Raw genomic sequence first — 57,671 nt, 5'->3', positions numbered from 1 at the left:
CAACAGGGTTTGGCAATCCCAGTTCTTTAATGCCATATCCCTTCATCAAAACTATCTTGTTATCCTTTACAATACAAACGGCAATGCCCGGCACGCGCCAATTGGTAAGGGCCCGGCTTATATAAATATCCAGGCTGTCTCTTATAAACTTGGTTCGGTCGGCATGTTGTGCTTTTGTTACGGTGATAAATGAAGTGCAGATAATAAAAGATAGAAGTATTTTTTTCATTACACTGGTTGTTTGCGTGCTTGATTCTGCTAATTTAATGCAAAATTTACAGCGGCTTTACATAATTATAAAATAACGCCGCATCGTCATTAAAACACATAAGTATATGAAATTTTTCCGTTCCGGATCACTATTCCTTACTGCTGTATTACTCCTATTAGGAGGATATAAAGTAAGTGCCCAGCGACTACCCACGCATTGGACAAAAGATGGTTACCAGTATTACAAAATAACCGGCGATGGTATCAGGATATCAGATACCCGCGATACCGGCAAAAAAAATTTATGGATAAGTAAAGATATGCTTACCCCACAGGGGCAGGCTCCGCTAAGCATCAGAAGGTTCTCTGTATCGGCCGACGGCCAAAAAGTGCTTATCAACACCAATACAAAAAAAGTATGGCGCTATGATACACGGGGCGATTACTGGGTATATGATACCGGCAGCAAAAAGCTTTGGCAACTGGGCAAAAACCTGCCATCATCGTCGTTGATGTTTGCAAAATTTTCGCCCGACGGCAATAAAGCAGCTTATGTGAGCGGGCATAATATTTATGTGGAGGACCTTACCGACGGCTCCGTTAAGCAATTAACAACTGATGGCAGCACTAAACTGATCAACGGCACATTTGACTGGGCTTATGAAGAAGAATTTGGCTGTCGCGATGGTTTCCGCTGGTCGCCCGACAGCAAGGCAATAGCCTACTGGCAAATTGACGCCAGTAAAATAAAAAGCTACCTGATGCTGAACACTACCGACTCCATTTATCCTTATGTGGTACCCGTGGAGTACCCCGTTGCGGGCGAAGACCCAAGCTCCTGCAAGGTAGGGGTGGTAGATATTGGCACCGGTAAAACAAACTGGATAAATACTCCCGGCGATGCTGTGCAGCATTATATACCCCGTATGGAATGGACCTTAAACTCCAGCGAAATTATACTGGAGCAGCTGAACCGGGCGCAAACGGAGAGCCGGGTGTTTATTGGCAATGTATCAACCGGCAGCACGCGTATGGTACGCGAAGAAAAAAGCGATGCCTGGATTGATGGTAAAGAGCGCTGGAACGGGGGCGACCCGATTGGCTGGGAATGGATAAACAAAGGCAAAGACTTTTTATGGGTAAGCGAAAAAGATGGCTGGAAACACATTTACCGGGTAAGCCGCGAGGGTAAAGAAACCCTGCTAACTAAAGGCGATTATGATGTGATCAGTGTTAATTTGATCGATGAAGCATCAGGTTATATTTATTTTATGGCATCGCCGCAAAACGCTACCCAAAAGTATTTATACAAAATTAAAATTACCGGGGGTACAAAACCCGAACGTGTTTCGCCGGCCGACGAGCCCGGAACCCATAATTATGATATTTCGCCAAATGGCAAGGTAGCCCTGCATAATTTTTCAAACAGTTATACCGAGCCTGTAAGCGAAGTAGTAAGCCTTCCCGCGCATAAACACATAGGTGGTACAGTGGTAGCCCTTAATAAAGACGCTCAAAACAAAACGGAGTTTTTTAAGGTGAAAACAGCTGATGGAATTGAAATGGATGGCTGGATGAAGAAACCTACCCATTTTGATCCGCATAAAAAATACCCGGTTGTATTTATGGTGTATGGCGAACCCGCCGGGCAAACCGTTACTGATACCTGGGGAGCCGGCCGTAATGGCCTATATGCCGGCAGTATGGCCGATGATGGCTATATCTACATGTCGGTTGAAGGGCGTGGCGCACCTGCCCCCAAAGGCACGGCCTGGCGCAAGGCCATTTATAAAAAAATAGGCATCGTTAACATCCGCGACCAGGCCATGGCCGCAAAAGAAATTTTGAAATGGCCGTTTGTTGATTCAACCCGCGTGGCGGTGCATGGCTGGAGCGGCGGGGGCTCATCAACACTAAACCTCATGTTTCAATATCCCGATGTTTATAAAACAGGGGTAGCTGTAGCCGCAGTAGGCGATCAGCTAACCTATGACAATATTTACCAGGAACGCTATATGGGTGTACCAGTTGATGCCGAAGGGCGCGCCGCGTTTATTAACGGTTCGCCAATTACCTATGCCAAAAACCTGCGGGGCAACCTGCTGTACATACACGGCACCGGTGATGACAATGTGCATTATAAAAATGCGGAAGAACTGATCAACGAACTGATAAAATATAATCGTCAGTTTGAGCTGATGTCGTACCCTAACCGTACGCACAGTATTTCAGAAGGAGAAGGAACCGGCCTGCATTTAAAAACCCTGTTCACCCGGTATTTAAAAGAACATTGCCCGCCGGGCGGCAGATAGGCCTGTTAAATAACACACAGCACTAAATGCCCGTGAAAACCTCACGGGCATTTTATGTATGATTTGGTTTAAGGAAAGTTATATCAATAAGCCTGATCGTTATGGTTTGTACCGTTTGTATAATCCAGGTGGTCTTCCTGCCTGGCAATATGCTTATCATCATGCTCAAAATCACTCTTACGGCCCAGCATGGTAAAATTTTCGGCAACCACTTCGGTTGTGTACTTTTTAACTCCTTCTTTATCTTCAAATGAGCGGGTACGCAACTTACCTTCAATATAAACCAGCTTGCCTTTTTGCAAAAATTTAGCCGCCATATCGGCCAGGCCGCGCCACATTACAATGTTATGCCATTCAGTTTGTTCAACTTTACGGCCATCTTTGTTATAAGTTTCAGAAGTAGCTAATGGGAAACTGGTTACTGACACACCGCCCTCCAAACTCCTTACCTCGGGGTCTTTGCCTAAATGGCCTACAAGTATTACTTTATTAATTCCAGACATGCCATAAATTAACGGAAAATTATTTTATAAATTAAAAATATTTTTTATTAATATAAAAACAGCCTTAGGAAGTGCCAGGTTTTGCAGGTTCTCAATTGTGCTATAAAACCAGTTTTCTTCTAATTTAACGGGTTTTGGTGTGGTTTTTATCAGCCGTATATAAAGGCGCTGATGGGTAAGGATGTGTTTTTGCACGGGCACGGCATCGCTGCTGATGGTAAGGCCCGGGCCAAAAATTTCCTGCACCCGGGGTAAACCGGGCAATTCATTAAGGGGCAATAACGAGTCGGTTTCAACCAGCGGCAGGTCATACATATTGGCCCAGATGTCCTTATCGCCCCTTTTGTTCATTAAAACGGCGTCGTCATTGGTAACTAAAAAATAATTAAAAAACCGCTCACGTACTTTTACCGTCTTTAATTTAACCGGCAAAAAGGTAGTGGCATTTGATAAAAATGCGGCGCAGCCGGTATGTACCGGGCAAATACCACAGGCCGGGTTTTTAGGTTTGCATAGCATGGCGCCAAACTCCATCATGGCCTGGTTGTGCAAGGCCGGGTTTTTCTTATTAAGCAAATTGTTTGCAAGCGTTTGGAACGTTTTCTTTCCGCCGGTTGAATTGATAGGCTCATCAATACCAAAATAGCGGGCAAGCACCCGGTAAACATTCCCGTCTACAACGGCTTTCGCCTCATTTGCCGAAAAAGAAGCTATGGCCGCGGCGGTGTACTCGCCTATACCTTTTAGTTTAATAAGCTCATCGTAGCTTTGCGGAAACTTGCCATGATATTGTTCCTGTACCAGCCGGGCTGTTTTAAGCATATTGCGCCCCCGCGAATAATAGCCCAGTCCCTGCCATAATTTAAGTACCTCATCTTCGGCGGCCGCAGCAAAACTGCTTACATCGGGGTATTTTTCAACAAAGCGGTAAAAGTATGGCAGCCCCTGCTCTACACGGGTTTGCTGTAAAATAATTTCAGACAGCCATATTACATAGGCATCGGTAGTATTTCGCCAGGGCAGGTCGCGTTTATTTTGAAGGTACCATTGCACCAGTTCGTCGGTAAAATTCATCGGCGTAAATGTAAGCAGGGTAAAAGGTAAAAGCGAAGGGACCAAAGGTTTTTGGTACAGAACCCGGTACGCCCAAACCTATGACAAATGTAATTGAGAAAAAATGGTAAAAGGTAAAATTATATGAGCTGCAAGCACCGGTTACCGGCTGTTGAAAGCAGGCAAATGCCCATACTTTAAGGTTAGTAATTAAATGGCTGTAACCTGGTGCTTTCTTTAGCCTTTTGCCTTTCACCCTTAGCCTTTTAGCCTATAATATGTAACAGCATTGTACGTTTTACTTACTGAATAAAAAAAAAACGCTAAATATTTCGCTCTTAAATTTTAAAGCGATACTTTTGCAACCCCAAAACAGTTAAGTATTTATATAATTAAATAAAAGTAAATCAGATATGACTAAGGCAGAAATTATAACTGAAATCTCATCTAAAACAGGTATTGAGAAAGTAGACGTGCAGGAAACAGTTGAGGCATTTTTTAAAGTAGTTAAAAGCTCAATGGTTGGCGGCGAGAACGTTTATGTTAGAGGATTTGGAAGTTTTGTTGTTAAAAAAAGAGCTAAAAAAACAGCACGCAATATTTCAAAAAATACTGCCATCATTATTCCTGAACATTTTGTACCAAGCTTTAAACCAGCTAAAACTTTTGTTGAAAAAGTTAAAACAGGTAACAAAACCAGCAAATAATTTATAAGCATGAATAAGAAACAAATAGTTGTTAGTGTAGTAGTTGTTGCTATGATGACCTATTTGTTTTTTTTACCCGTTAAAGGTTTAATAAAACCCAAAGACACAAAAGCCGATAAAGCAAACGTAATGGCGCCCAACCGCAAGGCTGCCGCTGTTACGGTTGATATGGTATCTGCAACTGCTAAAACCGCAATTGGGGCGGCCTTAACAGCAAAGATAAATGACCTTGAAGGGCAATTAAAAAACGCATCAGAAACCGACCAGCTAAAACTGCAAAAGCAGTTGGCCGCTGAGTGGGATGATGTAAACCAACCAGCCCCCGCGGCATTTTACTACCAGGCTTTGGCCCGGAAAGAAAATAAGCTGGAAGACTGGCTCAACGCGGGCAATCGTTTTAACGATGCTTACAAACTTACACAGGATACTTTAACACAGCCGGTATTTGTATCAAATGCGGCCGAGGCATTTCAAAATGCCCTTAAACTAAAGCCTGAAAGCCTTGAGGGAAAAACAGGATTAGGCGTTGCTTATGTAAACGGCGCCGCCAGCCCTATGCAAGGTATTGCCTTATTGCTTGAAGTAGTTAAAAAGGAACCCAACAACTGGAACGCAAACCTTAATTTGGGAATGTTTGCCATGAAATCGGGCCAGTACGAAAAAGCGGTAGGCAGATTTAAAACATTACTTGCCCAGAAGCAGGAACTGGAACCAACTTTTTATTTGGCCGAAAGTTACAAGCAACTGGGTATGAAAAAGGAAGCTATTGACGCTTACCAAAAATGTAAAGAAATGATGCCCGATCCAGTATTTGGGCAGCGTATTGATGAATACATCAAGGAATTAAAGAATTAATCACATTTAAAAATTATTATTATGCCGAGCGGTAAAAAACGTAAAAGACACAAAATGGCTACCCATAAACGCAAAAAGCGTTTAAGAAAAAACAGACATAAAAAGAAATAAGCTGCTTTTAAAGCAGCTTACCTGCTTTTTTATAGGGCAGGTAACTTTAATAGTGTTTTTTACCCACTTATTAACATGCGGTTTTTACCGTTTTAAGAAATGGAGTAGCAGTTGATAAAAGAATTAATTATCGATTCATCCCCAAACGGGGCTACTATTGCATTATTACAGGACAAACAACTTGTAGAACTTCATAAAGAACAAATCAGCAACAATTATACTGTTGGTGATATTTACCTCGGGCGTATAAAGAAAATTATGCCCAGTTTAAATGCTGCTTTTGTTGACGTTGGCTATGAGAAGGATGCCTTTTTGCATTACCTTGATCTTGGTCCGCAGGTGCAAAGCCTGCTTAAATTAACCAAGCAAGTACGTAGCGGGGGATACCAATCGAAGCTTTTGGACGGCTTTAAGCTGGAAGGCGATATTAACAAGGGAGGGAAAATCTCTGAAATATTGTCAAAAAACCAGCTGATTCCGGTACAAATAGCCAAGGAACCTATATCAACCAAAGGACCACGCTTAAGTTCTGATCTTTCAATAGCCGGCCGGTATGTGGTATTAGTACCATTTTCGGAGGCTATCTCTATTTCAAAAAAAATAAAGAGCAATACAGAACGAAACCGGTTACGGAAGGTTGTTGAAAGTATTAAGCCAAAGCATTTTGGCGTTATTATCCGTACAGTATCTGAAGGCAAAGGGGTTGATGAATTACAAAAAGACCTGCTTGACCTGATATCTAAATGGGAGTTATTTATTACCAAGCTGCCTTCTGTTGAACCATCAAAGAAGGTTTTGGGCGAAATTGGACGTACATCAACTATCCTCAGGGATATACTGAACCCCGATTTTCAGCACATTTATGTAAATGATAACAGTATGTTTGAAGAAATTCGATCATACATCCATGAAATATCGCCCGATATGGAGAGTATAGTGCGCATGCATAAGCATAAGGAGCCTATATTTGAACATTTTGGCGTTGATAAACAGATCAAGGGCGCTTTCGGTAAAACAGTGAACCTTGCCGGCGGCGCTTACCTGGTAATTGAACATACCGAGGCATTGCACGTTATTGACGTTAACAGCGGCAACCGTACAGCCAATAAAGAAAACCAGGAAGAAAACGCCTACCAGGTAAATAAGGAAGCGGCCAAGGAAATTGCCCGTCAGCTGCGCCTGCGCGATATGGGCGGCATTGTGGTGATCGATTTTATTGATATGCACAAGCCGCAGAACCGCAAGGAACTGTTTGACTACCTGCGTGCCGAAATGTTGTACGACAGGGCCAAGCATACTATTTTACCTCCAAGTAAATTTGGTTTGGTGCAAATTACCCGCCAGCGCGTGCGGCCCGAAATGAACATTGTTACCAGTGAGGTTTGCCCAACCTGCAACGGTACAGGTACCATCAGGCCAACTATTTTGCTGATGGATGATATTGAGAACAACTTCAATTATATATTGGATGAGCAAAACGAAAAGGGGATTACCCTGGTTGTTCACCCATATATTCAGGCCTATATCAAAAAGGGTATCTATAACCGCCAGATGAAGTGGTTTGTTAAATACGGGCAGTGGATCAAGGTTAGAAGCAATCCTGCTTACCAGATCACCGAGTTTCGTTTCTTCTCGTCAAAAGACGAAGAAATAAAATTGTAAAGAAATTATTTGCAGCCATGCGGATTTCAAAATGAGCAGATGTTTTAAAAAGCATCTGCTCATTTTTTTTGAGCCTAAAAAGCGGGGATTCTGAAAATAAAAATGACATATAAATTCAATCAAAGCAAATTCGCATAAGCTTTAAAAAAACGATTAGTTTTTGTGTTAAAAACGCATTCATAATACTACATAACTCGCGTTATAAGTAAAATAAGTTCCCAAAAAACACCACTTTTTAAGCTCAAAACCACTGACATGAACTTGTCAGCGTTCATGAGCGTTCACGATGTTCATGCTTTGCAACGTGAACATTTGAACAGTAATTATTATTCCATAACGACTGCTAATTTAATTAGCAAATAAGCCATTCATTTGCATTTAAATCTGCATATTTGCACATCTGTAACCTGTACATCTGATATATAATGGCTAAGACCAAGATCGCGTACTTTTGTCAAAGCTGCGGCTTTGAATCGGCTAAATGGCTGGGCAAATGCCCCTCATGCCAGCAATGGAACACTTTTGTTGAGGAGATCATTGATAAAGGCAATGCCGCTACTGTGCCTACCTGGAAAGTTACCTCCAGCACCCAGCAACGGGCCAATAAACCGGTACAGGTAGCAGACATTACTTTTAGCGAAGAACACCGCATGCTCACCCCCGACAAGGAGTTTAACCGGGTCTTAGGTGGTGGTATTGTTGCCGGCTCACTGGTGCTTATAGGCGGCGAACCGGGCATTGGCAAGTCGACCCTGATGCTGCAGCTGGCACTCAATATGCCCAATCTGAAAGTGCTGTATGTGTCGGGCGAGGAAAGTGAAAGGCAGATAAAGATGAGGGCTGAGCGACTGGTGCCGGAGGCTGTAAATTCTAAACCAGGAATTCTAAATTCTAACGGGGTTGGCAATTCCTGTTATGTACTTTGTGAAACCTCAACCCAGAACATATTTAAGCAAATAGAAGCATTGGAGCCTGATTTGGTAGTAATCGACTCGATACAAACCCTGCATTCATCACATATTGAGTCAACTCCGGGCAGCGTATCCCAGGTGCGGGAGTGCACAGCAGAAATGCTGCGTTTTGCCAAAGAGACATCAACACCGGTATTTCTGATAGGGCATATCACCAAAGACGGCATGATAGCAGGCCCCAAAATATTGGAGCATATGGTTGATACCGTTTTACAGTTTGAAGGCGACAGGCACCATGTATACCGCATATTACGCACGGTTAAAAACAGGTTTGGCTCGGCATCGGAACTGGGTATTTATGAAATGCTGGGCGAAGGGTTAAGAGAGGTCTCCAATCCCTCAGAAATATTATTGTCACAGCGCGATGAACCTTTAAGTGGTATCACTATATCGGCCACATTAGAGGGGATGCGCCCTATGCTAATTGAAACACAGGCGCTTGTAAGTACTTCGGCCTACGGTACCCCACAGCGTACTGCTACGGGTTTTGATACCAAACGCATGAGCATGTTGCTGGCAGTTTTAGAAAAACGCTGCGGCTTCAGGCTGGGCGCGAAGGATGTGTTTTTAAATATAACCGGAGGCATCAGGGTGGAAGATCCGGCCATTGATCTTGGCCTTGCCGCAGCCATCATTTCATCGCATGAAGATATGCCTATCCCTTTTAAAACTTGCTTTGCCGGCGAAATAGGCTTATCAGGCGAGATCAGGGCGGTGAACCGGGTAGAGCAACGTATTGCCGAAGCCCAAAAATTGGGCTTTAATCAGATATTCATATCCAAGTATAATCTCCCATCAGCCGGACAGGACAAAAAACGGATGGACCTGTCGCGATATGATATCGAGGTAAAAATTGTAAGCAGTATTGAGGAGGTGTTTAGCCTGCTGTTTGGATAACCCCACCTAATCCTTCCCAAAAAGCGATGGCTTTTTATTGCTAATGGCGTTAATAAAGTCTCCCCCGAAACCGGGAGAGACGTTGAAGGGCAGCTTATCATATCCCCGAAGGCGGTACTATTTTACGTATACGGTTATTGGCATTGTCAGCAATCCATATGTTCCCACTGGCATCAGCAACTATACCCTGCGGCGAATTAAATAAAGCGGCCGCCCCTTGTCCGTCGGCAAACCCTGTAGTAGCCGTTTTGCCGGCTATTGAAAGTAAAACCTTGCCGGTTGTTATTTCCAACACCCGGCCGTTTTGGTCGCTTATAAATAAATTCCCCTTGGTATCAAATGCAATATCCCCTGCGTTACCAACCAGGCCGGTTTGTTTTGGTCCGCCGGCATAAGTAGTAACAATACCGGCAGTGCTTATTTTTCGTATGGCATGGTTTAACAAGTCGGCAACATAAACATTGCCCTGCGCATCAATAGCAACGCCACTGGGATGGTTAAACTCAGCGCTGGTGGCCGTGGCATTGTCAAGGTAGCCGCCTGTTCTGTTGCCCGCAACAGTAGTGACTACGCCCGCTGCTGTAACCTTGCGAATAAGGTTATTACCCTGGTCAGCTACGTATATGTCGCCCTGAGGATCAATAGCCAGGCCACGCGGCGTATTAAAAGTAGCATTGCTGCCGGTTCCGTCGGCATAGCCGGCGTCTCCACTTCCGGCAAGAGTGCTTACCACCCCGCTGGCTGATATTTTGCGGATCATGTTATTACCCATATCAGCAACATAAATATTGCCTCCAGCATCTGCTATAAGGCTTTGCGGGGCATAAAATTTTGCACTGGCAACTGGGCCGTCCAAATAACCTATTGCGCCCTTACCCGATACTGTTGTTACCTCGCCTCCTGAGGTAACCTTTCTGATGGCGCTGTTAAAGGAGTCGGCAACATAAATATTACCGCTGGCATCAATAGTTAATCCATCCGGGCTGTCAAAAAACGCACTGGCCCCTGTGCCGTCAATAAAACCTGCAGAAGCGTTACCGACAAATGTACTTACCGTACCCGCGGCGGCTGACAAATCCGCACTGGTGGTAAACTGTATGATATTGCCATACCCTGTGCCTGCACTGTTGGTTGCGTAAGCCCGTAAATAATAAGTTGTTTTGGGGCTTAAGCCGGTTATTTTACTGGTAAAGCCCACCAGGTTAACGGTGTCTGTAGTTTTTGAATCGGCGATGGACGGGCTTTGATTAGTGGAGCTCCAGCACACGCCATAACCCAGCAATCCTTCGGTTAGGGTTTCTGTGATCAACCCGCCGCTATAGGCACTTGTACCCGTAGCATCAATCGTAACATCGGTTGTAGTTAACACCGGAACCGAGCCGGGTGTAGTTGATCCGCCTTTATTACATCCGGTAGCAATAAAAATAATAATTGTAAGATAAGCTGTAAATGAAAATGCTTTAGTTAAGGTTTTGTTCATGTGAGTTAATAGATTAAGTAATAAGTGTTTTATTAAGCACTTCATTAACTCGTTGCAGGGCTTCATATTATCGGGCTTTAACCCGTTTTAACATACCTTAACAGCTTTTAACAATCGTTAACATTTGAGGGGAGCGAGTATTAAATTATATTTAAAAAAACGTTTTTTAAGTTAAAACGGACCTTTGACCACCCTATTGAAATTTGGTGTAACATCAGTAGGCAATCAACATTTTTCCCTTATGATTGTTATGGTTCAAACACGTTGTGGCATGAAGGTTTTTGCATCGCTAATATTATTTTTTATTTCAACAGTAGCACTTGCTCAAAATCACGTGCCTTTACCACATGGCATGGTTTACGGCCAAAGGCCGGATACCGCGGCGATAACGGATGCCAAAGGAGTAGAGGCCCTTATGGGTAAAAAAACACGTATTAATACTACCATCATAGGCAAAGTGATCAAGGTAACCCGTACAAAAGGCGGCTGGTTTCAGTTAGATGCCGGCGATGGTAAAATAATATCGGCACATTTTAAAGATTATAATGTTACCCTGCCGCTAAACCTGGCCGGGCATACGGTGATCATTGGCGGTGTTGCCCAAAAGCAATTTATAGCTGACGATTTGCAGCACCTGGCGGGAGATACGGTTATTGGCAAGCAGCAGCATAAAGTAAAAACTGATGCCAAAAGAAAAGTTACGTTTGAAGTAAAGGGGTTAATAGTTGATAAATAGAGTGTCAACAATAAATGTGCGATATGATTTATCTATACAGCTTATTGAATGAAAAGCTATAAATTAACCTTATGCCAAAAATGGGGGAGTATTCATTATAATTATTCAGATAATCTGCATGGATATTAATATCAAAAATTTGCCGGTGGCCCGATAACAGTACGAATCCTATACCTCCTGTTCCACCGGAGCCACCATAATCTACATTGTGATAAGTAAAACCACCAAGTGAGCCGTATAAGAAAGGGGTGAAATAATACCTGCCCGCGATACCCGCGTAAATTATATACGGTTCTTCCACGCCTATAGACGGTGTAAGGCTTATGGATCTGGCCAATTTTATTTCGCCTTGCATCACTCCTCCGCTGTTGTTGCTTTCTTTTGAATGGTTGAGGCCCAAACCAAGCCCTATAGCGTTTTTTGCCTGGGCCAGAACTAAGTTTGTACTGTACATAAGGCAGCAAATAACCAATGTAAATTTTAGTGTATTAGGTAGGATATTCATAGGTATGCTCAATTTACCAAATTTAGCATATGGTAAATAATCAATTACTACTCCCCAAATTAAACTTTAGTAAATTTTATTACTCCAATACAATATTTCCCGATTAAAAACATTTGGTATCTTAGTATCGAAAACATAACATGAGAAAAACTTACTTATTTTTAGTTACCATGCTATTGGCATGTGTAAGCTATAAAAGCTACGCCCAAATTCCGCGCATACCCGAAGCCAGTTCAACACAAACTATCATTCAGGATTTTGGATTGGGCAAGGTTACCGTTACTTACTCCAGGCCTAACGTTAAAGACCGTAAAATATTTGGCGGCATTATACCTTACGGCGAAGTTTGGAGAACCGGCGCCAACGCGGCCACTACCATTACATTTACCGAGAAAATAATGATTGATGGTCATAGTGTACCTGCAGGCACCTACTCGCTGTTTAGCATTCCACAAAGGGGCGAGTGGACCATTATCCTAAACAAAACAGCCAAGCAATGGGGTGCTTACAGCTATAAACAAGCCGATGACCTTTTACGCTTTACGGTAAAACCCATCCGCGTGAGTGAAAAACGCGAAACTTTTACTATGGCCTTTGCTAACACAACCACTAAAGCTACCGATCTGTACCTGGTTTGGGACCATACTGCCGCCGCGATACATATGGAAACTGACGATGACGCCAAGATTATGGCCAACATTGACAATTTGATGAAAGGCGACCGTAAGCCATACTATTTTAATGCTATACAATGGTATTATGAAAACAATAAGGATGTTGATAAAGCTTTGGGCTGGGTAGCCGAGGCCGAAAAAGAAGATCCGAAAGGCCCGTGGTTTAAGCTATGGAAATCGCGCCTCTTATTGAAAAAGGGCGACAAACCAGGTGCCATTGCCGCTGCTGAAGAAGGCATAGAACTTTCAAAGGCAAGCAACGACGACGAATACCTGCGGTTGAACCTGGAAGCGCTCAATCATGCCAAATCATATTAAGCTTTAAAAAATCGTTACCGGCCCGGTTCAGATTGAGCCGGGCTTTTTTGTGGCAACAGTTTATGGAATATATAAGCCAGTATGATCAATAAAATGCATCCAATTGCATTAAGCCATAAGTAAGCTATCACGTCAAAATATCCAAAAACACATATAACAGCTTCGGTTATTATTGCAGCTATAAATACAGCATTGCCTTTTATTTTTTTTAAATAAAAGGCTACAACAAATACCCCCAAAATGGTTCCATACAAGTATGAGCCTAACTGGTTCACAGCCTCCAGCAAATTGCCAATACGGCTTGCATAAAGGGCCATGCCAATACAAACCAGCCCCCAAAATATGGTAGCCAGCCGCGACGCGTTAAGGTAATTCTTTTCAGAAGCATTCGGATTGATGATCCTTTTGTAAATATCAACCACACTGGTTGACGCCAGGGAGTTTAAAGCACTGGCGGTTGAACCCATAGAGGCCAGAAAAATAATGGCAACCAGCAAGCCAATAAGCCCTTTAGGCAAATATTGAGTAACAAAAGTAAGGAATACATAATTGGTATCATTGCCGTCGGCACCTGAACTATTTTTTTTCATGAGGGCAATTGCATCCTGCCTGATGATGCGCGATTGCATATCTGCTACCTTTAAGGCATCTTGTGCATGGTCGATTTGATTTTCATCTTTACTGTCAATGGCTTTGATCAGTTCATTAGTCCTGACCTTCTTTTGCTCAAAAGCCTGGCTATATTGCTGATCGAGGTAGTTGTATTGCGTGGCATAGCTGCTTTTCTTTATTTTGTTAACCTCATATTGATTAAAAAACAAGGGCGGTTTTGTAAACTGGTAAAAGGCAAAAACCAATACCCCAATCAACAGGATCAGAAACTGCATGGGTATTTTTATCAGCCCGTTCATGATAAGGCCCAGGCGGCTTTGCCCTACCGAACTGCCTGTCAAATACCTGCCCACCTGACTTTGATCTGTACCGAAATAGGATAGCTGCAAAAAGAACCCGCCAATAAGGCCACTCCATATGGTATAGCGGTTGTTGGGATCAAATTTCCAGTCTATTACATTCATGCGGCCCAGTTTACCGGCCATTTTTAGCGCATGGGTAAAGCCTACTCCCTCGGGCAACAAGCCTACTACCAGTATGCCCGCCAAAAACATTCCCGAAAAAATGATGCTCATTTGCAGCAGTTGGGTATATGATACTGCTTTACTACCACCATAAACTGTGTAAAATATAACCAGACCGCCAATAAATAAGGTGGTATACGTTGTATTGATATTAAGAATGGTAGATAAAATAATGGAAGGCGCGTAAATAGTTATCCCGGTTGAAAGGCCGCGCTGCACCAGGAACAAGAAAGCGGTAAGCGCGCGTGTTTTTAAGTCAAAACGCCCTTCAAGAAACTCATACGCGGTATATACTTTAAGGCGATGAAATATGGGGACAAAGGTGATGCAAAGCACAATCATGGCCAGCGGTAAACCGAAGTAAAACTGCACAAACCGCATCCCGTCGGAATAAGCCTGTCCCGGGGCCGATAAAAAGGTAATGGCGCTCGCCTGAGTAGCCATAACCGAAAGCCCTACATGATACCAGGACAGCGATCGGTTGCCCATTAAAAACTGATCGATATTTTTATTGCTGCCGCTTTTCCATACGCCATAAAGTACTATGACGAACAGCGTTGTGCCTAAAACTATCCAATCGGTTAAACTCATTCAAAAAATTTTGTAATGAGCCAAAATACTAATACTAAAAAAACCAGCCATGCGACTACAATGCCGTAAAACTGGTTCCAATTACTTATAAATGATGGCAGATCAGGATCACGCCTTTTCACCACGGCCTTTAACCAAAACGGTCACAAAGAAAGCGGCGGTTAATAAGCCTAAAACACCACCAACTGGTATCCAGATAAATCCTACGTCAATTATCGCCCCTACAAAAAGGCCAGAAACCAATCCTACAAGGTAAAATACAAAATCAAGGCTTTTTTCTTCTTCTTCGTGTTTCATACTACTGTTTTTATAACGCAACAAAAATAGGTGATTAATTGATGTTTACAAAAAAAACTAATTATCGCCTGCTGCAAGTAATACACTTGCTGTTATGGCTGCAATCCTTTTGGCTTGCTCAGCAAATTAACAAACAACCTATAGGCGCCCGGTACACCGGCTGGCAATTCCCTAAAGAAGGCCAGCGATGTATAAACAAAACGTCCTTTGCCATAGTTGGCAACTATCAGCGCCCCGTTGTTTGGCTGTTCGCCAGGATCGTTCATCTGCAAAACGGCTTTATATTGCGGATCAATATCGCTTACAAAATAAAGGCCGCGTTCCTGTATCCATCCTTTAAAATCATCCTGTGTAATTTTATTGGGATAATTAAGCACGGCGTCTTGTTTATCCAATATGGTAATGCCTGCGTTCTCATCGGTAACCCTTTGGTTAACCACCTTGAATGGGTAAGGGCCAATTTGTTTAACTACCAGGCCCGAATTGTTATTATACTGTACCAGCAGGTTGCCGCCGTTTTTAACATAGTCCATTAAACGGCTTTGTTCATAAGCCAGGCGCTCGTTAACATTATAGGCACGCACCCCGGTTATAATGGCATCATATGCTGACAGATCAGTGTTCATGATCTCATTTTCAGATAATTGTTTAACATCATAGCCAACCTGGTGCAGGGCCTCGGGCATCAGATCACCGGCACCGGCAATATAACCTATCTTCTTACCGGCAATTTTAAGGTCGAGGTTTACCAGCCTGGTCTCTGCCTGTGGAAACAGGGTTATAGCAGGCACATGATCATACCTTATCCGCCGCAGGCCCATAGAAAAAGGAGCTCCGTTAGCCGTTATTACAAACTGTAAATTGCTTGTCCGGGGCTTACTGTCAGTTGGCGCTACGGTAAAAGCGACCGTCCACTCATCATTTTTTTCCTTTCCTGTAAAATCAATTTTTTCAGGGCTTATCTTCCAGCCTGGAATTGGCTTTATGCTGATACTTCCACTGCTGCTGGTAAAGCTTTTTAATTTTATCAACACCGTCTGTGCCTGCTGCGAATTAAAAATATAATCCTGGTTTTCGATATTTGCAGTAACAGGCGGTGTTATCTCAAGCGGCTGATAAACCTCGCCCCTAACCGGATCAACATACTTATAAACCAGCCTGCGCTCAAAACGCACCGGTTTGCCTTCAATAATAAATTCAAATTCAACCTGGGGCAGATCGGGGTTCTCGGGATTGCCTGCAAGGGTGTCATCAGGGATATTGTAGGCCCCTATTTCATGTGGCGTTTGCAGCCAGTATGGCTGGGTAATTTTATCAGCCGAGCATGTTTGTTCAAATGTTTGCAACTGGTTGGCAGGTATTACCTTGCTGTTAAGGTTTGAAATGTTGCCCTGGCAGCTAATGCCATTTATTTTTACCCTGTTGCTATAGCGGTTAACCACCTGTGAGCGTACCTGTATCTTATCGCCAAGCGCATAGGTTGGCTCTACGGTATAAGCCTCAAACCACAGGCCCGAGCAGGCAGCTATCAGGTTGCTCAGCTCTTTTGTTTTTTGCGTGCGCCAGTAAGTATCTGAAATTTTCTCAACACGGCTAAGCAGCGCTACCAATGCAGGCACAGATTTCTCGGGCGCTCCGGCATTGAAATCCCTGCTGATAATACCTATCGCCGAGCCAATCGATTCGCCGTCTTTAACCCTGTTCCAGGAGGTTACAACTCCATCCATCAGGTCATTTTGCGGCGCATCGCCCAAAATGGTCTTAAAATATTCAAAAAACTCTCCCCGCTGTTTTGACGAACCAAAGCCCTGTGTTTTATGATTGCTGCGGCTTTCGGCGGCAATTTCTCCATATCCCTTCCCTAAAATAGGGTTATAAACCCCTACATCGATCTTAAACTGATCGGCGGCGGTAGTATTGATACTACCAAAACTGTAGGTGTTCCATAACAGGCGTTTGGCCTGCCAGGGTTTTACATATTTTAATTGTTCAGGATAACGGCTCGGATCAGCCGCGGCCGTAAAGGCCTCCTGCGCCAGTATGGCCGATGAGGTATGGTGCCCGTGGCCACCTTCGCCGGTTGTAGGGAAGCGGCATATCATTACATCCGGTCTAAATTTGCGGATCACCCAAACCATATCTCCTAATACTTTTTCCTTATCCCATATCTTTAGCGTTTCTTCCGGGCCTTTTGAAAAACCAAAGTCATTGGCACGTGTAAAAAATTGCTCAGCGCCGTCAACCCGCCTGGCGGCTAACAGCTCCTGCGTGCGTATCAACCCTAAAAGCTCGCTTTGCTCGTTACCTATTAAATTTTGCCCGCCATCGCCGCGTGTACAGGAAAGGTAACCGGTACGATAATGTTTTTCCTGCGCCAGGTAGGCCAGTAAACGGGTGTTTTCATCGTCGGGGTGTGCGGCAATATATAGTACGCTGCCCAGTGTATTCAGCTTTTTAAAGTTCTGTTGTATACTGCCCAGATCGGTCGGTGGCGAAGTTTGTGCCATCGCAAACGTGAACAGATGTAAAAAGATGGTAATGAGGTTGATCCGCTTCATGGCGACAAATATATTGAAAGATGTAGATTTATATTTTTTGTATCAATAATATAACATACCCGTAGGCGCCGATTATGAAAAACATAACTGTTTAAACATTTATTTAAAGAACTCAAAAAAAATTGTCACAATAAAAACAATTTTGTCATTTAACAGTAATCATTAATCAAATGATTAACTTTTGGGTATTGATCTATTAAATTAATCAATCGTTTGATTAATTTTGTGCCGTTAAAAAAATGGACAAAGATAAAATAGATAAAAAAGATCACATCCTTGATGTTGCCGAAAAAGTGTTTTCGGAACTCGGATTTGATGGCGCCTCAACCCGTGTAATATCGGGCGAAGCAGGGGTAAATATGGCTATGCTCAATTATTATTTCGGCTCAAAAGAAGGTTTGTTTCTTGCTGTTATTGAACGCAAGATCACTTCGTTCCAAAACATATTACAAATTTTGGGCAACGATGAGCGTATTAGTTCCTGGGAGAAAATAGAATCGTACATAGAAATTTACGGCGACCGTGTGGTAAATAATAACTGCTTTCAGAAATTACTGTACCAGGAACTCACCATGAACCGCCGCACAGAGCTTGCCGAAAAGATACGCAGCATACTGATGAAAAGCGTATCAGAAGTATTCAAAATATTACAGGAAGGCATTGATAATGGCGAGTTTAGAAAAGACACGGATATGCAGATGGTAGTGGCCACGCTTTACGGCACCAAAAACTTTATCCTGAATACACCACTTATGTCGTCATCCATGTTGGGATATGACATACTGGATGATAATATACTCGAGGAACAATTTAAACCCCGCATCAAAACATATTTAAAAAACCTATTAAAAGCTTATTTACTTAATGAAAATGACAACTCAAAATAAAAACCCCAATCACTTTACGCTGTTTAATGAAGTGCCTCCTTTATACCTGTATATGATCACGTTTGTGATAGCAGGCATGGTGCTGTTTGCGGGAGTCGCAAACGCGCAGGACAGAACAATCACCCTGGACGAAGCTATAAAACTGGGTCTTGACAATAGTAAGGTTTTAAAGCTTTCGCAATCAAAGGTTGAGCAGGCTGTTTCTGAATACAATCAGGCTAAAGACGAAGCCCTGCCAACCGGTAAAATAAGCTATGGCTACAACCACGCAGAAATTCCGGCCAATAAACTGGCCTTAGGCGCCGAAAGCTTTAATTTACCGTCAAGGGCCGACGCTTACTTGGGTATACTTACTTTAAACCAAACTATTTTTGGCGGCAATAAACTCAAGTACGCCCGCCAGTCAACAGACCTGCTAACCCAGGTAGCCCGTTTGGACGTTACCAATGATAAGGACCAGATCACTTATGATATCATAAGTTCGTATTATAGTCTTTATAAAGTATTGCAAAGTAAAAAGGTAGTGGCCCAAAACCTATCTACCATTGACGCCCAGATAAAACAGGCTCAACGCTTTTTTGAACAGGGACTGGTAACTAAAAATGATGTGCTCCGCTTTCAACTGCAGAGATCAAATATTGAGCTTAACGGCATCGATCTGGAAACCAACCGCCGCATCATCAATTACAACCTTAATGTTTTATTAGGTTTGCCCGAAGGCACACAGCTATCCATCGCCCAAATTACGGAGGCCGACAGACAGGTTGCACCGCTGAGCAACTACCTGGATACCGCTATGAGCAGCAGGCCGGAGTTGCAGCAATTTGACCTGCGTACCAAAGTAGCTGAAACCAATATTAAAACTATTAAAGCTAATACATTGCCTACACTGGGCGCATCAGCCGCCGGGTACTATGTTGACGTAAGCTCAAACCCTATACCTAAAAGTGGTCAGTTCATCACCCCGCTGTCGGTTGGTTTAACGCTGTCATGGAACTTTGGTTCATTATGGACCAACAAGAACAAGGTTGTTGAAGCCAAAATACAGCGAGAACAAACTGTAATTAACAAAAACATCACCGTTGACCGTATCAAAGACGAGGTAAACCAAAACTATCAGAACTATACTATGGCTTTGGATAAGATAAAGCTTTTACAAACCTCAATTGAGCAAGCCGGCGAGAACAATAAAATACTCGAATCGAAATACAAAAGCAATATAGCATCAGCCACAGACCGTGCCGATGCGGAAACATTACTTTACCAGGCGCAAATAAACCTGGAACTGGCTAAAGCCGATGCAGGACTTGCCTACTACACCCTATTAAAATCAACTGGAAAAATCAATAAATAATAATACTAAACCAATCAATAAAATGGCAAAGGAACAAGAAACACAGGATAAAAAGAAACCAAACAAAGTAATCCCAATCATATTAGGCATATTGCTTATAGGCGGTATTATTTTCGGGATCAAAGAATATATATATTTTGGCAAGCACATCGACACTGATGACGCGCAGATAGACGGTGATATAAGCCCGGTTGTAACCCGCGTTGGCGGTTACGTTGACTCTATTTACTTTGAAGAAAATACACATGTAAACGCGGGTCAGGTTTTGGTTAAAATTGACGACCGCGATTATAAAGTTAAACTTGAGCAGGCGCAGGCCGCACAGGTTGGTGCAAGCGCCGGTATCAACGTAAACCAGTCACAAATTTTCGCAAATGCTGCAAATTCATCAAGCGCGAGGGCACAAGTTACGTCAAACGCAGCCCGTTTGGATAAAGTTAAAAAGGATTATGAGCGCTATGCCAACCTGGTAAAAGACGGCTCGGTTACCCAGCAACAATTTGACCAGGCCAAGGCCGATCTTGATGTGGCACAAGCTAACCTCAGGGCGTCACAAGACCAATATAAAGCCGCGCTTGAACAGGTAGGTACAACCCGCAGCCAGTTAAAGGTTACCAACACCGGCGTATCACAAAGACAGGTAGATGTTGATTTTGCAAAACTACAGCTAAGTTATACGCGCATTACAGCCCCTTCATCTGGTTTGGCTTCTAAAAAAAGCATCCAATTGGGTCAGCTGGTACAGGCCGGGCAAACACTGTTTTCTATTGTGAATGATAACAGCTTGTATATAACCGCGAATTTTAAGGAAACGCAGCTTACCGACATGAAAAACGGGCAAAAGGTAGACATTGAAGTGGATGCATACCCGGACATGAAACTTGAAGGAACAGTTTATAATTTTTCGCCTGCTACGGGCGCTAAGTTCTCATTACTGCCACCTGATAACGCAACCGGAAACTTTGTAAAAGTTGTACAACGTGTTCCTGTTAAAATAAAATTAAACGCCAGCAAAGAGGTGCTTGACAAACTGCGCCCCGGAATGAGCGTAAAAGTTTCTGTAATTAAAGGATAAATATCATGGCTGAAACAGGCTTTAAAAAATGGATCATCACCATTACGGTTATCATTGCTTCGTTGCTGGAGCTTATTGATACCACAATAGTGAACGTATCCCTGCCCGATATACAGGGCAATCTTGGCGCCACGCTGGAAGATATTGCCTGGGTGGTTACCGGCTACGCTGTAGCAAACGTAATTGTACTTCCCATGTCGGGTTGGCTGGGAAGCCGTTTTGGGCGTAAAAATTACTTTATAACATCGATAATAGTATTTACTATAGCCTCATTTTTATGTGGTAATGCCGCCAATCTTAATGAGCTGGTATTATTCAGGATATTACAGGGTGTTGCCGGCGGCGGGCTGATATCAACCTCGCAGGCTATATTGATTGAAACCTGGCCACGTGAACAAATTGGTACCGCAACTGCACTATTTGGTTTAGGTGCGGTAGTTGGGCCAACTGTAGGGCCTACCATAGGTGGGTATATTACCGACCACTCTTCCTGGAGATGGATATTTTATGTAAATATCCCGGTTGGGGCGCTCGCGGCGTTTTTTGCCTACACCTTTGTACGCGAAACCCCTAAAGATGAAAAGGGTAAACCAATTGACTGGTGGGGCATTGGCCTGCTGGCGGTTGCCGTGGGTAGCTTACAAACCATATTGGAAAAAGGCGAATCGGAAGATTGGTTTGCCACACCTTATATAACTGTACTCACCGTTACCGCCGTATTAGGGTTGATCCTGTTTATATGGCGAGAAATGAGCATAGATTACCCGATAGTTAATTTTGCCATATTAAGGCACCGTAGCTTTGCCGTTGGGATGTTCACCTCCTTTATACTTGGTTTCGGACTATACGGATCAGTGTTTGTTTTCCCGGTATTTTGTCAGAACCTGCTTGGCTTTACGGCACAACAAACCGGCGAGATCTTGTTCCCTGGCGGGTTATGTACTATTATTATGATGCCGTTTATTGGTAAAATGCTTAATAAGGGTATCCCGGCTCAATTTATGGCTACCGCTGGTATGTTCTTGTTTTTTGTATTTACTACCATGCTCAGCAACTCAACTTTGGCCATGGGTACGGGGAATTTCTTTGTGCCGCTGGTAATACGCGGAGTGGGTATGGCGCTGTTATTTGTGCCGCTCACTACATTAGCTATTGCCGACCTAAAAGGCCCCGAAGTTGGGCAAGGTACCGGTTTAAATAATATGATGCGCCAGTTAGGCGGTTCATTTGGTATAGCAACGCTTACCACGCTTATACACATAAGGCAGGGGGTACACCGCAATAATCTGTTAACAAATATTACCTCAACAAACCCGGCCTTTGTTGATCGCTTTAATACCTATATGCATGGCTTTATGGCTAAGGGCCATTCCTTGTTTGATGCCACTCGCATGGCTTACGGAGCTATAGAAGGGGCCGTTACAAAACAAGTATTGCTATTAACTTATGACGATGCCTACTGGATATCAGGTTTGGTGATGCTATTTTCAATACCATTATTATATCTGCAGCCTTTTAAGAAGAGCAATGCAAAAATGCCGGTAGATGCACATTAATAAACGATAAAAGCCGTTCCACTATTACCTGGAACGGCTTTCCCCAAAAAAAATTAACAATTAAAATTTAAGTACCCGTCCCATAAATACAATTGTTTTAATAAAATTATTGCAGAGCTGAGGCGTGTTTAATCTTAGGTATAAATTTAGAGGTTTTTAATTGACAAACGCAAATTAATTCGGTAATAAAGTACAATTTGTGAAAAAGACATGAAATTTGTGAACTTCATGTCTTTTTTTTACGAAAAGTTGTGAATCCCTATCAAAAAACAATCTTACCCGTAGAAGTTATCAGAGATGCGATCCTTACGGCATCAAAAATCCGTTCCTCGGTAGTTGATAGCTTTATTAATGAATCTTCGTGAGCATTAACGCACATTTCACAGCCATTAACAGCGGATATAGCCAGGCTCATTAACTCAAAAAACTCCTTACCGGTAACAGGCTTCATCATCAGCTGCATACGAATGCGGGCCGGTATCTGGGTGTATTTTTCCTTTTGAGTAAAATGCCTGAACCTGTAAAATACATTATTTGATGCCAATAATGACGCGCAGCCAACTGCTTCGGCTATCTCTGCAGCATCGGCTCCCTGCTCTTCGGCATATTTAGTAAAAAAGGTAGTAAGGGGTACATTATTATTGTTAACAGCAGTACTCAGGCCCAGCAAGGCACACTCTTTGGCAGTTAAATGAGCCGATGTAAGTGTACTCGTAAAATTCAGCTTTAAATCGCGCAGGTAGCGTGATTCGCCTTTTTCAAGCAGGCTAAGGGCTTCTGTTCTGTAATCTTTATCTAATCCAATACCTTGCAGTATTTCCTGGATCACTTCGGTGCTTTCGTTCATGGTAAATTGATATTAAAAAGTATAAAAAATCCCCGCGCAAATGCTATGCACGGGGATATATGGTATTAACAGGGGTATTAAACTGTAAGGGTTTCCTGACCTTTTTCCCAGTTGCAAGGGCAAAGTTCATCTGTTTGCAAGCCATCAAGTACACGTAAAACTTCTTTAACGTTGCGGCCTACGCTCAAATCGTTAACTGATACCCAACGGATGATACCGGTAGGATCAATGATGAAAGTAGCACGGTAAGCGATCTTTTCGTTTGGCTCCAATATACCCAGCTCTTCTGCTAATGATTTTGAAGTATCAGCAAGCATGGGGAATTTAAGATCGCGCAGGTCATCATGATTGTTTCTCCAGGCCAGGTGTACAAATTCAGAATCTGTAGAAGCTCCGATTAAACGGGTTTCACGATCACGGAACTCACCGTAGTTTTTGTTGAACTCGGCAATTTCAGTTGGGCAAACAAAAGTAAAATCCTTTGGCCACCAGAACATTACAGTCCAAACGTTATCATCATTAACAAGATATTCAGAAGTTAATGTTTCAAACTCTTTGCCTTTTTCAAGATTTGTTACGGCAATTTTAGAAAATTGAGGGAATTTTTGTCCTATCGTTAACATAATTACTATTTCTTTATTATTTATGCAAATATAAGGATTTCTGCCTTTGTCTTTTATTCTAAAAATCTATACAATATAGATTTTATTGATACCTAAAGTTTGATACTATTAATTTTATCTATTTATAAAATAAAAGCGGCATAAAATTCTATTCGCGCAAAAAAGCAGCACTTTAAATGCCGCTTTTTAACAATATTAAAATCCGATCAAAGTATAAACTTAGTGCTCAGGAAATTGGAATCGTTATCGTTTACGATTTTATTAATGATCTGCTTATTGGTTTCGTTCATCTTGGTAGCTACTAATGAACGTATGGAGAATGATCTTAACGCATCATGTACAGAAAGCGTACCCTCAGCGCTGTCCTTACGGCCGGTAAATGGAAAAACATCGGGGCCGCGCTGGCACTGACTGTTGATATTTACCCTGCTTACCAGGTTAACAAAGGGGTCGATCAACGATGATATTTCATGTGCATCGTTACTAAAAATACTCACTTGCATGCCATGCGGCGAATCAATCTGGTATTCAATCGGCTCCTCTATGGATTCAAATGGAATTACAGGGATTACCGGACCAAACTGCTCCTCGCGGTAAAGTTTCATTTTTTCGTTTACCGGATAAACGATAGCGGGATAAAAAAATGACGCGACAGACGTTCCGCCGTTTTCATTTATAACTTTTGCACCGTGAACAATGGCGTCGTCAACCATTTCCTTTAATAATTCCGACTTGTTGGGCTCGGGCAGCGGGGTAAGTTTTACATCTTTATCCCAGGGTAGCCCAAATTTCAGTTTGGACACTTCCTCGCTCAATAGTTTCAAAAATTCATCAGCAACATCTTTGTGTACAAATATCATTTTTATGGCAGTACAGCGCTGCCCGTTAAATGACAATGCCCCCAAAATACACTCGCTGACGGCCAGCTGCAGGTCGGCATTTTTGGTAACAATGGCTGCATTCTTGGCATCAAGGCTTAGTACTGCCCGTAAACGGTTTATTTTAGGATGTCGTTTTTTCAGGTCGTTAGCTACCTTGCTCGATCCTATAAACGCCAATACATTAACCTTGCCGGTCTGCATCAGCCCCGGCGTAACCACCGCGCCACGGCCATAAACCGTGTTAACTACTCCTTTAGGAAAAGATTCCTGAAAAGCCCTCAACAGCGGATAATGTAAAAGTGTACCATGCTTAGGTGGTTTAAATAAAATGGTATTGCCCATAATAAGGGCGGGTATAAGGGTGGTAAAAGTTTCGTTAAGCGGATAATTAAATGGCCCCATGCACAATACAACCCCCAGCGGCGAACGGCGTATCTGGGCTATCAGCCCTTCAGCCATTTCAAACCTTGACGATTGACGGTCAATATCTTTTAGTGCGTCAATAGTAGCATTAATATACTCAATGGTGCGGTCAAATTCCTTTGCCGAATCACCATATGATTTCCCAATTTCCCACATCAGCAGCTTTACAACCAGGGTGCGTTGTTCGCTCATTTTAAAAATAAAGCGTTCCATACACTTAATACGATCGGCAATGCTCATGGTGGGCCACTCGCCGCGCCCGTTATCATAAGCAGCTATGGCAGCGTCGAGTGCGTCATTCGCTTCTTTTTCGGTACAAATGGGGTATGTACCAATTAGTTTACGTTTATACCCCTCGGGCGTGGGGAAACAAACAGGTGAATATACCTCACTTACCGGCCCGTCCCAGGCCTTCATCTCTCCATCACACAGGTATTCACGCTGATGCACTTCTGTTATTTGAAATTCGGCCGGTATTTGGCCTTCTTCCACAAATATCGAACTGATCTGGTCTTGAAAACTCATATTTTATTTGGTGTTTGATTTCTATAAAGATAAAAAAAGCCCGCTTTTGCAAGCAAGCTTTTTACTGAAATAAACTTTTATTAATGAATTGTTAATTTATGCCGACTCTTTATACAACACCATGCCGGCATGATAAAAAACACCGTCCTCAAAATCTCCGTCGGCTATAAAGCCTGTATCATCCAAATATTCTACATGCTTACCACGGATAGTATAAAATCCGGTGTACGCGCTTTTTTTATTACCACGGGCCTCATCATACCGGCCGTTTGGTAAAAATTCATGGCGTATGTAACCATCTTTTGTTACCCAAACGCCTATATGCTGATCTTTTTCCATGTTTAAGTTAAAATGCTGTTGATGTTGTTAATTCTTTCCATGCTTCCAGTTCGTTTTTAACCTCGGCTATTTTTTTATGGGCCAGGTCATAAGCGTCCGCGCCTAAAAATAAATTGAGCGGGGCATCATCGGCTCCGGCTATTTTTATCATAGCTGCGGCAGCTTTTTCCGGATCGCCGGGCTGTTGCTGATCGAGGTTATTTTGATGCAGGTTCTGCGCGTCGCGTACATTCTGGTAATCACTGATCTGGTTCTTTGGCGTAATAAGCGACCCTTCTGACAGAAAATTGGTACGGAAATAACCCGGTTCTACAATAGTTACTTTAATACCTAAAGGATTTACCTCCTGGGCTAACGCCTCTGAAAATCCGTTAACCGCAAATTTAGTGGCACAATAGATGCCAAACCCGGGATATCCGCCAACGAAACCACCTATTGATGAAATATTAATGATATGCCCTGACTTTTGATCGCGCAAATAAGGCAAAGCCTTCCTGATCACGTTTAAAGAGCCAAACACATTAACATCAAAATTATCACGTGCTTCGTCGTCAGTCAGTTCTTCCAAACCGCCTACAAGGCCGTAGCCTGCATTGTTGACCACTATATCAATTTTTCCGAACGTGCTGATGGCTTTTTCAACGGCTTCCTGCACGCTGCTTTCGTCTTTTATATTAACAGCCAACGGCAAAAACCTATCACTATCATCGTTAACAGCCTTATTTAGGTCGCTAATACTTCTGGAAGTAGCCGCCACGCTATAGCCTTCGTTCAATAATCTTTTTACTAAGGCGAGCCCTAATCCTTTGGAGGCTCCGGTTACAAACCAAACTTTCTTATTTTCCATTTTTTAATTTCTTAGTTAGATGTTTTTAATGATTTGAGAGATCTTAAATGCTTTTCAGATCGTACTCAAAGTCGGTTGAGCAGGTAAGATCCTGCCATTCATAAATCTCGCTTTGTAAAGCATCCAGCTTGGTGAGCGCCCTGTTATAAGCATCGCCGCCTAATAGTAAATACAAGGGTGGGTTAGCTTCGCCCGCAATTTTGATAATAGATGCCGCAGCCTTCTCCGGGTCGCCGGCCTGTTCGCCGTCCATCTTTAAGTATTTGCTGTGCGATGCCCTTACATCTTCATAATCGGCTATCGGATTGGTAGTAAGCGTCAACGAATCTGGTGTAAGGAAATTTGTCCTGAACGCTCCGGGAGCTACTACTGTAACCTTAATACCCAATGACTTTACATCGGCAGCAAGTACTTCTGATAAACCTATTACCGCATACTTTGCCGCTCCATAAATAGCCCAGCCTGTGCCGGGCGCGATACCAGCAATTGAAGATATATTTATGATATGCCCTGAACGCTGCTTGCGTAAATAAGGCATTACATAGCGTATTACATTAAGGGTGGCAAATACATTTACATCAAAAGCCTGGCGGGTTTCTTTATCGGTAAGCTCTTCAATAGCTCCACCAATACCATAACCGGCATTATTGATAACCACATCTATACGCCCAAATGTTTCATAGGTGTGCTGCAGGGCAAGTGACACGCTGCTTTCATTAACCAAATCGACCTGCAAGGGCAAAAAACCGTCACTTTGTGTATTAACCGCTTCTATTAACTCTTGCTGATTCCTGGAGGTGGCAGCAACAAGCTGACCAGCATCCAGTAATTGTTTTACTAAACTGAGCCCAAATCCTTTTGAGGCGCCAGTAATAAACCATACTTTTTTGTTGTTCATATTTTGTTCTGTTTTTTGATAGAACAAAATTAAGGAGGGCGGGGGCGCAAAGCATTACGCTATTCAAACCAATGGTTACAAAATTCAAACATTTATGAATTTACAGCGATACTTTGCTTTATTGGGTTGGACGAAATACCCGTGGTTTATAACAAATATAAAGAATTGCAGCCATTAAATCAAATCCGTTAATGACTGCAAACCTTAAACATTCCTGAAGGTGGATGGTGTTATTTGGGTTTGTTTCTTAAAAAAGTTGTTAAAATGAGTGGGCTCTTCAAAGCCCAGACAGTACCCTATCTCCGATATATTCCAGTCGGTGTGCCTGAGGAGCGATTTGGCCTCACTAAGCAGTCTTTCGGCAATATGATCGGTAGTTGTTTTGCCTGTGGTTTCGCGTATGGCCCTGTTCAGGTGGTTTACATGTACTGAAAGCCGCTGAGCAAAGTCATTGGCCGACCGCAGTATAAACCGCTGTGAAGGCGTTTCTATAGGAAACTGGCGCTCCAGCAACTCCGTAAACACCGAGGTTATCCTTGATTTGGCATCGGCATGCTTATACACATTTTCAGATGGCTGCGTTTTTAGCGCGTAATAAGCAACTTCGGTAACGTAATTCCTGATGAGGTCATACTTAAACGCGTACTCGGAATTGATCTCCTCCATCATTTTCATGAACAAGCCGCCCACATATTCATACTGGCTCTCGTCCAGGGCATATACGGGTTTTGCCCCCAGTGCAAACATAGGCAGCTCGCTTAAACCGCCCCTGAACCTTTCCCTAAAAAAATCCTCGGTGAAAATGCAGAAGAAACCCGACCTGTCGTCAGACTGGTGTTCAAAGGTATAAGGCACATGCGGACTAAAAAACATCAGCGAAGCGCCTGACAATGTGATACTTTTGTCGGCATAGTGAATAATATCATTGCCGCGCATCAGGCTGATCTTATAAAAACTGCGGCGGCTGTATGTAACCGGTTTTGCGTTGGGGCCTATACAGTCCTCAATCCTGAAAACATTAAAATGACCGATGTTTTGCTGCAGATTATTGGGCAGCCAGTCAAATTTATTCCGGTAAAAATCCTCGAGTGTCTCTGTTGCCATATTCAAAGTTACAAAATTCAAACCTCCATGCAAATAAATGCAAACTACTAAACCTCGTTTTTAACATATTTTCCGTTCAAAAAACGCGTTTTTTTACATTTTCATGCAAAAACGAGCACAAAAGTGTGTTTTTTAACATTTTTTATTGCTAATTATAAAAACAGGTGTTTTTGGCGCAGTTTACCCTTTGGCTGTTAGTGGCCATAATTAAAAAAATTGCCATATAGAAGCTCCGTCATCCTGAGGAACGAAAGATCTTCTTCAACAGAAAAGCTTTGTCATCCTAAGGGAACGAAGGATCTTCTTCGCCCTGCTAAGCGCAAACTTTTCTGTAAAAGCATCCTTCTTCACATGTCATTGCGAGCGATAGCGCGGCAACCGCATGCTATACAGAGGGAGTAGCTCTGTCGCAAAGCGCTCAATTGCCACTGTGGCTATTACCTTGTTGCCATAAAGCAACAACTCCCCAACGCGTCATTGCGAGGAACGAAGCAATCTCTATGCTGTACAGAGCGAATAAGCCTATTGCAGAACGCTTGAATTGCCGCCTGGCTGTTACCTCGTCGTCACAAACAGGCTTTATAAGCAAAAGCTTTAGCATCCTGAGCTTTAAAATCCGCGGACTTTGAAAGTAAAATGACACAAAAAAGGCCTGTCATCCTGAGCCCGTCGAAGGATAGCGGGAAAGGCCTCTACGCGCGCCTTTCGACAAGCTCAGGGTGACAGGCTCGTCCACCTATGGGTATCGAGTGAGCATGACAAATACTTTTCATCGAGGCGCTAAGGCAACCCGCTCCTGGAACGAGGGGCGAGATCCATCTATTTTTAAATACCTAAAACCATCAGGGCATTCCACCTGTAATTATATTATACTTAATTTTTATACTTTAAAATTAAATAATATAATATTATGGCAAGTTTAAGTAACAGAAGAGTGGCTATCCTTACCGAAGAAGGATTTGAACAGGTAGAATTAACAAGCCCTAAACAAGCACTTGAAGCTGCAGGTGCAACCGTACATGTAATATCGCCCAAAAGCGGCACCATCAAAGCATGGGATAAAACCAACTGGGGGATTGACGTTAATGTAGACAGACAATTGAGCGAAGCGAGTCCCGACGATTATGACGCGCTGGTGTTACCCGGCGGTGTGTTAAACCCCGATAAATTAAGACAAAATAAAGACGCGGTTGCCTTTGCATCGGCATTTTTGGATGAAGGAAAACCCGTAGCCGCTATATGCCACGGTCCGCAATTGCTGATTGAAACAGGGCTGATCAAAGGCCGCCGGCTAACCTCATACCCATCGCTTCAAACCGACCTGAAAAACGCGGGCGCCGATTGGGTTGACCAGGAAGTTGTGGTTGATAACGGATTGGTGACCAGCCGTACCCCGGCCGATCTGGAAGCATTTAATGCCAAAGCCATTGAAGAAATTGGCGAAGGCATACACCACGAAGCATAAATAAGTTATAGTAAATTTTAATAAACAAAGGCACCGCAAATAAATGCGATGCCTTTGGAGTTTTAATACTTATATAATAACTTTACTATAAGTAAATAAGTTATGAAACCACTTTCAATAAAATATATGCTTCCACTGGGGTTATTCCTGTTAGCATTAAGCTTTGTTGTTAAATTTATGTACCCGGCCTTGCCCGATTCTATTTACGGGTTGTTTATGGGCTTTAGCACAGGCGCTATTTTATTGAGTATTATACAAGGTTTATACCTCCGCAAGCAAAGAGATAGGTTTTGCTGAGTTATAAATTTCGCGGAGCTCTGAAGGGAAAAAATAAAGCAAAGGTCTTGTAGTCCTGAGGAACGAAGGATCTTCCTGGCCCTGGCCGAGCGCCAATCTTCTATTAACAGCCATATCTTTATCACATGCCAGCAAAAAAAGCTTTGATCATTGGTGCCGGTATTGCCGGCATAGCCGCGGCTATTCGCCTGGCTGTAAAAGGTTACCAGGTTGAGGTTTTTGAGGCCAACAGCTATGCGGGTGGCAAGCTGTCGGAGTTTAAGCAGGATGGTTTCAGGTTTGATGCCGGGCCCAGCCTGTTTACCATGCCCCAGTATGTAGATGAACTGTTCACGCTTGCAGGTAAAAAGCCGTCGGATTTTTTTAGCTATCAAAAACTGAACGAGCTTTGCCGCTATTTTTATGAGGATGGCACCACATTAACCGCTTATGCGAGCACCGACCAGTTTATAGCCGAGGTTAGTAAACAAACCGGCGAGGCAGAAGGTTCTGTGGAAAAGTATCTTGAAAACAGCCGCAATATTTATAACATCACCAATCATGTTTTTTTAGAAAGCTCCCTACACCGCTTAAAAACCTATTTGAATTGGGATACGGTAAGTTCTGTTCTCAGGTTCGGGCAGATAGACGCTTTCCGTACCATGAACACGGCTAACGAAACATTTTTTACGGACGACCGGATGGTACAGTTTTATAACCGGTATGCCACTTACAACGGTTCAAACCCATATACCGCCCCGGCCACGCTCAATGTAATACCGCACCTGGAGCAGCATTATGGCGCTTATTTTCCGGAAGGCGGTATGTATAGCATTGTTAGCAGTTTGGCAAAACTGGCGGAATCGTTAAATGTTAAATTTCATTATGATTCTCCTGTAGAGGAGATCGTTCTTGAAAAACAGCGGGCAAAGGCGATAAAGGTAAAGGGCGATATTTTACAGGGCGATATTGTAGTATCGGCTATGGATGTTTGGTTTACTTATCATAAACTGCTAAAAAGGCACCCGCGGTTATTCCCCAAAAAGGCCCTGAGCCAGGAACGCAGCAGTTCGGCATTGATATTTTACTGGGGCATCAAAAAACAATTTCCCGGGCTCAATCTGCATAATATATTTTTTAGTACCGATTATAAGGCCGAGTTTGACCATATATGGCAGCACAGGGATATTTTTCATGACCCCACCATTTACCTCAACATCAGCTCTAAATATAAACCGGATGATGCGCCTGAGGGCTGCGAAAACTGGTTCACCATGATCAACGTACCCGCCAATACCACACAGGATTGGGATAGCCTGATAGCCGGCGCCCGGGCAAACATCTTAAAGAAACTTACCCGCATACTGGGCGAAGACATCACCGATCTGATCCTGTGCGAAAGTATACTTGACCCCAGGAGTATCGAAAGCCGTACATCATCATACCAGGGTTCAATTTACGGCAACAGCTCAAACAGCCGGTTCGCCGCGTTTTTAAGACATGCCAACCGGTCGTCAAAAATTGAAGGCCTGTACTTTTGCGGGGGCAGTGTGCACCCGGGCGGGGGCATCCCCCTTTGCCTGCTGTCGGCAAAAATCGTGAGCGATTACCTTCCCGCGCTCTGACGCGCGGCGCATATCTGTTAAATTCTCAGTTATACGGCGATGTAAAGAGCCATGGTCGCGCGCCTGTCAAAAACACCGGTTTGTAAAGGATTCACCTAAAAGAAAAATATATTTGCGTTATGAAACTTCAGCTTTTTGAGAAACAGGTGTACACCGACCGCCGGCAGGCACTAAAGCAAAATATCGGATCAGATGGCCTTATCCTTTTATTAGGCAACGAGGATAGCAGCATGAACTATAAAGACAATTGCTATCCCTTTAGGCAAGACAGCACTTTTCTTTACTACTTTGGGCTTGATGTGCAAAACCTTGCCGCTGTTATTGATACCGATACCGGCGAGGAAGTTATTTTTGGTAATGAACTAAGCATCGATGATATTATATGGACAGGTACCTTACCTACCGTTATGGAGATGGCATCGGCGGTGGGCGTTAGCCAAACCAAGCCTTATAACCAGGTACTTCATTATGTACATAAAGCCCTTATAGCAGGCCGCAAAGTTCACATTTTGCCGCCATACCGGCCCGAAAACACAATGAAACTGGCAACCTGGTTTAATGTAAGCCTGCAGGATGTTCAGGATCATGTATCTGTTAAACTTATTAAAGCTGTTATTGCCCAGCGGGTAATAAAAACACCCTTGGAAATAGCTGAAATGGAAAAAGCGGTTTCTATCAGTGTCGATATGCAGCTGGCGGTAATAAAAAGCACCCGGCCGGGCATTAAAGAATATGAGCTGGTAGCCAAAGCCATTGAAGTGGCCCAGGCAGCCAATGGCCAATTGGGTTACCCGGCTATCATTACCACAAAAGGGCAAACTCTGCATACCCATTATTACGGCAATACCTTGCAGGATGGCGATATGGTTTTGAGCGATATTGGCGCCGAAAACAACATGCACTATGGCGGCGATCTTACCCGTACCTTTCCCGTTGGCGGCAGTTTTACCACCCGCCAAAAAGAATTATATGAGGTTGTGCTTGCCTCTATGGATCATGCCATCAGCATGTTAAAACCCGGCGTAAGGTATAAAGACATCCATCTGGCGGCCTGTGAAAAACTGGTTGAGGGCTTAACTCAGGTAAACCTGATGAAAGGCGACCCTGCTGAAGCTGTTGCCGCAGGTGCACATACCATGTTTTTTCAATGCGGCCTGGGGCACATGCTGGGCATGGATACGCACGATATGGAAAACCTGGGCGAGCCGTATGTTGGCTATACCGATACACTGAAAAAAGATACCGTGTTCGGACTAAAGTCTCTGCGGTTGGGCCGCGAGCTCGAAGCTGGCTACGTACTTACGGTTGAACCGGGCATTTATATCATTCCCGAACTGATAGACCGCTGGAACGCGGAAAAGAAATATGCTGACTTTATCAATTATGATGTACTGCAAACCTACCGCGATTTTGGCGGTATCCGTATTGAAGATAACTTTTTAATAACAGATACCGGCAGTCATTTATTGGGAAAATACCTGCCTAAAACATTAAAGGACATTGAAGGCCTGAGGGGGTAAGCAACAGGATATTCCCATGCAATAAAATGTTTGCTGAACGGAGTGAAGCATCTTCTTCCATAGAAAAGTTTGGGCTCAGCAGGGCGAAGAAGATCCTTCGCTATCGCTCAGGATGACAAGCTTTTTTATTTTACATTCGCTTTTTTTACATTCCCCTTGTCATGCTGAACGTAATGAAGCATCTTCTTCAACAGAAAAGCCGGCGCTCAGCAGGGCGAAGAAGATCCTTCGCTATCGCTCAGGATGACAAGCTTTTTTTATTTTACACGCACACTTTGTCATGCTGAACGGAGTGAAGCATCTATTATGCGCCATGCCAGTCGGCCATGTAAAAGCGTATAAGATTTCTCTCTATCGTTCGAAATGACATGCTTTTGGGTAATCCAGCCCCACAGGGTCCTCTGTGAGAGGTCCTGTGGGGACAAGCTATCTTTTTAAAAATGTCATTTCGATAGAGCAAGGAGAGGAATGAGGGAGGCGCGAAAGAGAAATCTTCTACGCCATGCCAGTCGGCATATAAAAGCGTACAAGATTTCTCTCTATCGTTCGAAATGACGTGCTTTTTTGCAATCCAAATGACGTGCTTTACCCCCTAATTCTCCCTTACCATTTTCTCCAGGGCATCTATCCAAATAGGGGAATCATTCAGGCTTTCTACCAGCTGTACCTTTTCGCCGCCCAGGGCTTTAAATTCATCACCGTACTCGGTAGTTACCTCGTAAACAGTTTCCAGGCAGTCGGCCACAAATGCGGGGCAAAACACCAGCAGGCTTTTCTTACCTTCTTTGGCCAGTTTCGCTACTATTTCGCTGGTATAAGGTTGTACCCAGGGGTCGTTACCCAGGCGCGATTGAAAACAAATAGTATATTTTTCTTTTGGGATATTAAGCTTTTGGGCTATCAGCTGAGCAGTATGGTGCGATTGCGCCGAATAACAATACTTGTTTACATCAGTTAGTTTCTGGCAGCAATCATTAACCTTTAAACAATGCTGATGGGTATGATCGGCCTTGATAAGCTGCCTTTGGGGTAAACCATGAAAGCTGAACAGTACATGATCATAGCTTTCCGGATCATATTTCCGGGCGTTATCGGCAAAAGTTTCTATCATACCCTCATTGTCATGAAAAGAGTTCACGAAAGATATATTGGGTTTGGTTGGCCACCGGGCTATCAGTTCCATCACTTTATCATAAACAGAACCGGTGCTGGCCGAGGCATATTGCGGAAACAAAGCAAGAACCTGTATTTCATCAACCAAAGCCGCCTTAAGCCTGTTAAGGGCCGATTCAATAGACGGGTTTTGATAGCGCATGGCCAGTTCCACAATGTAATCATCGCCAAGTCGCTGCTGCAGGGCCTTTTGTTGCAAAAGGCTGTAGTGCATTAATGGCGATCCGGTTTTGTCATCCCAAATAGCCCGATATAATTTAGCTGATTTTGGAGCCCTGAACGGAGCTATGATCCCACGCACTAAAAGCGTGCGCGATATGGGATTAATATCAATTACCCGGGGATCCATTAAAAACTCATTTAAATAGGTCCGTACATCGGCCGTCGAGGGGCTGTCGGGTGTCCCCAAATTCACCAATAAAACTGCTTTCTTACCCATAATTATTCCGTCGGCAAAAATAAAATAAATTAGTCCCCTAACCGTGTGAGGAGCGAACAAATTACAAATAAATGATTACAAGGATGTTATTTACAGGGCAGGGTTATCAATCAGGCAAAAAGGCTATTATCCTTGAGCAACCGTGGAGGGCTTCTCTTCAGGGGGCTGGGGGACTCTTCCACAGCATCCACCAGGGCGTTCCCGGCGAGTCATGATGCTCATAATGATAACCGAAAAAATAGCAGCTAAAAAACGCAAACAGGTGGTTCCTGGTTTGGCTCCTGGCAAAATACGGGTTGTCATGTTCGCCTTTATGGGGCTGGTAAGTACCAAAGTAAAACAGCTGCAGCGTGCTCAACAGCGATGGCACTACCCAAAACATAATGAGGTTTGGCTGGGGGATCCACAATTTTAAAATATTAAACAAAACAGCCATTACCACAATTTGCCATACAGACAGGTAATTACGGATAAACCTTACATACCAGCTCCAAAAACCGCCCTCATGATAATCGGGATCGGCATGGGTATGTACATGACTGTGGTGCAGGTGGTGTTTGGTATATAGCTGCGGGTACCAGAATGAGGCATATAAAAAGGTACATATATAGCCAATAGCATTGTTGATACCACGATGCGGCGATACCGTTCCGTGCATAGCATCATGTGCGGTAATAAACAGGCCGGTGTACAGGTGCATCTGCACTAAAATAAAAACATAAAGCAAGGGGTTGGTAAAGCTAAAATGCCATTGCATCAATAAAATAATTGACGTAGTCCAGCAGCCCAGCACCAGAAGGGCAATAACTAAACCGGTATTTGACGGGCTTTTTTGCATGTATTGGTACAACAGCAAAAAACGTGCTGTTAAAATTTTTCCAGCTGGGCTTTTACGTCCTGCATGAGCCACATGGGTGTTGATGTGGCCCCGGCTATGCCAATAGTATCATTTGCCGAAAACATGGATCTGTCTAACTCGGCCGGCGATGATATAAAGTAAGTATTGGGATTATGCTTGCGGCACACTTCAAACAACACCTTGCCATTTGATGATTTGCGGCCCGATACAAACACAATTTTATTAAAACGGCTCACAAACCGGGGCAGGTCCTTGTCGCGGTTTGATACCTGGCGACAAATGGTGTCATTGGCTTTCAGGTTATATCCCCGCGCTATCAGTTCATCTTTTACACTATAAAACTTTTCCATGCTTTTGGTAGTTTGAGAATATAGTGTAATATTCTGAGGCAGTTCTACATTATCCAGCTCGGCAATGTCCTGAAAAACCAGCGCTTCATTATTGGTTTGTCCTTCAAGGCCAATTACTTCCGCGTGGCCATGCTTGCCAAATATGAGTATCTTTTCGTTGGCGTCGTACGAGCTTTTTATCCTGTTCTGCAGTTTTAAAACTACCGGGCACGATGCATCAATAAGTGTTATGTTGTTTTCTAAAGCTATGCGGTAGGTATCGGGAGCTTCGCCGTGCGCGCGTATCAGCACCTTTTCGTTATGCAGGTTTTGCAGTTCGCTATGTTCAATAATGCGCAATCCCCGGGCCTTTAACCGTTCCACCTCTTCGTCATTATGCACAATATCACCCAGGCAATACAGATAGCCATCCTCGGCCAGTATTTCTTCGGCCATATCAATGGCGTAAACCACACCAAAGCAAAAGCCCGAATCCTGATCAATAGTAACCTTTAACTGATACTCTCCCATTATGTTACAAATTTACGGCAAAAATAATTGGCGATGGCAATGATAATTCATGTTTTGTTCAAATTTAAGGTATTCACAGCAACACCTAACCTTTATCCTAATATCCCCAGCACCATAAAAAACACAAACTGCATGATCAATAACGTGGGGGCTACGCGGCTTTGTGATCTCAGTTTAAATTTCTCGAAGATAAAAAGCATCAACGCGCTCAGAATAAACCAACTGACATAATTTTTAACAGGGATACTGTCGCCCGCCCAATGCCAGTAATCAAAGCTGGTGGCAACAGGCTCAATCAATATATCCAGCATTACCATTATTGTAGCCCCGGCAACTATCCGGAGCAGCATGTTTTTGATCTGGTTTTGCTGAACAAATACACCGGTTGAATAGATCAGCAGGAACCAGTTCACACCTATCATCAGGGGTATATGAAACAGCTTTATACCCAATGTTTCGCCATAGGTGTAGCTGCCAAACAGCCAGCCGGTATGTACACCTATATACTCGGCCGCAAAGCCCATTGCAAAAATGAGCAGGGCAAACCACAAAAGATTACTGCCTGGCGCGTTGCAGGCAAATATGATCACAGCTGCCATGAGCAACAAATGCCAGGGCACAAGGCTTAAAAACAGCAAATTAAGGTCGGGAATAATAAAACCGGCAAGGCCAACTATATGAAACAGCACAATAACAATAATACTTATACTATGGGTTGCCGGATAAGCACGGAACGGATTTTTCAAATTTTGCGCCCTTTCCATACCGTTGTTTTGGTGAGATATTTTTGTATAGATACTACGGCAATAACCAGCATGCTTAACATTTGCAAAGGATGCAGCAAAATATTAACAACCGGGCTTTGGCCTGATAACAGCGAGATCATAATCCGTGTAAGCATAATTAAACCCGCCATAAAAAAAATGAGCGGCAGGCTAAGGGTCATGATCACAATCATGGGGCCGCCTATGGTTAGCACTATATAAATTAAAAACCCGATGATACTATAATTAAATGCTGCCAGAAAGTTTTTGCCAAAGCCATTCACAGCTTCCCTGTAACTTTTATACATGCGGCAGCTGATCATGCCATTGGCCAGCAACGCTTCGCCGTTATATGCCCTGGCTTTTACAAGCTTCATGATCTCCACATCCTCAACCACCTTGTTTTTTACGGCTTTATGCCATTGATGCTGATGATAAATACCCGCATCAAACAACATGAACTGACCACTTGCTGCGGCAACGGCGGCATTTCTTAGGAGATAAATTAACCGTACGGGCAACAGGTTCAACAATATAAAATGCATCAGTGGGACTACCGTTTTTTCGCCGGGGGTTATCATTTGCTGATTGGCAAACAGGCTCAGCAAACCCAGCTGATGCAGGTGCATGCGGTGTACAGCGCTATTGATCAAGCCGGGTTTTACTACTTCATCGGCATCTAAAAAAAGCAAATATTTGCCATCGGCGTGTTGTGCTAACTGGTGACAAGCATGATTTTTACCGATCCATCCATCAGGTAATTTGCCGCCTTTTATTACCCGGAACCGGGAATGGTGCGCGGCGAATGCCGAACAGACAGCATAAGTATCGTCAGTTGATTCATCATCTAATATGATCACTTCGTAATTTTGATAATCCTGCGCCTGGATAGACCAAAGCAGCGCTGATATGTTGCCGGCTTCGTTACGGGCGGGGATAAGCACCGATACCCTGTCCTGATATTGCTTACCCACCCGGTGCAGTTTAGGGTTGGATATAAAGTTGAACAGCGTAACCGAAAAACGCAGGATAATAAAGAAGAAGGTAATTAAAATGGCAATGATCACGTTTATATATCAAATTCAGTCTGTAGTCGTTTTGAGCGGCTGTAATGTTGCTGATAGGCTTCTTTTAATTCAACTATTGTTTTGCCGGTAAAGTTTTCAGTTTCTTTTTTTAAGTAAACGGTCGCAGTTGGCTTTTTATGTTTAAAGTATTGAATAAATGTTGAGGCAAAAATCAATTGGAATTTGCCTTGTGCTTTTTGCATGATCCGCAATACGCCTTTATCAAAGCGAACATCATCTATATAATTGGAATACAGTTTGCCTTGCGGAAAAATAAGCACGAGATTTTGCGGGTCATTTAAAAGTTCAGACGCGTAGTTAAGCGATTCAATGATATCCTTTGAGTTTTTGGTGATAGAAAACGCTCCGGAAAACTTCAGATAGGTAAGCTTATGAACCGTTTCTTTTTGCACCATTACATGGTATTTTTTCTTCAGGAGCTTTTCATTTATACAATAAATTATGAGGCCATCCCAAAAACTAAAGTGATTTGCTATCAGCAATATTGACTTGTCCTGGTCAACCTCAATGTTATTGAGCAGCAGTTCATGAAAGTGTTTGCCTACTGCCCACTTCACATAATAATGGATAATACGGTTAATAAAAATGTTCTTTTTATTGTATACCATGTCAGGGCAAGTTAATTAATAACAATTATCAATGCGCTATATTAACCTGGTTTTTTAGCGCCTGCTGATGAAAATCGTTGATCCGCACTTTCAATTCCTCAAATGGCACTTCGCCCGCCGTGCCGCAATCAAACAGATGTATATAGGCGCGGGGTTTCAGGCTCTCAAAATAATCAATCAGCGTACACTGATAAACTACCTGGCAGGGTCCCTTGATTTGCTTAATTAAACGTTCAATACCTTTTTCAACATGAATATGGGTTATATGGTTGGAGCAAAGCTCCCCCTGCGGAAATATGGTGACCAGGTTCCGCGGATCATTCAGTAAACCGGCCGAGTAAGTGAGGGACTCCAGCATATCCCGCGATCCTTTCTTCATAGAAAAAGCGCCCCAGTATTTAAAATACCAGTGTTTTACAAAATGATCATGCTGCATCATGATGTAAAGGCGGCGCTGCAGGTTATTAAAAGCGGTATAATTGGCAAAAAAGCCATCCCACCAGCTAAAATGGTTGGTGAGCAGCAATACCGAATGCCCGGGACGAGGTTCAAAAGGCAAAATATTGACCTCTTTAAATTTACGCCCCATCCACCAGCACATGTAGCGGTAGAACAACTTACTTAGCGTATCATTTTTGCGTGACGGCAACATAAATTTATTGTACTAAATATTCATCAAGTGCTTTAATAACCAGCCAATGCCCCAGGGCCAGCTCATGCACCTCAACATGCTCCAGCATTTCAATAAAAGGCATCGCTGCAGATTTAGGAAACAACTTATCATCTTTCCCAAATATCAGTAAACAATTAATTTTATACTGATTTATTAGCGTAGCTACTTTTTCAACGTCGGGTTTTAATAAGCGTATCAAATTTAGCGTATAATAAGTATCAAGCCTTTTTTGTTCGGTATCAATCTCATTATAGGCTATCTGGTACAGGTTATCATCAATAAACCCGGCTTTTCTTACGCTTTTAAGCACAAATGGAGCCAGCCACTTGCTTTTGGTTACCTTACGGAACATGAATTTACCCAGCGGATTGTGCAATAAAAAATGAAAGCCTTTGTATGACGAAAGTCCGTCGGGCGCCATCAGCAGCACATCATCAATCAGGTGGGCATATTCTTCAACCAGTATAAGGGCAAGGTTGGCGCCTATGGAATAACCCATTACCGAGAAACGCTGTTCGCCGTAAACCCTAAACCACTCCTGCATATAGGTGCGTACCATGCTTTTGGGCATGCCCTCGCGAATCTGTTTTTCTGTCCACCCGTCAAGTTTGCTTCCGCCGTGAAAAAAATGATCAAAGCCATAAATATGATATTTGGGTAGTATTGATTTTTCGAGCACATGAAACTGCTTACCCGTCATGCCGTAGCCATGAAAAGCCAGTAATGGCTTTTGGCCGCTGCCATACTCATGAAAATGTGCTTTACCCAAACCGGGCAGATGTAAAAAACCCATTGAGGCAATATTAACAATTATTTAACCTCGCCGCTTCCAAAAAGGCGAACTTTTTGACATGCATGTTCAGGAGCCGTTTGGGCTTAGGGATTAATATGCCCCATGATCATTTGCGTAGCCCCTGTATGCTCCTGCACATAAGTACGAATCTTTTTACTGGCGATACTATAAAAGGCATCGTCGGTAATTAAGGTATCCGCTATCCCCTTTAGCTCGCCCTCATTACCAATGCTGAACCCGGCCTTTAAGGCTATCAGTTCACGGGCCTCATTAAACTTTAAATAATTGGGGCCAAATATTACGGGCAGGCCAAATGCCGCGGCTTCGAGCGTATTGTGGATACCAACCCCAAACCCCCCGCCTATATAAGCTATATCGCCATAGGCATACAGGGACGACAGCATCCCGATATTATCTATTATCAGTATAGTGAACTGAGAGTTGTGAACACCGAGTTGGGAGTACTTTACAACAGTCCCCCCGGGCAGTAGATTCACGAGGCTATTTATTTTTTCCTCACTTATTTCATGCGGCGCGAAAATAAATTTCCAGTTGGGGTATAAAGCCGGCAAAGTTGCCAGCAGTTTTTCATCTTCGGGCCAGGTGCTCCCGGCAATAAACACCTTTTGCCCGTTTTTAAATTCGCTTATCAGGGGCAGTTCTTTAGGCTGCTGCGCATTGGTCCATACGCGGTCGAAACGGGTATCGCCGCTTACGGTTGCGTTATTTAGGCCAAGGTTATAAAGCAGTTGCTTTGATTGATCGTCTTGCAAAAAAAAGTGGGTAACAAATGTTAAAATTTTACGGTTAATACCGCCATACCATTTAAAAAACACCTGTTCGGGTTTAAAAATACCCGAAATAATGTATAAAGGAACATTGCGTTTGTGCAGTTCATTAAAATAATAGTACCAGTACTCATACTTGGTAAATATGGCCATGCCGGGCTTTATGGCATCAATAAACTGGCCCGCGTTTTTTGCCGTATCAAGGGGCAGGTAATAAACGGCATCGGCCAGCGGTGTATTCTTCCTGATCTCGTAACCCGAGGGCGAAAAAAAAGTAACCACGATCTTTTTATCCGGATGTAACGTTCTGATAGCCTCTAAAATAGGCCTGCCTTGCTCAAATTCGCCAAGCGATGCAAAATGGAACCAGGTACTGTTGTTAAACTGTGCAATTTGTTGCTCCCTGCGGCCATTTATCCATAAAGCGGCCTTAGCATTAAAAAACGAATAGAGCCATACGGCAAAGTAATATAATTTGATCCCAATGTTATATAAAAACATCAATTTAAGTATGAATGATTATCTTAGCCGGGCATAAAAGTAATAACAATAATTACAATAAATATTATGACCTGCTTATATGCCGCAACTTGCTTAATTTGAGTTAGCGACTTTATCAAGCTACAGATCAGGGATATAAAATGTTATTAAAAAAGAAGCTTATTTTTGAAGGGATAAATTTGCAATCTGCATACCAAACCAAGGAATTTATTGTATCTAAACTAAAAAAATCAATTTTAAAAAATGGCAAACCGTAAGCGGATATTAATAACCGGAGCAGCAGGCTTCCTGGGGTCGCATTTATGCGACAGGTTCATCAAAGAAGGTTACTATGTAATTGGCATGGATAACCTGATCACCGGCGATCTGCGTAATATTGATCACCTGTTTAAGCTGGAGAACTTTGAGTTTTACAACCATGATGTATCCACTTTTGTGCATGTACCGGGGCAGCTTCATTATATCCTGCATTTTGCTTCGCCGGCAAGCCCTATTGATTATTTAAAAATACCTATACAAACCTTAAAGGTGGGTTCACTGGGCACGCATAACCTGCTGGGCCTTGCCCTTTCCAAAGGAGCCAGGATGCTCATCGCCTCCACCTCCGAAGTTTACGGCGACCCGAACGTTAACCCGCAACCCGAAGAGTACTGGGGCAACGTGAACCCGGTGGGGCCACGCGGCGTTTATGACGAGGCCAAACGCTTTCAGGAAGCCATCACCATGGCTTACCATACCTTTCACGGGCTGGAAACCCGTATTGTGCGGATCTTTAATACCTATGGCCCGCGCATGCGGCTAAATGACGGACGCGTACTCCCCGCTTTTATTGGCCAGGCCCTGAGGGGCGAGCCATTGACCATGTTTGGCGATGGTTCACAAACCCGCTCTTTTTGTTATGTGGACGACCTGGTGGAAGGCATTTACCGCCTGCTGCACAGTGATTATGCTCAACCCGTGAACATTGGCAACCCCGATGAGATCACCATCAGACAGTTTGGCGAAGAGATCATTAAACTTACCGGCACCAACCAAAAGCTCATCAGCCTGCCGCTGCCGGTTGATGACCCTAAACAACGCCGCCCAGATATTACCAAAGCCAAATCTATTTTAGGATGGGAACCAAAAGTTTCCAGAAGCGAGGGCCTAAAGATCACTCTTGATTATTTTAAATCACTGCCCGAAAAGGAAATAAACCACAAGGATTTTCAATACTATAACAAACGATAACCTATACTTAAAATGAAAATATTAGTAACCGGCGGCCTGGGTTTTATTGGCTCACATACTGTTGTTGAATTGGTAAATGCAGGCTATGAACCTGTTATTGTTGATGACCTGTCGAACTCGGACCCTAAAATATTAGATCAGATAGCCAGGATCATAGGTTACAAACCTGTTTTTCATAAACTTGATCTGTGCGATGAACGTGGTGTAAAAGAACTGGCTGTTAACGAACCCGACATTCAGGGCATTATTCATTTTGCCGCTTCAAAAGCAGTAGGCGAGTCGGTACAAAAGCCGCTAAAATATTACCGCAATAATTTTTATTCGTTAATAAATTTGCTCGACGCCTATTATGGCAATCCGTTGAATTTTGTTTTTTCGTCAAGCTGCACAGTTTACGGACAGCCCGAACATTTACCTGTTAACGAAACTGCCCCTATACAACCGGCGCAATCGCCTTATGGCAATACCAAACAAATAGCCGAAGAGATACTGCGCGACCTTATTGCCTCGGGCAGCAACTATAAAGTTATTTCATTAAGATATTTTAACCCGGTAGGTGCGCATGAAACCGCCCTGATAGGTGAATTGCCAATTGGCGTTCCGCAAAACCTGGTGCCGTTTATTACACAGACCGCCATAGGCAAACGCGAAAAAATAACCGTATTTGGCGATGATTACGATACCCCCGACGGCAGTTGCGTTCGCGATTATATACACGTGGTTGATTTGGCCAAGGCACACGTAGCTGCTTTAAAATTGCTTGAGAAAGAAAGCTTTAAAGGATATGATGTATTTAATATAGGTACCGGTAAAGGCAATACCGTATTAGATGTAATACACGCCTTTGAACGCACAACAGGTGTAAAGCTGAATTACGAAATAGGCCCGCGCCGCGAAGGTGATGTAGAGAAAGTTTGGGGCGATGTAACCAAATCGGCCAATAAATTAGGATGGAAAGCCGAGCTGGACATTGATACGATGATGTTATCAGCCTGGGAATGGGAAAAATATATCGCTCAAAATCCGTTATAAATAAACAAGAATGCTACGAGTTTTCGCGTTTTACCAAACAATGCAATTTGGTAAAAACGCGAAAAGTTCATAACTGTTAAAATTCAGGTTTAATAAAACTTGTATCTGCTAATACATATCATATGCAAAAGATCATAATTACGGGTGGGGCGGGTTTCATTGGATCGCATGTGGTGCGCCGCTTTGTAAAAAACTATCCTGATTATACCATCATTAATTTAGATAAGCTTACCTATGCAGGTAACCTGGCCAATTTGCGCGATATTGAAAATGAACCAAACTACAGGTTTATAAAGGGCGATATTGTTGATATGGCATTTATTAATGACCTGTTTGCCAATGAAAAGCCCGATGCCGTAATACACCTGGCAGCCGAATCGCATGTTGACCGCTCCATTGTAAACCCGCTTGAGTTTGTAATGACCAATGTAGTGGGTACGGTTAACCTGCTAAACGCCGCCCGCGAAAACTGGAAGGGGCGGTACGATCAAACTCGTTTTTATCATGTTTCAACCGATGAGGTATACGGCTCGCTGGGCGACACAGGAATGTTTACCGAAGAAACCGCCTATGATCCGCATTCACCTTATTCGGCATCAAAAGCCAGTTCTGATCATTTTGTAAGGGCATATCAGGACACTTATGGTTTAAATACGGTGATATCCAATTGTTCAAATAACTATGGATCCTTTCATTTTCCCGAAAAACTGATCCCACTGGCTATTAATAACATTAAGCAAAGTAAGCCTGTGCCTGTGTATGGAAAAGGCGAAAACATACGCGACTGGCTTTGGGTTGAAGATCATGCCCGTGCAATTGACCTTATTTTTCATAAAGCCAAAGCCGGGTCAACCTATAATATTGGCGGCCATAACGAATGGAAGAACATTGATCTGATTAATTTGTTGTGTAATATACTTGATAAAAAATTGAACCGGGCAACCGGCGAATCGGCTAAACTGATCACTTATGTAACGGACAGGGCCGGGCATGACCTGCGGTACGCGATTGATGCCTCCAAATTAAAAAATGATTTGGGATGGGTACCCGGTATAACTTTTGAGGAAGGCCTTGAAAAAACTGTTGACTGGTACCTGGCCAATGTAGAATGGCTTGAGGATGTTACATCAGGCCATTATCAGCAGTATTATAATGAACAGTATACTAACCGTTAGCTATGTTTGGGTTATTTAAAAAGAAGCAGGAAAAGAAACATGCAAACTTCAACTATGAATCAATCATGGTTGATATGCATTCACATGTACTGCCAGGTATTGACGATGGCGCGAAAACACCGGAAGACTCTATTATACTGATACGTAAAATGATGGAGCTGGGCATAAAAAAAATTATTGCCACGCCGCACGTCATGATTGATTTTTACAAAAACACGCCCGAAACTATAAATAACGCGCTTGAGATACTCAAGGCCGAGCTGATAAAGGAAAATATTGATATACCCGTTGAGGCTGCTGCTGAACATTACTTTGACGAAACCTTTGAAACCCGGGTAAAAGAAGGCAAATTACTAACCATGGGCGATAATTATGCCCTGTTTGAGTTTTCATTTATTAACCAGCCGCCCAATGCCATATCAGTTATTCAAAAAATGAACGATATGGGATATAAACCCATACTTGCCCACCCCGAAAGATATCCTTATTTAGATCTGGAGCAATACAAGAACCTGCACAGCTGGGGTTGCAGTTTCCAACTCAATACCATTTCGCTAACGGGTTATTATGGCAGGGAGGCTAAAAAACAGGCCGAAACCTTAGTTGACAATGATCTGATTGATTTTATATCAAGCGACATGCACCACCCCAAACATGCAGCTGCATTAAAAGATGCGCTGAACACGACCTATATCCAAAAACTCCTTTTTGATTATCCGTTAAAAAACACGCTGCTTTTTTAAAAGTTTTAAGACCATCAGGTTTGGGTATCTGCGGACGAAGCCAAAAAGTACAAATATCTCACATCACATAGTCCCTAATAATATAGCTTATTCGTATCTCAGAGCTTCAACCGGGTCAAGCCTTGCGGCTTTTTTAGCGGGGTAATAGCCCGATATCAACCCAATAAATGTACATAACAGTACAGCAAAAATAAGCCAGGCCCAGGGTACAACAAACGCCCCGCTAATTTGAACAGCTATCAGATTACCCGCGGCCATACCCAGTATTATGCCTGCGGCACCCCCAATAAGGCATATTACAATAGCCTCTATTAAAAACTGCTTGCGTATTACCGCCGGCGTTGCGCCGATAGCTTTACGCACTCCTATCTCACGTGTACGTTCGGTAACTGATACCAGCATGATGTTCATAAGACCAATTGCAGCCCCTATTAAAGTGATGATACCTATTGCAAATCCTGCAACGGTAATACCCAGCAGCTGGCTTGAAAGTTCCTGCTGTACAGAGTCGCTGCGGGTTATTTCAAAATTATCGGAATTGGCAATATTAAGCCCTCTTACATTCCTGAACAGCGACGTGGCTTCGCCAATTGACGCATCCAAAGCGCCGGGTCCATTAACCTTAACGGTTAGCGTGAACGAGGCATTTTTTGCAGTGTCTATCTGTTTGGCCTTAAGTATAGGGATAATACAAAATTTGTCGCCCCCAAAAGAGCTTGAACCCTTTGACGCGATTACACCAACTATACGGTATTTATTATTACCGATAAACAGGGATTTGGTAACCGGATCTTCGTTTTTAAAAAGTTTTGTTTTTATTTCATCTCCTATAAGTACCACATTGGCCCCGTGCTCAAGTTCCGATGACGAAAAATTACGCCCGAAGGCAAGTTTTTTACCGCTGGTTGCCAGGTAATGTTCGTTTGAACCCGAAATAGAAATGTTAGGATTTGTTTTTTGATTGCCGTACTTAGCCACCGCTGTACCGGTAACGTCCAGATTAATGGCTGTTATTACCGGCAGTTTAAAAGTTTTCTTAAAGCGCTCGGCCTGGTCATAGGTAATTGGGGGATACATTTTGCGGTGGCCCCCGTTGCCAAAATTAAGCCCTTCGCCCCGGTTTTGGATGGTAAATGAATTGGCCCCCAGATCGGCAAAAGCGTCATTGGTAAATTGGCGTATCCCCTCAATAGCCGTTAAAATACCAACCAGCGCCATAATGCCGATAGCAATAATTAATGAAGTAAGCGACGTGCGGAGCCTGTTGCCGGCTATTGATTGTAATGCTATTGAGATGTTTTCCTTATAGGAGGTTTTAACCGGCATGGTATAAAATTATAAAAACTTTGTGATTTTGACTGTGCACTATATCAATTTGTTACAGGCAGACTATAATATAATAGATTCTGTTTTTTGATCCGTTTTAATACTGATATGGCTGTGAAATGCGAGAGCCATTTGGCACATGGCCCTAAAAACAGTCCGCTAAAAAATCAGAGCCGCGTTCTACCCCTGTTGAATAGAATGCGGCTCTGGTTTTTTGCGCAAACAAGGCTTAATAAGCCCCTTATTCCAAACGCTTGTAAATTTCTATTGACTTCCCGGCTGAATCGGTTATTACCTGCGAATATTCGTTATTACCTTTAAAGGTGATCTTGATGGCAAATTTTTTATGCAATAATTGAGGGTGATTTGATATTTCATCCTCTTCGCTAAGGACATCATCCTTTAAACTGAATACACCATACCCGAACCCATTTTTAAACTTGGTGCCCTCTTTATTGATAGGATACCGGTGTACGAACATAAAATGCCCGCCCCAGAAAATTTTGTATTGGGTTGGCGTTTGTTTTATAGTATCTTTTCCCGTTACGGTATAAAACGCGTCCATTTTCCATAAGCCATCCAAAGCAGAGGTATCCGTTAAAGCCACTTTAGTGTAATTCTCAGTCAGTTTATAAGGCACATTACGCACCCTTGTCATATTGGGAATAACCTGGGTATACCCGGTATCGGTTCTGGTGATAATCAGATTAAAAGTTTGGGATGAATCAAGCATACGGCTGCTATAAATATTTTGTTCAGTAATCTTATTAACAGAATCCTGTTTATAAGAGCCCACACCGAAACCAACGGAAGAATCAGGCGCCATAGCAGCATACATAAAATGGTTGTTGGTATATATCTTCATTTGTGTTCTTGCATAAACTGTATCCCTCCCGCCGCCACTAAGCATTTGCTTTTCCAATTTATATACACCTGATTGGGTAGGTGTGTTTTTAGATGGTTTGCAGCCTGCCATTATCATGATGAGCAAAACTGCGACTATTATGTTCTTTTTCATTTTGTTTAAGTTTAATAGTGATCTCGACTCGTTTTCGGGCAAATGAGGTTTATTGGCGTCTGCATACCATCTTGTTACCGGGTAAGTAAAAAAACGTCAATGAGAGGGGCGGTAAAAAGGTTATGGGGGAGCCTTTCTCATAATATTAGTTTTATGTATTGGTATAATAAATTTAAACAAAATATATCTAAAAATCAATTATTTATTGATGCCATTTACACGAGTTTCCTGTAGCTACATCATGGCAAGGTGGTAAGCTTATACAAATTGAATTAATAGACAAGCGGTATTATTAGCTATACGGGTTAGCCTTTAAGCTCAGCAATAAAAAGAAAGGGAGAGGATAAAACAAAAAGGACAGCTTGCGGCTGTCCTTTTAAAACTTATATATTATTACTTGTAATTATACCGAAAACGATGTGCCGCAACCACAGGTGCTGGCGGCATTAGGGTTGTTAAAGGTAAATCCGCGAGCGTTCAGGCCATCCTGAAAATCAATTTGCATACCCATCAAATATAAACCGTGGGCCTTATGCATAAATACCTTTATTCCGTCAATATAATACTCCTGGTCGCCGTCCTTTTTCTGGTCAAAACCCAAAATGTAGTTCATGCCCGAGCAGCCACCACCTTCAACACCAACACGCAAGCCAAAGTCGTCACCTATTTCTTGCTGATCCTTCAATTTAAAAAGTTCTTTAACGGCTCCTTGTGTAAAGGATACCGGTGCAATTTCAACAGCAGTACTCATCTTATTTTTATTTAACTATACAAATATAAGGTAAAATGTGGATTTTTGCTGCAACCGGTATTTTATGACCTCTGCTTAACATTTTAATGAACCATGCAAACGTTACCTTATTTACTTGATATTTTAAAATATACCGTTGCCGGCATTGGCGTTGTATGGGTTGCCCTGTACCTGTTTAAACCCTATTTGGACAGAGCGGATCAAATACAATTACTTGAACTGAAAAAAAGCATCAGCAGCCAAACATTGCCCCTTCGTTTACAGGCTTATGAGCGGATAATATTATTTATTGAACGGATAAACCCGGCCAATATGCTGGTTCGCCTGAATGTTTCGGGTTTATCAGCGGCCGAACTGCAACTTATGGTGGTTACCGAAATACGCAACGAGTTTCAGCATAATATTACTCAGCAGATATACGTAAGCAGCCGTGTTTGGAACGTAGTTAAACGGGTAAAGGAAGATACCTTAACCATGGTAAATAACACTATAAAAGCCATGCCTAATGACGCCACAGGCATGGATATAAGCAAAACCATTTTGATTCATTTGAACCAGTTGGAGCAGGACCCGTACGAAATAGCCACCGGCCTGGTAAGGCAGGATATAGAAGAATTATTTTAATGCCATGGCCCCAAAAAAGTTCACCACTACATCGGGTATCGAAATAAAGGAGGTTTACACCCAGCCCTCATCAATGAACGAGCTGCCGGGCGAATTTCCTTTTACTCGCGGCATACAAAAAGATATGTATCGCGGTAAAGCCTGGACAATGCGGCAGTACGCGGGGTTTTCAACAGCCGAAGAATCAAATAAGCGCTATCATTACCTGTTAAGCCAGGGAACCACCGGCTTGTCTGTAGCTTTTGACCTGCCAACACAAATTGGCTATGACTCAGACCATGAACTCTCCGAAGGCGAAGTAGGCAAAGTAGGCGTGGCCATAGATTCGTTAAAGGATATGGAGATACTGTTTGATGGCATATCCCTCGGGGATATAACTACCTCCATGACCATTAACGCCACGGCGCCTATTTTGCTGGCTATGTATATAGCACTGGCCAAAAAACAGGGAGCCGACCTGAAGCAAATTTCGGGCACGGTACAAAATGATATATTAAAGGAGTATGCCGCCCGTGGTACCTATATATATCCGCCGGCCCCATCCATGAGGCTCATAACCGATGTTTTTGAATATTGCAGTACGGAAGTTCCCAAGTGGAATACCATTTCTATTTCAGGCTATCATATACGCGAAGCGGGTTCAACCGCAGTGCAGGAACTGGCATTTACACTTGCCAACGGTAAAGCTTATTTAAAAGCGGCGCTCAATAAGGGGCTCGATATAAACGTATTTGCCAAAAGGCTATCTTTCTTTTTTAACTGCCATAACAACTTTTTTGAGGAAATAGCCAAATTCAGGGCAGCCCGCCGTATGTGGGCCAATATCACCAAACAACTTGGCGCAACAGACGCCGGCGCTCAAAAACTGCGCTTCCATACCCAAACAGGCGGTTCTACCTTAACCGCACAGCAACCGCTTAATAATATTATACGGGTAAGTAACCAGGCTTTGGCGGCTGTACTGGGCGGCACACAATCATTACATACCAATGGATATGATGAAGCGCTGTCATTGCCCACAGAGGCTGCGGCCAAAATTGCCCTGCGTACACAGCAGATCATCGCTTTTGAAAGCGGCGTAACCGATACGGTTGATCCGTTGGCGGGCTCTTACTTTATTGAAACCCTTACCAATGAAGTTGAGGCTGCCGCACAATTATATATAGATAAGATTGATGCCATGGGCGGCGCTGTTAAAGCTATTGAACAGGATTATATACAACAGGAAATAGCAGCAGCGGCTTATCAATATCAAAACGAAATTGAAAGCGGCGAAAAGATACTGGTAGGCGTAAACCGCTTTACACAACAAGAAGACGCAGCGACAAACGTTTTCAGGGTTGATGACGCTATCCGTAAAACACAGACTGCAAAAATAGCCGCGCTAAAAAACACCAGAAACAACCCGGCTGTAGCCACAAGCCTGCAGCAACTGCACGAAGCGGCAAAAGGCCAGCAGAACTTAATGCCCTTTATACTTACCGCTGTTGAACATTACGCCACCCTGGGCGAAATTGCAGATACCCTGCGAAATGTTTTTGGAGAATATTAAAAATGACGTATAAACTGTAGCTTTAATTACGTTAAAGATCACAGGAATTATAGACCAAAATATCCCGTTAAAACTTTATCTGGCAGTATACCATAGCTTTAATTTTTAACGGTAGATATAATGTGTTATTGGCCCAACAATTGCGGCAGCAAAGCTGTATAATAAATTATTAAAACTCTGCTATTTACCCTAATTTTTTAGTAAATTGATCGGTTTATATCAATTGGCCTTAATAGAATAATAATTGTCATTTTTACCGTGAAATATAATATTTTATGCGGATTTTTCATAATAAAACAGATTATTATATCATAAATTTATTTGTTAAAAAAGTGAAAATTTAATTTTTTTATTAGGTTTTTTTGGCAATATTCGATGTTCCGTAGCAAGCCCAAAAGATGTTTCGCTGGGGGTTGGAAATCAATATTTTACTAATATATATATGGAAAAAACTTGTACTAACGTTTGGAATAGCTGCCTCCAGATCATAAAAGATAACATACCAGCACAAAGCTTTAAAACTTGGTTTGAGCCAATAAAAGCTTTACGTATGGAAGGAAGCGTCTTAACGATACAAGTACCAAGTTTATTCTTCTACGAATGGCTTGAAGAGCACTATGTAGGTTTACTGCGCAAGACAATAAAAAAACAATTAGGCGACGAAGGACGTTTAGAGTATAATATAGTTGTTGAGCAATCATCAACTAAACCATACACAACGAATATGCCGTCGAACGGAAATGGTGCCGAGTCAAAAAATCAGTCAATGCCGATCCCCATATCAATCAATAAGGATATCAAAAACCCTTTTGTGATACCCGGGCTAAAAAAATTAAATGTTGATCCGCAGCTAAACAGAAACTACACCTTTGAAAACTTTGTTGAAGGTGATTGTAACCGTTTGGCCCGCTCCGCAGGTTATGCTGTTGCTGCAAAACCCGGTGGCACATCATTTAATCCGCTGATGATATATGGCGGCGTAGGTTTGGGTAAAACCCACCTGGCCCAGGCAATCGGTAACGAAATAAAACGCTCCCTGCCCGATAAACTGGTACTTTATGTATCGTGTGAAAAGTTTACCCAACAATTTGTTGACGCGCTTAAACACAATAACATCAATGATTTTGTGAACTTTTACCAGGCTATTGACGTGCTGATCATGGATGATGTGCACAACTTTGCCGGTAAAGAAAAAACACAGGATTTCTTTTTCCATATTTTCAATCATCTGCACCAGTCGGGCAAGCAACTGATCATAACGTCAGATAAAGCGCCTAAAGACCTTGCCGGTTTAGAGGAACGCCTGCTTTCGAGATTTAAATGGGGCCTTTCGGCCGATCTGCAGATCCCTGATCTGGAAACCCGCATGGCTATACTTAAAAATAAGATATACCAGGACGGCATTGAGCTTTCAAATGATGTAATTGAGTACGTAGCGCATAACATTGATAACAATGTACGTGAGCTGGAAGGCGCAATGGTATCATTGCTGGCACAGTCAACCCTTAACCGCAAGGAGATAGACCTGAACCTGGCGAAGCAGATGCTGAAAAACTTTGTGAAAAATTCATCTAAAGAAATTTCGATGGAATATATCCAGAGCTTGGTTTGCGAATACTTTGAGGTGCCTATTGAAATGGTAAAGTCACAAACCCGTAAACGCGAAATTGTACAAGCCCGTCAAATTTCAATGTACCTGGCTAAGGCGCATACCAAAAGCTCACTAAAATCAATTGGCCACTTTTTTGGCGGCCGCGACCACTCTACCGTAATTTACGCTTGCCAAACCGTTGAGGACCTTATTGATACCGATAAGAAATTTAAAGGTTACGTTGCCGACATTCAGAAAAAGCTCAAAATGTCTTAACAGACCTATTATCATATTACTATGAGCCCTGCGTACAATGTATGCGGGGTTTTTTGTTGGAATAAGTTTGCTCAAAAAGAAAATTCTTCTCATTTTGAACTATTTAATCATCACCTATGAATAGCTTATTAACAAACAAAACAGCATTGGTCACCGGGGCCTCCCGCGGTATTGGCAAGGCCATGGCACTCAAACTGGCCGATGAAGGAGCGGCAGTAGTGATCAATTATATTAAAAGTAAAAACGAGGCCGACCTGCTGGCTGCCAGCATAAATGAAAAAGGCGGCAGGGCCATCGCCATCCAGGCCGATGTTTCAAAGCCCGGGGAAATTAAACGATTGTTTGATGAAACAGAACAAGCATTCGGCAATATAGATATTGTGATTGCCAATGCAGCCGATGCCATAGTAAAACCATTGGCCAATTGCAGCGAAGAAGATTACGACCGTATATTTAATACCAATACCAAAGGCGTTTTTTTTATTTTGCAGGAGGCTGCAAAAAGGATACGTGATAATGGCCGTATCATAGTTACCTCAACAGGAGGCACCAAAATGTTTTTTTCTGAAACGTCGCTTTATTTAGGCAGCAAAGGCGCCGTTGAGCAATTTGTGCGCGTGCTTTCGCGAGAACTTGGCAATAGAAAAATCACGGTTAATGCCCTTTCGCCAGGCTTTACCGATACCGACCTGCTACCGGAGCGCGACAGGCAGGTGGCTACTGATATGTCGCCCCTTAAACGTATTGGTGATCCGGAAGATGTGGCCGAAGTAGCTTTGTTTTTAGCAAGCCATGCCGGTCGTTGGATCACCGGACAAAACATTGGCGCAGGCGGCGGAGTTTTTTAAGCTACTTATTATCTCCTAATCCATATTTTTCTGAGTTTGGTTACCCCACCGGCTCCATGATTTTTAAAATTGCATCCACATATTCCCGGTTATTGGCCAGGCGGGGTACTTTATGCTGACCGCCCAATTTACCTTTCTCTTTCATCCAGTTAAAGAAAGTACCCTCGGGCGCACGGCGTACAATGGGGCGGCGCAAGGCAAGGTCTTTAAAACGCTTCGCGTCATAGTCGGAATTTATACGACGCAGGGTTTCATCGAGCAGATCAACAAAGCGCTCAAACTCGGCAGGTTTTTTTTCAAATTCAATGATCCACTCATGCGCGCCGCATTGGTCGCCGTTAAAATAAACGGGGGCCGCGGTATATTCCCTGATGATGGCCCCTGTTTGATGACAGGCCTCTTCCAGGGCACGCTCGGCATTGTCAATGATCACTTCTTCGCCAAAAGCATTGATAAAATGCTTGGTACGCCCGGTAACCTGTATGCGAAAGGGCGATAAGGACGAAAACTTGATGGTGTCGCCTATCATATATCGCCAAAGCCCCGCATTGGTAGTAATAATAAGGGCGTAGTTTTTATCCAGCTCCACTTCGTCGAGCGTAAGCGTGGTGGGATTCTCGTCATGCAGGTGTTCCAGAGGCAAAAACTCATAAAATATGCCATAATCCAGCATCAGCAGCATATCCCCGGGCTCTTTTGTGTCCTGTATGCCAAAGAAACCCTCAGATGCATTATAATTCTCCAGGTAATACATTTCGTCGCTGGGAATTAAATTCTTAAACTGCTCACGATATGGGGTAAAATTAACCGCTCCATGAAAATACATCTCCAGGTTTGGCCATACTTCGAGCAGATTTTTTTTACCTGTAATTTCCAGTATACGTTTAAATAATACAAGGTTCCAGGTAGGCACCCCGCTGATGCTGGTTACATTCACATCTTTGGTAGCGTAGGCTATTTTCTCAATTTTTTCTTCAAAATTTTCAAGCAGGGCTATATCCAGGTCGGGGGTACGGTGAAACTCGGCCCACAGGGGCAGGTTTTTCATGATCACTGCAGAAAGGTCACCAAATGATGTTTCGGCGCTTAACTGGCTCACCTGGTGACTGCCGCCAAGTGTTAATATTTTACCCGTGAACATGCGGGCGTTGGGTCTGTTGTTAAAATAAATGGTTAGCAGGTCCTTACCACCTTTAAAATGGCATTCCTCCAGGGCTTCCTCGCTAACAGGGATAAACTTGCTTCTATCGTTAGTTGTGCCCGATGATTTAGCAAACCAGCGGATCTCTGACGGCCAAAGCACATTTTTTTCGCCCAGGAGCATACGCTCAATATAGGGTTTAAGCGTATCATAGTTTTGAATGGGAACGCGCTCCTTAAACTGGTTCAGGTTCTCAATACTTTTATATTGATATTTTCTGCCCCATTCGGTGCTTTCGGCGCCGGATATCAGTTGCTCAAACCATTCTTCCTGCACCTCATTGGGGTATTTCATAAAAAGCTCTATCTGATGGATTCGCTTTTTCATGAACCAGGTAAATACGGAGTTGAAGATCGTCATAGGTTTTTATTGGCGTGGTTAGCGTTATGATCAAGATATGAAAAATTTAGTTAATCATAAAGCGCTGTCAACCTATTATTGTTTTTCTGATTACTGCGGGAATACTTTTCTTTTCAAAACAAAGTTCGAACCAAGGTATACTTTGCGCACCATTTCGTTTTCGGCCAGTATTTCGGGCACACCCGATTCCAGTATCTTGCCCTCAAAAAGCAGGTAAGCGCGGTCAGTAATAGATAATGTTTCCTGTACGTTATGGTCAGTAATCAGGATGCCTATGTTGCGGTGCCGTAATTTGGCCACCATAGCCTGTATTTCTTCAACCGCAATAGGGTCAACGCCAGCAAAGGGTTCATCCAGTAAAATAAAATTTGGTTCGGCAGCCAAAGCGCGGGCAATTTCGGTACGCCTGCGCTCCCCCCCTGATAATAAGTCGCCCCGGTTTTTACGTACTTTATGTAAACTGAATTCATCAATAAGTTCTTCCAGTTTTTCACGTTGCCGTTCTTTAGACATTTTCCCCATCTCCAGCACCGCCTTGATATTATCCTCTACCGAAAGCTTGCGGAACACCGAAGCCTCCTGTGCCAGGTAGCCGATGCCTTTTTGCGCCCTGCGGTACATCGGATCGCCGGTAATGTCCTTATCATCCAAAAAAATAACGCCCTCGTTTGGCTTTATCAGCCCTACTATCATATAAAAGGAGGTGGTTTTACCGGCGCCATTTGGCCCCAGCAAACCTACTATTTCGCCCTGGGCAACATTAAACGATACATCGTTAACAACTGTACGCTGTTTATATTTCTTTACTAAATTTTCTGCTCTTAAAATCATTATTTTTTGTCTGAGCTTCGTTCCTCAGAATCACGCGTTTATGTATTGCTTACTAATCGCCTATTCTTATCCCTTTTATATTCAATTGTATGGTGCGCCTTTCGCGCCATACGTTTTCTTCAATACTGTAACAAATATCAAATGGCACACCCGGTTTCAACTCGGGCAGGTATTCGCCGTGATTAAAGGCGATACAATCAAATGCCGCCGAACCATCCTGTATCACGGCCATTTTTATATGCGCCGCGCCTACCAACCCCGCATTGCCGCTAACATACACATTTTTACTCATGAAAACCGGCGACATGTTTTCGGGCCCAAATGGCGCAAACTGGTTCAATATCCTGAAAAACTTTGCTTCTATCTGGCTTAAACGCAATTCGGCGTCAATTTGTATTTGCTGTATCAATTGTTCAGGCATAATTGTAGCGCTTACCACTTCTTCAAAGCGGTTTTTAAATGCTTCTACATTTTCGGGCGCCATGGTTAAACCGGCAGCATATTTATGCCCGCCAAACTGAATAAGCAGATCTTTACATTCGCAAAGGGCCTCGTAAAGATCGTAACCCAAAACAGAGCGCGCAGAACCCGCCACATGGCCGTTTGAGCGGGTAAGTACAATAGTTGGCCGGTAATATTTTTCGGTGAGGCGCGATGCCACTATACCAATAACCCCTTTGTGCCAGTTTTCATTAAAAACCACGGTTGATTTTCGCGCTATCATCAACTCATCATTCTCAATCATG

The 57,671-nt window shown here is 43.0% G+C and carries 54 protein-coding genes (2 of these 54 running past the window's edge); 24 read left to right on the top strand and 30 right to left on the bottom strand.

The features are described 5' to 3' along the window. A protein-coding gene (locus J2W55_RS11175) for a serine hydrolase (protein WP_310095641.1) crosses the window boundary here: on the bottom strand, positions 1-229 show its 5' portion. The gene continues 1,301 nt to the left of window position 1, outside the view; the window shows 229 of its 1,530 coding nt (coding positions 1-229); its start codon is at positions 227-229; its stop codon lies beyond the left edge, outside the window. A gap of 106 nt (positions 230-335) precedes the next feature. Between J2W55_RS11175 and J2W55_RS11170 the strand changes: the two genes are divergently transcribed. Next, positions 336-2,522, top strand: coding sequence for a S9 family peptidase (locus tag J2W55_RS11170; RefSeq protein ID WP_310095639.1), 2,187 nt, complete (start codon positions 336-338; stop codon positions 2,520-2,522). An 83-nt stretch (positions 2,523-2,605) separates the two neighbouring features. Here the strand turns inward: J2W55_RS11170 and J2W55_RS11165 are convergent, their stop codons facing one another. Next, the gene (locus J2W55_RS11165; RefSeq protein WP_310095637.1) at positions 2,606-3,025 is read right to left on the bottom strand and encodes a single-stranded DNA-binding protein; all 420 of its coding nucleotides are present in this window, start codon (positions 3,023-3,025) and stop codon (positions 2,606-2,608) included. A gap of 24 nt (positions 3,026-3,049) precedes the next feature. Next, a complete protein-coding gene (mutY, locus tag J2W55_RS11160; protein WP_310095635.1) occupies positions 3,050-4,099 on the bottom strand; it encodes an A/G-specific adenine glycosylase in 1,050 nt (349 codons plus the stop codon). A 392-nt stretch (positions 4,100-4,491) separates the two neighbouring features. Here mutY and J2W55_RS11155 point away from each other — a divergent pair, with 392 nt between their 5' ends. The 4 genes from J2W55_RS11155 to radA all read left to right on the top strand — a co-directional run bounded on the left by J2W55_RS11155 (position 4,492) and on the right by radA (position 9,281). Then, positions 4,492-4,785 (top strand): HU family DNA-binding protein, encoded by a 294-nt coding sequence (locus J2W55_RS11155; RefSeq protein ID WP_076378439.1) that lies wholly within the window; start codon positions 4,492-4,494, stop codon positions 4,783-4,785. 9 nt (positions 4,786-4,794) lie between these two features. Next, complete coding sequence (locus tag J2W55_RS11150) at positions 4,795-5,640, top strand: tetratricopeptide repeat protein (RefSeq protein ID WP_310095627.1); 846 nt, start codon at positions 4,795-4,797, stop codon at positions 5,638-5,640. Positions 5,641-5,862: 222 nt separating this feature from the next. After that, positions 5,863-7,413 carry an Rne/Rng family ribonuclease gene (locus J2W55_RS11145; protein ID WP_310095624.1) on the top strand — a complete coding sequence of 517 codons (1,551 nt, stop codon included), beginning with the start codon at positions 5,863-5,865 and terminating at the stop codon, positions 7,411-7,413. A gap of 425 nt (positions 7,414-7,838) precedes the next feature. Further along, a complete protein-coding gene (radA, locus tag J2W55_RS11140) occupies positions 7,839-9,281 on the top strand; it encodes a DNA repair protein RadA (RefSeq protein ID WP_310095622.1) in 1,443 nt (480 codons plus the stop codon). A gap of 97 nt (positions 9,282-9,378) precedes the next feature. Here the strand turns inward: radA and J2W55_RS11135 are convergent, their stop codons facing one another. Then, positions 9,379-10,761, bottom strand: a complete 1,383-nt coding sequence (locus J2W55_RS11135; protein WP_310095620.1) for an NHL repeat-containing protein — start codon at positions 10,759-10,761, stop codon at positions 9,379-9,381. 271 nt (positions 10,762-11,032) lie between these two features. On the opposite strand from J2W55_RS11135, the gene J2W55_RS11130 reads away from it, so the two are divergent. Then, positions 11,033-11,497, top strand: coding sequence for a DUF4920 domain-containing protein (locus J2W55_RS11130; RefSeq protein WP_310095618.1), 465 nt, complete (start codon positions 11,033-11,035; stop codon positions 11,495-11,497). A 28-nt stretch (positions 11,498-11,525) separates the two neighbouring features. Here the strand turns inward: J2W55_RS11130 and J2W55_RS11125 are convergent, their stop codons facing one another. Further along, positions 11,526-12,002, bottom strand: a complete 477-nt coding sequence (locus J2W55_RS11125; protein WP_310095616.1) for a hypothetical protein — start codon at positions 12,000-12,002, stop codon at positions 11,526-11,528. Between the two features lie 140 nt (positions 12,003-12,142). On the opposite strand from J2W55_RS11125, the gene J2W55_RS11120 reads away from it, so the two are divergent. Beyond that, positions 12,143-12,994, top strand: coding sequence for a DUF2911 domain-containing protein (locus J2W55_RS11120; RefSeq protein WP_310095614.1), 852 nt, complete (start codon positions 12,143-12,145; stop codon positions 12,992-12,994). Positions 12,995-13,008: 14 nt separating this feature from the next. On the opposite strand, the gene J2W55_RS11115 is transcribed toward J2W55_RS11120, so the two are convergent. From J2W55_RS11115 to J2W55_RS11105, 3 genes are all read right to left on the bottom strand, one after another. After that, positions 13,009-14,721, bottom strand: coding sequence for a sodium:solute symporter family protein (locus J2W55_RS11115; protein ID WP_310095612.1), 1,713 nt, complete (start codon positions 14,719-14,721; stop codon positions 13,009-13,011). Between the two features lie 108 nt (positions 14,722-14,829). Next, positions 14,830-15,018, bottom strand: coding sequence for a hypothetical protein (locus J2W55_RS11110; RefSeq protein ID WP_310095610.1), 189 nt, complete (start codon positions 15,016-15,018; stop codon positions 14,830-14,832). A 92-nt stretch (positions 15,019-15,110) separates the two neighbouring features. After that, positions 15,111-17,576: a PIG-L family deacetylase gene (locus tag J2W55_RS11105; RefSeq protein WP_310095609.1), complete on the bottom strand. Its 2,466-nt coding sequence runs from the start codon at positions 17,574-17,576 to the stop codon at positions 15,111-15,113. A 239-nt stretch (positions 17,577-17,815) separates the two neighbouring features. Between J2W55_RS11105 and J2W55_RS11100 the strand changes: the two genes are divergently transcribed. The 4 genes from J2W55_RS11100 to J2W55_RS11085 are packed head-to-tail and all read left to right on the top strand — an operon-like array spanning position 17,816 to position 22,448. Further along, positions 17,816-18,463, top strand: coding sequence for a TetR/AcrR family transcriptional regulator (locus J2W55_RS11100; RefSeq protein WP_310095606.1), 648 nt, complete (start codon positions 17,816-17,818; stop codon positions 18,461-18,463). Beyond that, complete coding sequence (locus tag J2W55_RS11095) at positions 18,447-19,817, top strand: TolC family protein (protein WP_310095603.1); 1,371 nt, start codon at positions 18,447-18,449, stop codon at positions 19,815-19,817. Before J2W55_RS11100 ends, J2W55_RS11095 begins: the two co-directional genes overlap by 17 nt. A 22-nt stretch (positions 19,818-19,839) precedes the next feature. Continuing rightward, positions 19,840-20,892 (top strand): HlyD family secretion protein, encoded by a 1,053-nt coding sequence (locus J2W55_RS11090; RefSeq protein WP_310095601.1) that lies wholly within the window; start codon positions 19,840-19,842, stop codon positions 20,890-20,892. A gap of 5 nt (positions 20,893-20,897) precedes the next feature. Further along, a complete protein-coding gene (locus J2W55_RS11085; RefSeq protein ID WP_310095599.1) occupies positions 20,898-22,448 on the top strand; it encodes a DHA2 family efflux MFS transporter permease subunit in 1,551 nt (516 codons plus the stop codon). Between the two features lie 262 nt (positions 22,449-22,710). Here the strand turns inward: J2W55_RS11085 and J2W55_RS11080 are convergent, their stop codons facing one another. The 7 genes from J2W55_RS11080 to J2W55_RS11050 all read right to left on the bottom strand — a co-directional run bounded on the left by J2W55_RS11080 (position 22,711) and on the right by J2W55_RS11050 (position 28,935). After that, positions 22,711-23,295 carry a carboxymuconolactone decarboxylase family protein gene (locus J2W55_RS11080; RefSeq protein WP_310095598.1) on the bottom strand — a complete coding sequence of 195 codons (585 nt, stop codon included), beginning with the start codon at positions 23,293-23,295 and terminating at the stop codon, positions 22,711-22,713. Positions 23,296-23,372: 77 nt separating this feature from the next. Then, positions 23,373-23,918: a peroxiredoxin gene (locus J2W55_RS11075; RefSeq protein WP_310095596.1), complete on the bottom strand. Its 546-nt coding sequence runs from the start codon at positions 23,916-23,918 to the stop codon at positions 23,373-23,375. A 206-nt stretch (positions 23,919-24,124) separates the two neighbouring features. After that, positions 24,125-25,747, bottom strand: coding sequence for an NADP-dependent glyceraldehyde-3-phosphate dehydrogenase (locus J2W55_RS11070; protein ID WP_310095594.1), 1,623 nt, complete (start codon positions 25,745-25,747; stop codon positions 24,125-24,127). Positions 25,748-25,843: 96 nt separating this feature from the next. Then, positions 25,844-26,086, bottom strand: a complete 243-nt coding sequence (locus J2W55_RS11065; protein ID WP_310095592.1) for an Atu4866 domain-containing protein — start codon at positions 26,084-26,086, stop codon at positions 25,844-25,846. A gap of 7 nt (positions 26,087-26,093) precedes the next feature. Then, positions 26,094-26,933 (bottom strand): oxidoreductase, encoded by an 840-nt coding sequence (locus J2W55_RS11060; RefSeq protein WP_310095590.1) that lies wholly within the window; start codon positions 26,931-26,933, stop codon positions 26,094-26,096. A 43-nt stretch (positions 26,934-26,976) separates the two neighbouring features. Continuing rightward, on the bottom strand, positions 26,977-27,831 hold the full coding sequence (locus tag J2W55_RS11055; RefSeq protein WP_310095588.1) for an SDR family NAD(P)-dependent oxidoreductase: 855 nt from the start codon (positions 27,829-27,831) through the stop codon (positions 26,977-26,979). A 204-nt stretch (positions 27,832-28,035) separates the two neighbouring features. Continuing rightward, positions 28,036-28,935, bottom strand: a complete 900-nt coding sequence (locus J2W55_RS11050) for a helix-turn-helix domain-containing protein (RefSeq protein WP_310095586.1) — start codon at positions 28,933-28,935, stop codon at positions 28,036-28,038. A gap of 910 nt (positions 28,936-29,845) precedes the next feature. On the opposite strand from J2W55_RS11050, the gene J2W55_RS11045 reads away from it, so the two are divergent. The 4 genes from J2W55_RS11045 (at position 29,846) to J2W55_RS11030 (ending at position 33,821) form a co-directional block, all read left to right on the top strand. After that, positions 29,846-30,400, top strand: a complete 555-nt coding sequence (locus J2W55_RS11045; protein ID WP_310095584.1) for a type 1 glutamine amidotransferase domain-containing protein — start codon at positions 29,846-29,848, stop codon at positions 30,398-30,400. A gap of 102 nt (positions 30,401-30,502) precedes the next feature. Then, positions 30,503-30,697 (top strand): hypothetical protein, encoded by a 195-nt coding sequence (locus J2W55_RS11040; protein ID WP_310095582.1) that lies wholly within the window; start codon positions 30,503-30,505, stop codon positions 30,695-30,697. Between the two features lie 125 nt (positions 30,698-30,822). Then, positions 30,823-32,301 carry a 1-hydroxycarotenoid 3,4-desaturase CrtD gene (gene crtD, locus J2W55_RS11035; RefSeq protein WP_310095580.1) on the top strand — a complete coding sequence of 493 codons (1,479 nt, stop codon included), beginning with the start codon at positions 30,823-30,825 and terminating at the stop codon, positions 32,299-32,301. Positions 32,302-32,420: 119 nt separating this feature from the next. Beyond that, positions 32,421-33,821 carry an aminopeptidase P family protein gene (locus tag J2W55_RS11030; RefSeq protein WP_310095578.1) on the top strand — a complete coding sequence of 467 codons (1,401 nt, stop codon included), beginning with the start codon at positions 32,421-32,423 and terminating at the stop codon, positions 33,819-33,821. A gap of 592 nt (positions 33,822-34,413) precedes the next feature. On the opposite strand, the gene hemH is transcribed toward J2W55_RS11030, so the two are convergent. From hemH to J2W55_RS10985, 9 genes are all read right to left on the bottom strand, one after another. Beyond that, positions 34,414-35,433 (bottom strand): ferrochelatase, encoded by a 1,020-nt coding sequence (gene hemH, locus J2W55_RS11025; RefSeq protein ID WP_310095576.1) that lies wholly within the window; start codon positions 35,431-35,433, stop codon positions 34,414-34,416. 157 nt (positions 35,434-35,590) lie between these two features. Beyond that, positions 35,591-36,289 (bottom strand): fatty acid desaturase, encoded by a 699-nt coding sequence (locus J2W55_RS11020; RefSeq protein ID WP_310095575.1) that lies wholly within the window; start codon positions 36,287-36,289, stop codon positions 35,591-35,593. A gap of 11 nt (positions 36,290-36,300) precedes the next feature. Next, positions 36,301-37,152 (bottom strand): 4-hydroxy-3-methylbut-2-enyl diphosphate reductase, encoded by an 852-nt coding sequence (locus tag J2W55_RS11015; protein ID WP_310095574.1) that lies wholly within the window; start codon positions 37,150-37,152, stop codon positions 36,301-36,303. A 92-nt stretch (positions 37,153-37,244) separates the two neighbouring features. Next, the gene (locus J2W55_RS11010) at positions 37,245-37,916 is read right to left on the bottom strand and encodes a carotenoid biosynthesis protein (RefSeq protein ID WP_310095572.1); all 672 of its coding nucleotides are present in this window, start codon (positions 37,914-37,916) and stop codon (positions 37,245-37,247) included. After that, on the bottom strand, positions 37,895-38,983 hold the full coding sequence (locus tag J2W55_RS11005; protein WP_310095570.1) for a glycosyltransferase family 2 protein: 1,089 nt from the start codon (positions 38,981-38,983) through the stop codon (positions 37,895-37,897). The genes J2W55_RS11010 and J2W55_RS11005 overlap by 22 nt, the downstream gene beginning before the upstream one ends. Positions 38,984-38,985: 2 nt before the next feature. Then, positions 38,986-39,612 (bottom strand): 1-acyl-sn-glycerol-3-phosphate acyltransferase, encoded by a 627-nt coding sequence (locus J2W55_RS11000; protein WP_310095568.1) that lies wholly within the window; start codon positions 39,610-39,612, stop codon positions 38,986-38,988. Between the two features lie 28 nt (positions 39,613-39,640). After that, complete coding sequence (locus tag J2W55_RS10995) at positions 39,641-40,264, bottom strand: lysophospholipid acyltransferase family protein (protein ID WP_310095567.1); 624 nt, start codon at positions 40,262-40,264, stop codon at positions 39,641-39,643. 4 nt (positions 40,265-40,268) lie between these two features. Continuing rightward, a complete protein-coding gene (locus J2W55_RS10990; protein WP_310095565.1) occupies positions 40,269-41,078 on the bottom strand; it encodes an alpha/beta fold hydrolase in 810 nt (269 codons plus the stop codon). Between the two features lie 83 nt (positions 41,079-41,161). Then, positions 41,162-42,367 carry a 3-deoxy-D-manno-octulosonic acid transferase gene (locus J2W55_RS10985; RefSeq protein WP_310095563.1) on the bottom strand — a complete coding sequence of 402 codons (1,206 nt, stop codon included), beginning with the start codon at positions 42,365-42,367 and terminating at the stop codon, positions 41,162-41,164. Positions 42,368-42,507: 140 nt separating this feature from the next. Here J2W55_RS10985 and J2W55_RS25855 point away from each other — a divergent pair, with 140 nt between their 5' ends. The 5 genes from J2W55_RS25855 (at position 42,508) to J2W55_RS10965 (ending at position 46,547) form a co-directional block, all read left to right on the top strand. Then, the gene (locus tag J2W55_RS25855; RefSeq protein WP_510184527.1) at positions 42,508-42,624 is read left to right on the top strand and encodes a hypothetical protein; all 117 of its coding nucleotides are present in this window, start codon (positions 42,508-42,510) and stop codon (positions 42,622-42,624) included. Then, on the top strand, positions 42,611-43,597 hold the full coding sequence (locus J2W55_RS10980; RefSeq protein ID WP_310095561.1) for a UDP-glucuronic acid decarboxylase family protein: 987 nt from the start codon (positions 42,611-42,613) through the stop codon (positions 43,595-43,597). The genes J2W55_RS25855 and J2W55_RS10980 overlap by 14 nt, the downstream gene beginning before the upstream one ends. A 12-nt stretch (positions 43,598-43,609) precedes the next feature. Beyond that, positions 43,610-44,629, top strand: a complete 1,020-nt coding sequence (gene galE / locus J2W55_RS10975; RefSeq protein WP_310095559.1) for a UDP-glucose 4-epimerase GalE — start codon at positions 43,610-43,612, stop codon at positions 44,627-44,629. Between the two features lie 122 nt (positions 44,630-44,751). After that, positions 44,752-45,804: a dTDP-glucose 4,6-dehydratase gene (gene rfbB, locus J2W55_RS10970; protein ID WP_310095557.1), complete on the top strand. Its 1,053-nt coding sequence runs from the start codon at positions 44,752-44,754 to the stop codon at positions 45,802-45,804. A 2-nt stretch (positions 45,805-45,806) separates the two neighbouring features. Then, complete coding sequence (locus J2W55_RS10965; RefSeq protein ID WP_310095556.1) at positions 45,807-46,547, top strand: tyrosine-protein phosphatase; 741 nt, start codon at positions 45,807-45,809, stop codon at positions 46,545-46,547. A gap of 87 nt (positions 46,548-46,634) precedes the next feature. Here J2W55_RS10965 and J2W55_RS10960 read toward each other — a convergent pair whose 3' ends face one another. The 3 genes from J2W55_RS10960 to J2W55_RS10950 form a co-directional block, all read right to left on the bottom strand. Next, the gene (locus J2W55_RS10960; RefSeq protein ID WP_310095554.1) at positions 46,635-47,873 is read right to left on the bottom strand and encodes an ABC transporter permease; all 1,239 of its coding nucleotides are present in this window, start codon (positions 47,871-47,873) and stop codon (positions 46,635-46,637) included. 241 nt (positions 47,874-48,114) lie between these two features. Continuing rightward, positions 48,115-48,891 (bottom strand): hypothetical protein, encoded by a 777-nt coding sequence (locus J2W55_RS10955; RefSeq protein ID WP_310095552.1) that lies wholly within the window; start codon positions 48,889-48,891, stop codon positions 48,115-48,117. 403 nt (positions 48,892-49,294) lie between these two features. After that, complete coding sequence (locus J2W55_RS10950; RefSeq protein ID WP_310095550.1) at positions 49,295-49,642, bottom strand: HesB/IscA family protein; 348 nt, start codon at positions 49,640-49,642, stop codon at positions 49,295-49,297. 93 nt (positions 49,643-49,735) lie between these two features. Between J2W55_RS10950 and J2W55_RS10945 the strand changes: the two genes are divergently transcribed. The 4 genes from J2W55_RS10945 (at position 49,736) to J2W55_RS10930 (ending at position 54,533) form a co-directional block, all read left to right on the top strand. Beyond that, the gene (locus J2W55_RS10945; RefSeq protein WP_310095548.1) at positions 49,736-50,266 is read left to right on the top strand and encodes a DUF7935 family protein; all 531 of its coding nucleotides are present in this window, start codon (positions 49,736-49,738) and stop codon (positions 50,264-50,266) included. A 4-nt stretch (positions 50,267-50,270) separates the two neighbouring features. Beyond that, entirely contained in the window at positions 50,271-51,818 is a 1,548-nt protein-coding gene (locus J2W55_RS10940; RefSeq protein WP_310095546.1) for an acyl-CoA mutase large subunit family protein, read from the top strand. 442 nt (positions 51,819-52,260) lie between these two features. Next, a complete protein-coding gene (gene dnaA, locus J2W55_RS10935; protein WP_310095544.1) occupies positions 52,261-53,685 on the top strand; it encodes a chromosomal replication initiator protein DnaA in 1,425 nt (474 codons plus the stop codon). A gap of 116 nt (positions 53,686-53,801) precedes the next feature. Further along, positions 53,802-54,533: an SDR family oxidoreductase gene (locus J2W55_RS10930; protein ID WP_310095542.1), complete on the top strand. Its 732-nt coding sequence runs from the start codon at positions 53,802-53,804 to the stop codon at positions 54,531-54,533. 40 nt (positions 54,534-54,573) lie between these two features. Here J2W55_RS10930 and J2W55_RS10925 read toward each other — a convergent pair whose 3' ends face one another. The 3 genes from J2W55_RS10925 to recJ all read right to left on the bottom strand — a co-directional run. Then, complete coding sequence (locus J2W55_RS10925; protein ID WP_310095540.1) at positions 54,574-56,094, bottom strand: GH3 auxin-responsive promoter family protein; 1,521 nt, start codon at positions 56,092-56,094, stop codon at positions 54,574-54,576. Positions 56,095-56,184: 90 nt separating this feature from the next. Beyond that, positions 56,185-56,925: an LPS export ABC transporter ATP-binding protein gene (gene lptB, locus J2W55_RS10920; protein ID WP_310095538.1), complete on the bottom strand. Its 741-nt coding sequence runs from the start codon at positions 56,923-56,925 to the stop codon at positions 56,185-56,187. A gap of 52 nt (positions 56,926-56,977) precedes the next feature. Next, positions 56,978-57,671, bottom strand: the 3' end of a protein-coding gene (gene recJ / locus J2W55_RS10915; protein ID WP_310095536.1) for a single-stranded-DNA-specific exonuclease RecJ. 1,010 nt of this gene lie beyond the right edge of the window; 694 of the gene's 1,704 nt are visible here — the last part of the coding sequence; its start codon lies off the right edge, out of view — the gene reads right to left on this strand; its stop codon occupies positions 56,978-56,980.

The sequence above is a fragment of the Mucilaginibacter pocheonensis genome (genome assembly GCF_031456535.1).
In the GTDB taxonomy this organism is placed as follows: domain Bacteria; phylum Bacteroidota; class Bacteroidia; order Sphingobacteriales; family Sphingobacteriaceae; genus Mucilaginibacter; species Mucilaginibacter pocheonensis.
Note: the sequence above shows the minus strand (reverse complement) of the source record. Positions and strands in the feature narration are given on the sequence as shown.

Bases quoted from the DNA above. Each gene is read 5' to 3' on its own strand.
- J2W55_RS10960 (WP_310095554.1), bottom strand. From the start codon at position 47,873: ATGCCGGTTAAAACCTCCTATAAGGAAAACATCTCAATAGCATTACAA.
- J2W55_RS10985 (WP_310095563.1), bottom strand. From the start codon at position 42,367: ATGTTTTTATATAACATTGGGATCAAATTATATTACTTTGCCGTATGG.
- J2W55_RS25855 (WP_510184527.1), top strand. From the start codon at position 42,508: ATGTTATTAAAAAAGAAGCTTATTTTTGAAGGGATAAATTTGCAATCT.
- J2W55_RS10995 (WP_310095567.1), bottom strand. From the start codon at position 40,264: ATGTTGCCGTCACGCAAAAATGATACGCTAAGTAAGTTGTTCTACCGC.
- J2W55_RS10980 (WP_310095561.1), top strand. From the start codon at position 42,611: ATGGCAAACCGTAAGCGGATATTAATAACCGGAGCAGCAGGCTTCCTG.
- J2W55_RS11135 (WP_310095620.1), bottom strand. From the start codon at position 10,761: ATGAACAAAACCTTAACTAAAGCATTTTCATTTACAGCTTATCTTACA.
- J2W55_RS11040 (WP_310095582.1), top strand. From the start codon at position 30,503: ATGAAACCACTTTCAATAAAATATATGCTTCCACTGGGGTTATTCCTG.
- J2W55_RS11105 (WP_310095609.1), bottom strand. From the start codon at position 17,576: ATGAAGCGGATCAACCTCATTACCATCTTTTTACATCTGTTCACGTTT.
- J2W55_RS11000 (WP_310095568.1), bottom strand. From the start codon at position 39,612: ATGGTATACAATAAAAAGAACATTTTTATTAACCGTATTATCCATTAT.
- J2W55_RS10950 (WP_310095550.1), bottom strand. From the start codon at position 49,642: ATGAGTACTGCTGTTGAAATTGCACCGGTATCCTTTACACAAGGAGCC.
- J2W55_RS10930 (WP_310095542.1), top strand. From the start codon at position 53,802: ATGAATAGCTTATTAACAAACAAAACAGCATTGGTCACCGGGGCCTCC.
- J2W55_RS11170 (WP_310095639.1), top strand. From the start codon at position 336: ATGAAATTTTTCCGTTCCGGATCACTATTCCTTACTGCTGTATTACTC.
- rfbB (WP_310095557.1), top strand. From the start codon at position 44,752: ATGCAAAAGATCATAATTACGGGTGGGGCGGGTTTCATTGGATCGCAT.
- J2W55_RS11015 (WP_310095574.1), bottom strand. From the start codon at position 37,152: ATGGGAGAGTATCAGTTAAAGGTTACTATTGATCAGGATTCGGGCTTT.
- J2W55_RS11075 (WP_310095596.1), bottom strand. From the start codon at position 23,918: ATGTTAACGATAGGACAAAAATTCCCTCAATTTTCTAAAATTGCCGTA.
- J2W55_RS11115 (WP_310095612.1), bottom strand. From the start codon at position 14,721: ATGAGTTTAACCGATTGGATAGTTTTAGGCACAACGCTGTTCGTCATA.
- J2W55_RS11010 (WP_310095572.1), bottom strand. From the start codon at position 37,916: ATGGAAAGGGCGCAAAATTTGAAAAATCCGTTCCGTGCTTATCCGGCA.
- J2W55_RS10940 (WP_310095546.1), top strand. From the start codon at position 50,271: ATGGCCCCAAAAAAGTTCACCACTACATCGGGTATCGAAATAAAGGAG.
- J2W55_RS11085 (WP_310095599.1), top strand. From the start codon at position 20,898: ATGGCTGAAACAGGCTTTAAAAAATGGATCATCACCATTACGGTTATC.
- galE (WP_310095559.1), top strand. From the start codon at position 43,610: ATGAAAATATTAGTAACCGGCGGCCTGGGTTTTATTGGCTCACATACT.
- J2W55_RS11045 (WP_310095584.1), top strand. From the start codon at position 29,846: ATGGCAAGTTTAAGTAACAGAAGAGTGGCTATCCTTACCGAAGAAGGA.
- J2W55_RS10990 (WP_310095565.1), bottom strand. From the start codon at position 41,078: ATGGGTTTTTTACATCTGCCCGGTTTGGGTAAAGCACATTTTCATGAG.
- J2W55_RS11120 (WP_310095614.1), top strand. From the start codon at position 12,143: ATGAGAAAAACTTACTTATTTTTAGTTACCATGCTATTGGCATGTGTA.
- dnaA (WP_310095544.1), top strand. From the start codon at position 52,261: ATGGAAAAAACTTGTACTAACGTTTGGAATAGCTGCCTCCAGATCATA.
- J2W55_RS11110 (WP_310095610.1), bottom strand. From the start codon at position 15,018: ATGAAACACGAAGAAGAAGAAAAAAGCCTTGATTTTGTATTTTACCTT.
- J2W55_RS10945 (WP_310095548.1), top strand. From the start codon at position 49,736: ATGCAAACGTTACCTTATTTACTTGATATTTTAAAATATACCGTTGCC.
- J2W55_RS10925 (WP_310095540.1), bottom strand. From the start codon at position 56,094: ATGACGATCTTCAACTCCGTATTTACCTGGTTCATGAAAAAGCGAATC.
- J2W55_RS11030 (WP_310095578.1), top strand. From the start codon at position 32,421: ATGAAACTTCAGCTTTTTGAGAAACAGGTGTACACCGACCGCCGGCAG.
- J2W55_RS10955 (WP_310095552.1), bottom strand. From the start codon at position 48,891: ATGAAAAAGAACATAATAGTCGCAGTTTTGCTCATCATGATAATGGCA.
- J2W55_RS10965 (WP_310095556.1), top strand. From the start codon at position 45,807: ATGTTTGGGTTATTTAAAAAGAAGCAGGAAAAGAAACATGCAAACTTC.
- J2W55_RS11100 (WP_310095606.1), top strand. From the start codon at position 17,816: ATGGACAAAGATAAAATAGATAAAAAAGATCACATCCTTGATGTTGCC.
- J2W55_RS11150 (WP_310095627.1), top strand. From the start codon at position 4,795: ATGAATAAGAAACAAATAGTTGTTAGTGTAGTAGTTGTTGCTATGATG.
- J2W55_RS11095 (WP_310095603.1), top strand. From the start codon at position 18,447: ATGACAACTCAAAATAAAAACCCCAATCACTTTACGCTGTTTAATGAA.
- J2W55_RS11070 (WP_310095594.1), bottom strand. From the start codon at position 25,747: ATGAGTTTTCAAGACCAGATCAGTTCGATATTTGTGGAAGAAGGCCAA.
- crtD (WP_310095580.1), top strand. From the start codon at position 30,823: ATGCCAGCAAAAAAAGCTTTGATCATTGGTGCCGGTATTGCCGGCATA.
- J2W55_RS11055 (WP_310095588.1), bottom strand. From the start codon at position 27,831: ATGAACAACAAAAAAGTATGGTTTATTACTGGCGCCTCAAAAGGATTT.
- radA (WP_310095622.1), top strand. From the start codon at position 7,839: ATGGCTAAGACCAAGATCGCGTACTTTTGTCAAAGCTGCGGCTTTGAA.
- J2W55_RS11130 (WP_310095618.1), top strand. From the start codon at position 11,033: ATGAAGGTTTTTGCATCGCTAATATTATTTTTTATTTCAACAGTAGCA.
- mutY (WP_310095635.1), bottom strand. From the start codon at position 4,099: ATGAATTTTACCGACGAACTGGTGCAATGGTACCTTCAAAATAAACGC.
- J2W55_RS11125 (WP_310095616.1), bottom strand. From the start codon at position 12,002: ATGAATATCCTACCTAATACACTAAAATTTACATTGGTTATTTGCTGC.
- J2W55_RS11050 (WP_310095586.1), bottom strand. From the start codon at position 28,935: ATGGCAACAGAGACACTCGAGGATTTTTACCGGAATAAATTTGACTGG.
- J2W55_RS11165 (WP_310095637.1), bottom strand. From the start codon at position 3,025: ATGTCTGGAATTAATAAAGTAATACTTGTAGGCCATTTAGGCAAAGAC.
- J2W55_RS11090 (WP_310095601.1), top strand. From the start codon at position 19,840: ATGGCAAAGGAACAAGAAACACAGGATAAAAAGAAACCAAACAAAGTA.
- J2W55_RS11060 (WP_310095590.1), bottom strand. From the start codon at position 26,933: ATGGAAAATAAGAAAGTTTGGTTTGTAACCGGAGCCTCCAAAGGATTA.
- J2W55_RS11065 (WP_310095592.1), bottom strand. From the start codon at position 26,086: ATGGAAAAAGATCAGCATATAGGCGTTTGGGTAACAAAAGATGGTTAC.
- J2W55_RS11155 (WP_076378439.1), top strand. From the start codon at position 4,492: ATGACTAAGGCAGAAATTATAACTGAAATCTCATCTAAAACAGGTATT.
- hemH (WP_310095576.1), bottom strand. From the start codon at position 35,433: ATGGGTAAGAAAGCAGTTTTATTGGTGAATTTGGGGACACCCGACAGC.
- J2W55_RS11080 (WP_310095598.1), bottom strand. From the start codon at position 23,295: ATGAACGAAAGCACCGAAGTGATCCAGGAAATACTGCAAGGTATTGGA.
- lptB (WP_310095538.1), bottom strand. From the start codon at position 56,925: ATGATTTTAAGAGCAGAAAATTTAGTAAAGAAATATAAACAGCGTACA.